40 protein-coding genes, 4 tRNA genes and 1 other RNA gene are annotated in these 51,494 nt (G+C 62.0%); 36 read left to right on the top strand and 9 right to left on the bottom strand.

Annotation, left to right across the window (positions count from 1 at the left end):
• Window positions 1-131: 131 nt before the first annotated feature.
• Window positions 132-599 (bottom strand): ribose 5-phosphate isomerase B, encoded by a 468-nt coding sequence (gene rpiB, locus AQ996_RS05180; RefSeq protein ID WP_055251633.1) that lies wholly within the window; start codon window positions 597-599, stop codon window positions 132-134.
• A 271-nt stretch (window positions 600-870) separates the two neighbouring features.
• On the opposite strand from rpiB, the gene AQ996_RS05175 reads away from it, so the two are divergent.
• On the top strand, window positions 871-2,190 hold the full coding sequence (locus AQ996_RS05175; protein ID WP_055251631.1) for an L-cysteine desulfidase family protein: 1,320 nt from the start codon (window positions 871-873) through the stop codon (window positions 2,188-2,190).
• Here AQ996_RS05175 and AQ996_RS05170 read toward each other — a convergent pair.
• Window positions 2,187-2,945 carry an HAD family hydrolase gene (locus tag AQ996_RS05170; RefSeq protein WP_055251630.1) on the bottom strand — a complete coding sequence of 253 codons (759 nt, stop codon included), beginning with the start codon at window positions 2,943-2,945 and terminating at the stop codon, window positions 2,187-2,189. The two genes, AQ996_RS05175 and AQ996_RS05170, sit on opposite strands and share 4 nt — an antisense overlap.
• Window positions 2,946-3,260: 315 nt before the next feature.
• Here AQ996_RS05170 and rpsA point away from each other — a divergent pair, with 315 nt between their 5' ends.
• The 3 genes from rpsA to AQ996_RS05160 all read left to right on the top strand — a co-directional run bounded on the left by rpsA (window position 3,261) and on the right by AQ996_RS05160 (window position 6,045).
• Window positions 3,261-4,427 carry a 30S ribosomal protein S1 gene (rpsA, locus tag AQ996_RS05165; RefSeq protein ID WP_022095232.1) on the top strand — a complete coding sequence of 389 codons (1,167 nt, stop codon included), beginning with the start codon at window positions 3,261-3,263 and terminating at the stop codon, window positions 4,425-4,427.
• A gap of 322 nt (window positions 4,428-4,749) precedes the next feature.
• Window positions 4,750-5,111, top strand: an RNA gene (gene rnpB, locus AQ996_RS05185) — RNase P RNA component class A.
• Between the two features lie 298 nt (window positions 5,112-5,409).
• Entirely contained in the window at window positions 5,410-6,045 is a 636-nt protein-coding gene (locus AQ996_RS05160) for a YigZ family protein (RefSeq protein ID WP_055251628.1), read from the top strand.
• A gap of 67 nt (window positions 6,046-6,112) precedes the next feature.
• On the opposite strand, the gene AQ996_RS05155 is transcribed toward AQ996_RS05160, so the two are convergent.
• The gene (locus AQ996_RS05155) at window positions 6,113-6,559 is read right to left on the bottom strand and encodes a C-GCAxxG-C-C family protein (protein WP_055251626.1); all 447 of its coding nucleotides are present in this window, start codon (window positions 6,557-6,559) and stop codon (window positions 6,113-6,115) included.
• 231 nt (window positions 6,560-6,790) lie between these two features.
• Between AQ996_RS05155 and AQ996_RS05150 the strand changes: the two genes are divergently transcribed.
• The 4 genes from AQ996_RS05150 (at window position 6,791) to AQ996_RS05135 (ending at window position 10,721) form a co-directional block, all read left to right on the top strand.
• Window positions 6,791-8,074, top strand: coding sequence for an O-acetylhomoserine aminocarboxypropyltransferase/cysteine synthase family protein (locus AQ996_RS05150; protein WP_055251624.1), 1,284 nt, complete (start codon window positions 6,791-6,793; stop codon window positions 8,072-8,074).
• A gap of 141 nt (window positions 8,075-8,215) precedes the next feature.
• Window positions 8,216-9,520, top strand: coding sequence for an MFS transporter (locus AQ996_RS05145; protein WP_055251623.1), 1,305 nt, complete (start codon window positions 8,216-8,218; stop codon window positions 9,518-9,520).
• Window positions 9,521-9,678: 158 nt separating this feature from the next.
• Window positions 9,679-10,257 (top strand): xanthine phosphoribosyltransferase, encoded by a 579-nt coding sequence (locus tag AQ996_RS05140; RefSeq protein WP_022095227.1) that lies wholly within the window; start codon window positions 9,679-9,681, stop codon window positions 10,255-10,257.
• 83 nt (window positions 10,258-10,340) lie between these two features.
• On the top strand, window positions 10,341-10,721 hold the full coding sequence (locus AQ996_RS05135) for a peptide chain release factor family protein (RefSeq protein ID WP_172674619.1): 381 nt from the start codon (window positions 10,341-10,343) through the stop codon (window positions 10,719-10,721).
• Between the two features lie 87 nt (window positions 10,722-10,808).
• On the opposite strand, the gene AQ996_RS05130 is transcribed toward AQ996_RS05135, so the two are convergent.
• Window positions 10,809-11,771 carry a diacylglycerol/lipid kinase family protein gene (locus tag AQ996_RS05130; RefSeq protein WP_055251621.1) on the bottom strand — a complete coding sequence of 321 codons (963 nt, stop codon included), beginning with the start codon at window positions 11,769-11,771 and terminating at the stop codon, window positions 10,809-10,811.
• A gap of 86 nt (window positions 11,772-11,857) precedes the next feature.
• A complete protein-coding gene (locus AQ996_RS05125) occupies window positions 11,858-13,279 on the bottom strand; it encodes a chloride channel protein (protein WP_172674618.1) in 1,422 nt (473 codons plus the stop codon).
• A gap of 210 nt (window positions 13,280-13,489) precedes the next feature.
• Between AQ996_RS05125 and AQ996_RS05120 the strand changes: the two genes are divergently transcribed.
• The 25 genes from AQ996_RS05120 (at window position 13,490) to AQ996_RS05005 (ending at window position 42,757) form a co-directional block, all read left to right on the top strand.
• On the top strand, window positions 13,490-14,752 hold the full coding sequence (locus AQ996_RS05120; RefSeq protein ID WP_055251619.1) for a molybdopterin molybdotransferase MoeA: 1,263 nt from the start codon (window positions 13,490-13,492) through the stop codon (window positions 14,750-14,752).
• A 10-nt stretch (window positions 14,753-14,762) separates the two neighbouring features.
• Window positions 14,763-15,242, top strand: a complete 480-nt coding sequence (locus AQ996_RS05115; protein WP_055251617.1) for a MogA/MoaB family molybdenum cofactor biosynthesis protein — start codon at window positions 14,763-14,765, stop codon at window positions 15,240-15,242.
• A 204-nt stretch (window positions 15,243-15,446) separates the two neighbouring features.
• Window positions 15,447-16,319 (top strand): molybdate ABC transporter substrate-binding protein, encoded by an 873-nt coding sequence (gene modA / locus AQ996_RS05110; protein ID WP_082435542.1) that lies wholly within the window; start codon window positions 15,447-15,449, stop codon window positions 16,317-16,319.
• A gap of 245 nt (window positions 16,320-16,564) precedes the next feature.
• On the top strand, window positions 16,565-17,830 hold the full coding sequence (gene modB / locus AQ996_RS05105; protein ID WP_253274606.1) for a molybdate ABC transporter permease subunit: 1,266 nt from the start codon (window positions 16,565-16,567) through the stop codon (window positions 17,828-17,830).
• 3 nt (window positions 17,831-17,833) lie between these two features.
• Window positions 17,834-18,904 carry a sulfate/molybdate ABC transporter ATP-binding protein gene (locus AQ996_RS05100; protein WP_055251613.1) on the top strand — a complete coding sequence of 357 codons (1,071 nt, stop codon included), beginning with the start codon at window positions 17,834-17,836 and terminating at the stop codon, window positions 18,902-18,904.
• Between the two features lie 274 nt (window positions 18,905-19,178).
• A complete protein-coding gene (gene selD / locus AQ996_RS05095) occupies window positions 19,179-20,228 on the top strand; it encodes a selenide, water dikinase SelD (protein ID WP_082435541.1) in 1,050 nt (349 codons plus the stop codon).
• 60 nt (window positions 20,229-20,288) lie between these two features.
• Window positions 20,289-20,915, top strand: coding sequence for a sulfurtransferase-like selenium metabolism protein YedF (gene yedF, locus AQ996_RS05090; RefSeq protein WP_055251611.1), 627 nt, complete (start codon window positions 20,289-20,291; stop codon window positions 20,913-20,915).
• A gap of 18 nt (window positions 20,916-20,933) precedes the next feature.
• Window positions 20,934-21,185, top strand: coding sequence for a putative Se/S carrier protein (locus tag AQ996_RS05085; protein WP_055251609.1), 252 nt, complete (start codon window positions 20,934-20,936; stop codon window positions 21,183-21,185).
• The gene (locus AQ996_RS05080) at window positions 21,182-22,321 is read left to right on the top strand and encodes an aminotransferase class V-fold PLP-dependent enzyme (RefSeq protein ID WP_055251607.1); all 1,140 of its coding nucleotides are present in this window, start codon (window positions 21,182-21,184) and stop codon (window positions 22,319-22,321) included. The genes AQ996_RS05085 and AQ996_RS05080 overlap by 4 nt, the downstream gene beginning before the upstream one ends.
• Window positions 22,322-22,398: 77 nt before the next feature.
• Window positions 22,399-23,757: a branched-chain amino acid transport system II carrier protein gene (gene brnQ / locus AQ996_RS05075; protein WP_055251604.1), complete on the top strand. Its 1,359-nt coding sequence runs from the start codon at window positions 22,399-22,401 to the stop codon at window positions 23,755-23,757.
• A gap of 91 nt (window positions 23,758-23,848) precedes the next feature.
• A tRNA-Pro gene (locus tag AQ996_RS05070) sits at window positions 23,849-23,925 on the top strand.
• A gap of 6 nt (window positions 23,926-23,931) precedes the next feature.
• A tRNA-Gly gene (locus AQ996_RS05065) sits at window positions 23,932-24,005 on the top strand.
• 323 nt (window positions 24,006-24,328) lie between these two features.
• Entirely contained in the window at window positions 24,329-25,165 is an 837-nt protein-coding gene (locus AQ996_RS05060; protein WP_055251637.1) for a formate/nitrite transporter family protein, read from the top strand.
• Window positions 25,166-25,349: 184 nt separating this feature from the next.
• Window positions 25,350-26,807 (top strand): L-seryl-tRNA(Sec) selenium transferase, encoded by a 1,458-nt coding sequence (gene selA, locus AQ996_RS05055; RefSeq protein WP_070097134.1) that lies wholly within the window; start codon window positions 25,350-25,352, stop codon window positions 26,805-26,807.
• The gene (gene selB, locus AQ996_RS05050) at window positions 26,804-28,774 is read left to right on the top strand and encodes a selenocysteine-specific translation elongation factor (RefSeq protein WP_055251600.1); all 1,971 of its coding nucleotides are present in this window, start codon (window positions 26,804-26,806) and stop codon (window positions 28,772-28,774) included. Before selA ends, selB begins: the two co-directional genes overlap by 4 nt.
• A gap of 41 nt (window positions 28,775-28,815) precedes the next feature.
• Window positions 28,816-28,912: transfer RNA gene (locus tag AQ996_RS09800), tRNA-Sec, on the top strand.
• Between the two features lie 264 nt (window positions 28,913-29,176).
• On the top strand, window positions 29,177-30,532 hold the full coding sequence (gene gdhA / locus AQ996_RS05045; protein WP_055251598.1) for an NADP-specific glutamate dehydrogenase: 1,356 nt from the start codon (window positions 29,177-29,179) through the stop codon (window positions 30,530-30,532).
• A gap of 151 nt (window positions 30,533-30,683) precedes the next feature.
• Entirely contained in the window at window positions 30,684-31,586 is a 903-nt protein-coding gene (locus AQ996_RS05040; RefSeq protein WP_199574337.1) for an FAD binding domain-containing protein, read from the top strand.
• Complete coding sequence (locus AQ996_RS05035) at window positions 31,586-34,417, top strand: molybdopterin-dependent oxidoreductase (protein ID WP_082435539.1); 2,832 nt, start codon at window positions 31,586-31,588, stop codon at window positions 34,415-34,417. Before AQ996_RS05040 ends, AQ996_RS05035 begins: the two co-directional genes overlap by 1 nt.
• A 140-nt stretch (window positions 34,418-34,557) precedes the next feature.
• Window positions 34,558-34,641: transfer RNA gene (locus AQ996_RS05030), tRNA-Leu, on the top strand.
• A gap of 87 nt (window positions 34,642-34,728) precedes the next feature.
• Entirely contained in the window at window positions 34,729-36,030 is a 1,302-nt protein-coding gene (gene tig, locus AQ996_RS05025) for a trigger factor (protein WP_172674617.1), read from the top strand.
• A gap of 163 nt (window positions 36,031-36,193) precedes the next feature.
• On the top strand, window positions 36,194-36,814 hold the full coding sequence (locus AQ996_RS05020) for an ATP-dependent Clp protease proteolytic subunit (protein WP_022095182.1): 621 nt from the start codon (window positions 36,194-36,196) through the stop codon (window positions 36,812-36,814).
• Window position 36,815: 1 nt separating this feature from the next.
• Window positions 36,816-38,225, top strand: a complete 1,410-nt coding sequence (gene clpX, locus AQ996_RS05015) for an ATP-dependent Clp protease ATP-binding subunit ClpX (protein ID WP_055251592.1) — start codon at window positions 36,816-36,818, stop codon at window positions 38,223-38,225.
• A gap of 211 nt (window positions 38,226-38,436) precedes the next feature.
• Window positions 38,437-41,133, top strand: a complete 2,697-nt coding sequence (locus AQ996_RS05010; RefSeq protein WP_055251591.1) for a valine--tRNA ligase — start codon at window positions 38,437-38,439, stop codon at window positions 41,131-41,133.
• A gap of 280 nt (window positions 41,134-41,413) precedes the next feature.
• Window positions 41,414-42,757: a bifunctional folylpolyglutamate synthase/dihydrofolate synthase gene (locus AQ996_RS05005; protein ID WP_055251589.1), complete on the top strand. Its 1,344-nt coding sequence runs from the start codon at window positions 41,414-41,416 to the stop codon at window positions 42,755-42,757.
• Between the two features lie 351 nt (window positions 42,758-43,108).
• Here the strand turns inward: AQ996_RS05005 and AQ996_RS05000 are convergent, their stop codons facing one another.
• From AQ996_RS05000 to AQ996_RS04985, 4 genes are all read right to left on the bottom strand, one after another.
• Window positions 43,109-44,197 carry a M24 family metallopeptidase gene (locus tag AQ996_RS05000; protein ID WP_055251587.1) on the bottom strand — a complete coding sequence of 363 codons (1,089 nt, stop codon included), beginning with the start codon at window positions 44,195-44,197 and terminating at the stop codon, window positions 43,109-43,111.
• Between the two features lie 127 nt (window positions 44,198-44,324).
• The gene (locus AQ996_RS04995; protein WP_055251585.1) at window positions 44,325-44,723 is read right to left on the bottom strand and encodes a DUF1667 domain-containing protein; all 399 of its coding nucleotides are present in this window, start codon (window positions 44,721-44,723) and stop codon (window positions 44,325-44,327) included.
• A gap of 4 nt (window positions 44,724-44,727) precedes the next feature.
• Complete coding sequence (locus AQ996_RS04990) at window positions 44,728-46,074, bottom strand: NAD(P)/FAD-dependent oxidoreductase (RefSeq protein WP_055251582.1); 1,347 nt, start codon at window positions 46,072-46,074, stop codon at window positions 44,728-44,730.
• 1 nt (window position 46,075) lies between these two features.
• Window positions 46,076-47,530: an NAD(P)/FAD-dependent oxidoreductase gene (locus AQ996_RS04985; RefSeq protein WP_055251580.1), complete on the bottom strand. Its 1,455-nt coding sequence runs from the start codon at window positions 47,528-47,530 to the stop codon at window positions 46,076-46,078.
• Window positions 47,531-48,016: 486 nt separating this feature from the next.
• Here AQ996_RS04985 and AQ996_RS04980 point away from each other — a divergent pair, with 486 nt between their 5' ends.
• The 3 genes from AQ996_RS04980 (at window position 48,017) to AQ996_RS04970 (ending at window position 51,357) form a co-directional block, all read left to right on the top strand.
• Window positions 48,017-48,448 (top strand): double zinc ribbon domain-containing protein, encoded by a 432-nt coding sequence (locus tag AQ996_RS04980; protein WP_055251579.1) that lies wholly within the window; start codon window positions 48,017-48,019, stop codon window positions 48,446-48,448.
• Between the two features lie 228 nt (window positions 48,449-48,676).
• Window positions 48,677-50,440 (top strand): threonine--tRNA ligase, encoded by a 1,764-nt coding sequence (gene thrS, locus AQ996_RS04975; protein WP_055251577.1) that lies wholly within the window; start codon window positions 48,677-48,679, stop codon window positions 50,438-50,440.
• 326 nt (window positions 50,441-50,766) lie between these two features.
• Window positions 50,767-51,357 (top strand): hypothetical protein, encoded by a 591-nt coding sequence (locus tag AQ996_RS04970; RefSeq protein ID WP_055251574.1) that lies wholly within the window; start codon window positions 50,767-50,769, stop codon window positions 51,355-51,357.
• The last annotated feature ends 137 nt before the right edge of the window (window positions 51,358-51,494 follow it).

Genomic DNA, 51,494 nt, shown 5'->3' with positions numbered 1-51,494 from the left:
GGACTGACCCCGGAGGAATTCCGGAATCAGTCCCTATGTGCGGCGTAGGCCGCTTATTAGCCCGTCCAAGAATTGGGGCGCAGTTCATGTTCCGGGCGGGGGCTTTCGTCAGCGTATGGCGTTGTAGGCCTTTAGGCCTCGTCGACGACCTTGAGGCCGCGGGTCTGGTCGATCTCGTTGAGGAGATTGACGCGGCGCTCGTGGCGGCCGCCCTCAAACTCGGCGTCGAGCCACTCGTCGACAATCATCTTGGCGAGCTCGGAGCCAACGACGCGGGCGCCAAAGGCGAGCACGTTGGTGTTGTTGTGCATGCGCGAGAGCTTGGCGCTGAAGGGCTCGGAGCACACGACGGCGCGTACGCCCTCGACCTTGTTGGCAGCCAGGCTGATCCCGACGCCGGTGCCGCAGATCAGGATACCCAGGTCAACGTCGCCGTTGGCAACGGCCTTGCCCACTTTGTAACCGGCGATGGGGTAGTCGAAGCTCTCGGAGGTGTCGGTGCCAAAGTTCACGACCTCGCAGCCGCGCTCCTTCAGGTGCTCGGAAATGATGTTCTTGAGCTCGACGGCGGCGTGGTCGTTACCGATACCGATCTTCATGGATGGTTCCTCTCTGGTCTGTGCGGCGCAAATGCTAAAGGTGTTTACCGCGTTCGACTGCATGATAGCGCGACTTTTGCGTAAACGCTCGGGCGTTTTTTGGTCAAACGCTTTAGCAGGCAACAAGACTAGCTTTTCATGAATGAATGCCGTCAGATTGCGCTTGAACGCCGTCCGCCGGAACCGTGGTTGCGGTTTTTGATGCATTGTTATCAAATAAAGGAGCTAACTTTTTTGAGAGTCCAGCCCGTTATGCAAGCAGGAGATACCTATGCCTACCGATTCCATCCGTGATGCCGCGTTTTGCGATGTTTTGAACCGCGAGCTTGTCTGTGCACTCGGCTGCACCGAGCCCATTGCCGTTGCCTATGCAGCGGCGCTGGCGAGCCAGACGCTCGGTTGCGAACCCGATCATATGAATGTTGCCTGCTCGGGTAACATAATCAAGAACGTTAAGAGCGTGACCGTGCCCAACTCGGGCGGTATGCACGGTATTGAGGCCGCGGCCGTGCTGGGTGCCGTGGGCGGCGACGCTAAGAGCGCGCTTGAGGTGCTCGAGAGCGTTAACGATGAAGACCGCGCTCGTGTGGCCGAGCTCCTCGCCGACGCCGGCTACTGCGATGTGTCGCTTGTCGAGGGTGTGCCCAACCTCTACATCAAGGTGACTGCGACGGCCGGGGGCCATACCGCGGTCGTCGAGATTACCGATCACCACACCAATGTCACGTGCCATACGCTCGACGGTATTCCGGTGTGCGGCAAGTCGGCGGGGGAGTGCGCCGCCTGCGCCGAGCGCGTGGTGGCCGAGCGTGCGGCAGATAACGCCGATACGCCCATGTCGATCGAGTCCATCATCGACTTTATCGAGGGCGGCGACATTGAGGGCGCCCGCGCTGCCGTTGAGCGTCAGATTGAGCTGAACGGCGCGATCAGCGCCGAGGGTCTGGCGCACGCTTGGGGTGCCGAGGTTGGCCGTACGCTGCTGGGTGCTCGTGCCGATGACGTTGCCTGCCGGGCCCGTGCCCGTGCGGCCGCCGGGTCCGACGCCCGCATGAACGGCTGTGCGCTGCCGGTCGCCATTGTGTGCGGCTCTGGCAATCAGGGCATTACCTGTGCACTGCCCGTCATGGAGTATGCCGAGTACCTGCGCTGCGACCACGAGCGCCTGGTGCGTGCCGTGATGCTGTCCGATCTCATTGCCGTGCATATCAAGAGCTACATTGGTGCGCTCTCGGCGTTTTGCGGTGCTATTTGCGCCGCGTGCGGCGCCGGCGCTGCGATTACCTGGCTGTGCGGTGGCACGCGCGAGCAAATCGGTGCGACGGTCTCCAATACGCTCGGCAATGTGGGCGGCATCGTGTGCGATGGCGCCAAGGCGAGCTGCGCCGCCAAGATTTCCGCTGCCGTTGATGCGGCGATTCTGGGTCACGATATGGCCATGCAGGGTCGCGGTTTCCGCGCCGGTGAGGGCCTGATTCAGGATACCGTCGAGGAGACCATCGCCAGCATGGGCTATGTGGGGCGCGTGGGCATGAAGGACACCGACGTCGAGATCCTCAACATCATGATCGGCAAAACCCAAGTGTGCTAGGACAGTTCGTCGGCTACTTGGTGTTCGTAGAAGGCTTCTACTACGGCGTTAAAGTCGCGGGCGAAGCCTTCCATGGTTCCGCGCCAGGTGACTCGGTTGGGCTTGCCCTGGCCTACATAGGCAGTCTGAATGCCGCAGGCGGGGCTAGGGAAGTCGCGTTTGGGATCGTTGCCCACCATAAGGACCTCGTGCGGTTCGAGCCCCATCACCTGAAGTTGCTCTAGATAGTAGGTGGCATCGGGCTTGCAGCGGGTGGCGTTTCCCATGTGCGTCACGAGCTCAAAGGGGGCGTCGGCCAGGTCGCCCCAACCCATGCGGCATTCGATGGCCCCCTGCGGAAAGCTGGGGTTGGTAAAGAGCGCGCAGCGCAGCCCCGCGTCCTGCACGGCCTGAAGTGCGGCGTGTGCGCCCGGCATAGCATGGGCGTTGATGAGTTCGTCATTCTTGTACGGAAGAACTTCGCGGTCGTAGTAGGTAAACGCCTCGTAGATAAGTGGGTCCGAGAGGCAAATGCCGCATCGGCGCTCGACCTCTTCTTGGTAAAACTCAAGATTGGTGCGATTGTCCGTGCTGCTGCGGCGATTGGCGTTGAGGTCGACCAGGATGGTGCCGAGGCGTGCCATCGTGCCACCGCGGCTGCGGCGCCCGATATCCGCGAGCATCGAAGAGACATCCTTAAAATATCGAAGGATGAACGCGTTGAGGTTGATGCTAAGAAGCGTTTCGTCCATATCGAAAACGACTGCTTTGAGCACGCGGGCACCTTTCTCGAAAAATCGATCTAGAATCGTTGGCTCCGGATACTTTACCCCAAAGCCGAATGCCTGGCTGGTTATCGTCAAGTTGCGGAGACGTGTGTTCATAAGATTACGAAAAAGTCTCCACACGAGTAAAAAATCGCAGTTCACGCTTGAAATCGAACTCATTTCCCCGTAACCTATACGAACGTGATTGCATAAGCGTCACATTAGTATCTGTCGGCTCCCGAGTGTTCCTAAACGTTGTGTGCTTGTCGCACCCTTCTGTAGGTCCTAGCAATCGGGGCCCCGTAGTTCGAAAGGGGTCCACCTTTGAGTGAGATTCAGAACTCGTCCATTTTCTCTCTTGACGATGTCAACGAGGAGGAGATGAACAACCTCATCGACGGTACGATTACCGACTTTGATGAGGGCGATCTCGTTAACGGCACTGTCGTTAAGATCGAGCATGACGAGGTGCTCGTTGACATCGGATTCAAGTCCGAGGGCGTTATCCCGGTCCGCGAGCTGTCCATCCGCAAGGACGCTAACCCTGCAGACATCGTTGCACTCGGTGATCCCATCGAGGCTTTGGTTCTCCAGAAGGAGGACAAGGACGGTCGTCTGGTCCTGTCCAAGAAGCGTGCCGAGTACGAGCGTGCTTGGAACCGCATCGAGGAGAAGTTCAACTCCGGCGAGAACGTCGAGGGCGAGGTTATCGAGGTTGTCAAGGGCGGCCTGATCCTCGACATCGGCCTGCGTGGCTTCCTGCCCGCTTCCCTCGTCGACCTCCGTCGCGTCAAGGACCTCACCTCCTACATGGGCACCCGCATCGAGGCCCGCGTCATCGAGATGGACCGCAACCGCAACAACGTTGTCCTCTCCCGTCGCGTCGTGCTCGAGGAGTCCCGTAAGGCCGAGCGCTCCGAGATCCTGTCCAAGCTCAAGTCTGGTATGCGTCTCCAGGGCACCGTTTCCTCCATCGTCGACTTCGGCGCCTTCGTCGACCTCGGCGGTATCGACGGCCTCATCCACATCTCCGAGCTCTCCTGGAACCACGTCAACCATCCTTCCGAGGTTGTCAAGGTCGGCCAGGAGGTCGAGGTCGAGGTTCTCGACGTCGATCTCAACCGCGAGCGCATCTCCCTGGGTCTCAAGCAGACCACCGAGGATCCGTGGCGCGCACTGGTCAAGAAGTACCCCGTCGGCGCCATCGTCGAGGGCACTGTGACCAAGCTTGTCCCGTTCGGCGCTTTCGTCGACCTGGGCGAGGGCATCGAGGGCCTGGTGCACATCTCCGAGATGGCCAACAAGCACGTCGATCAGCCTTCTCAGGTCACCCATGTGGGCGACAAGGTTCAGGTCAAGGTCATGGAGATCGACCTCGACCGTCGTCGTATCTCCCTGTCCATGAAGTCTGCTGCTGAGACTCTGGGCGTCGAGATCGAGGTTACCCCGCTGCCTTCCGAGAAGAAGGACGAGGAGACCGACGCCGAGTAAATCGGTTTGACGATCACTTGTTTAAGGGATCCGTCCGTAATGGACGGATCCCTTTTTGCATTTGGCGCCGAGATGCGCAATGCTGCCGGGCTGTCCACAGGCTATTGGGTTGTCGGTGCATGAAAAATGCCGACATCCCGCCTCGGGGAGGAGGCGGGAACACACCGAGTAGACGGAGGGGTGCGGAGCGCGGTCGCGTCTCGACTGACGACGTTGCCCATCGACAGGACCATTGTAACGCATGGCGGTTCTTGGTTTATCGTGTCGAGCGTTTGCGTTGTGCCATTGCCTGCGGCAACGGTGTGTTACACTCTTGCACTGCTGAGTGGGCCAGACGGTCGCGCGATGTGCTGCTTGCAGTACGCGTGAGGAAAGTCCGGGCTCCAGAGGGCGGGATGCCGGCTAACGGCCGGGCGGAGTGATCCGACGGAAAGCGCCGCAGAAAAGAAGACTCCCACCTGCGCCGTAAGGCGTAAAGGGAAAAGCTGAAACGGTGGTGTAAGAGACCACCAGCGTCGTGGCAACACGGCGGCTTGGCAAACCCCATCCGGAGCAAGCGCGAATAGGAACGCTATGGGCCGGCCCGGTCCGCGTTCGGGTAGCGTGCGTGGAGCTGCACGGTAACGTGCAGACAAGATAAATGACCGTTCACGACAGAACCCGGCTTACAAGCCCACTCAGCTATCTTGTTGACGCTGCGACGGTGTCAGCTGGCCGATTTGGCGCTCATTCGTCGGTCGCCGCCATAAGGCGTGCTCCCTCCTCTTTCGGGCCAAATCGACTCAGCTGACGCCGTCTCGCTGTTTTTGCCCGGTCATCGGCGGCTCCATTTTTGTTGCGGTCTCGGCTTTCAAGGCGCCTTGCTCGCGCTGACGGGTTCTCGCTTTCGTTGACGGAATCATCGGCGTTGTCATTCTTTTTACTAGGGTTATCGTATTATTGAGGCTGTTTGTTGCTCGCTTTATTCTGTTGAGGGGCTTCGTTGGACAGCTATTTTACTCTGCAATCGAATATTGAGGCTTCGGGCGAGTTTGTGGACCACAAGAGCCGGTTTATTGCCCAGCTGGTCCATATTGAGTCCGAGGATGAGGCGAATGCCTTCATCGAGATGGTTCGCAAGCGTCATTACGACGCTCGACATAATGTACCCGCGTGGATTTTGGTCGATGGACGCGAGCGCCAGAGCGATGACGGTGAGCCGAGCCGCACGAGCGGTATGCCGACGCTCGAGGTGTTGCGCGGTGCGGGACTCAAAAATGTTTGCTGCGTAGTGACGCGCTATTTTGGTGGCACGTTGTTGGGGCCTGGTGGCTTGGTACGCGCCTATACCGCGGCGACGCAGACGGCGGTGGCCGCTGCTCAGGAGGCCGGGCAGATCGTCGAGATGACGAGCGTCGTGCCTGTTGACGTGCATGTGGCCTATCCGCAGTATGAGCAGGTGCTTCGCTTGGCGCAGGATTCGGGTGCCAAGGTTTCGGATACCGATTACGCGGATGCCGTGACACTTCATTTGGTGTTTAAAGCGGGGGAGCAGGAGCCGTTTTGCGCTAAGATGCGCGAGCTTATGGCGGGGCGCGAGGAGATTGAGGTCGGCGCTCCTGAATTTGCCGAGTTCTAACGGCGACGGCCGGCGTGCTTTTGGATGAATCCCAAGTGCGCCGGCCGTCGTTTTATGTTGGTGCCGTTTACTCGGCGAGCTGCTTTAGCACATCGCAGGCGATCTCGACGGCATCGTCGATGCAGCCGGGGCAGCTGCGGAGCGGACCCTTGTCCGATCCGATGCCCTTGAGCGTGCCGCAGACAGTCGTCGTGTTCTTCTCGCCAAAACGCTTGGCAATCTCGCGCGACAGCTTGTAGGTCTGGCCCTTGGTCTTGGGGTTTTCCATGCCGTCGCTCATCACGAAGCCCATGATGGCCACGGCGCCCGAGATGGCGCCGCAGGTCTCGGTCATGCCGCCCATGCCGGCGCCAAAGCCCTCGGTGAGGGTAAAGGCGACCTGGGGGTCGAGTCCGACGGCAGGTGCGAGCGTGCAGGCGACGGCCTGGGCGCAGTTGAAGCCACGGGCATGGTATTCGGCAGCCTGAGCCTGACAGGCGGTGATGTCGAGCTGGGCCGTATCGATTTGCTTCATCGTTGTCTCCTTAGTCACGGTGTACCCGCCTATGGTACCCATGACGGTGCGTGTAATCATCGAGAGCTTCATGGATGCCTCATTTTTATCTATCGAGCAAATGCCCAAGGCTTGAGATAAATACCCCTGATCAATTTGTCCCATAACCTACCTTGGGGATGGGTTGAGAGGGGTGCAGGGTAGCGGTATTGTGAACCGAATAAAAACAAAACCCAAGTAAGGGAGTTGGATATGAGCGAGCAGACCATCGGTACGACATGTGTTCAGGGCGGGTATCACCCGGGAGATGCGGAGCCGCGCCAGGTGCCCATCTACCAGTCCACCACGTGGAAGTACGACACGTCCGAGCACATGGGCAAGCTGTTTGACCTGGAGGAGTCGGGCTATTTCTACAGCCGTCTGCAGAATCCCACGTGCGATTTGGTTGCCGCCAAGATCTGCGAGATGGAGGGCGGCACCGCAGCGATGCTCACGAGCTCGGGCATGGCCGCGAACTTCCTCGCGATCTTTAACGTTGCCGGCGCCGGCGATCACGTGGTCGCGAGCTCCGCCATCTACGGCGGTACCTACAACCTGTTGGCTCACACCATGGGTCGTATGGGCTTGACCTGCACGTTCGTTGCCCCCGACTGCACCGACGAGGAGCTCGAGGCAGCCTTCCAGCCCAACACCAAGCTTGTCTTTGGCGAGACGATTGCTAACCCCGCCCTTGCCGTGCTCGATATTGAGCGCTTTGCCAAGGCCGCGCACGACCACGGCGTACCGCTGATGGTCGACAACACCTTCCCGACGCCCGTGATGTGCCGTCCCTTTGAGTGGGGCGCCGACATCGTCACGCACTCCACCACTAAGTACATGGATGGCCATGCGGCCTACCTGGGTGGCGTGATCGTCGACCACGGCCAGTTTGACTGGATGGCCCATGCGGACAAGTTCCCGGGTCTCACCACGCCTGACGAGAGCTACCACGGCGTGACCTATGCCGAGAAGTTCGGTCGCGAGGGCGCCTTTATTACCAAGGCCACTGCGCAGCTTATGCGCGACCTCGGCCCCATGCAGAACCCGCAGGCGGCGTTCTTCCTGAACAGCTCGCTCGAGAGCCTGCACGTGCGCATGCCGCGCCATTGTGAGAATGGTCTGGCGGTCGCCAAGTTCCTGCAGAGCCACCCCAAGGTACGCTTCGTGAGCTATCCGGGCCTGGAGGGCGACAAGTACTATGACATCGCTCAGAAGTACATGCCCAACGGTACTTGCGGCGTCGTGAGCTTTGGCTTTAACGGTGGTCGCGCGGCGGCCGAGACCTTTATGAAGAGCCTTAAGCTCGCCCAGATCGCCACGCACGTGGCCGACGCCCGCACCTGCTGCTTGCATCCGGCAAACGCCACCCATCGCCAAATGAACGATGAGGAGCTCATCGCCTGCGGCATCTCTGCCGACATGGTACGCCTGTCGTGCGGTCTCGAGGACACGGCCGATCTGATTGCCGACCTTGAGCAGGCGCTCGAGCAGTGCTAGGCTAGCGTTCGCACGAGGCGCCGATGCTGGCAGAAAGCTTCGACGACCTTTCGTTCCGATTCCGTAGGCGGGACCCCAATCGCGACTGTTTGCAGGCGATCGGGGTCCCGTTTTTGCGTTGCGCCACTCGAAAGGATGGATATGGAGAAAACCGCAGAGCAGCTGCGCCGCGAGCACATTGCCCTTGAGGGCGACACCCATGGCAAGAACAAGTGGGCGATTCTGTTTACCGTGCTCATCATGACGTTTATGGTGTGCCTGGATTCGACCGTCGTGACCGTGGCGTTGCCCGTGATGCAAAAGGAACTGGGCGTGGGCCTCGATCGCATTCAGCTGGTGAGTTCGGTGTACCTGCTTGCGACATGCGTGGCTATGCTGCCGTTTGGCCGCCTGGGCGACGTGCGCGGCAAGGTGAATGTGTTCCAGCTGGGCGTCATCGTCTTTACGGTTGGCTCGCTGCTTTGTGGCCTTTCGGCCTCGCTCGAGGTTCTTATTCTGGCACGTATTGTTCAGGGCGTCGGTTGCGCGGCGGCCATGGCCAACAACATGGGTATCATCACCGAGTCGTTTCCGGCGCGCGAACGCGGTCGTGCTATGGGTATTCTCGCGACCTTCGTGGCCCTCGGCATGATGTGTGGCCCCGTGCTCGGTGGCATGCTGGTGGCAAGCTTTCCCTGGGAGAGTATCTTCCTCATCAACCTGCCCATTGGCGTCATCTCGTTTATCGTGGGGCTCTATACGCTGCCGCATGTTAAGCCGGAGGCCGGCGAGCGTCCCATGTCCCTGATCGAGGCTGCTCGCTGCTGCTTTGCAAATTCGGCCTTTACCATCAACCTTGCCTGCATGCTCATCGTGTTCGTTGGCATTGGCGCATCCGAGTTTATTCTGCCGTTCTATTTTCAGGACGCCCATGGCTTTAGCTCCGATATTTCCGGACTGCTCTTTTTGGCACTGCCGATGGTGAATGCCTTTATCGGCCCGCTTTCGGGAACGGTTTCGGACCGTGTTGGCTGCGAGGGCCCCACGGCGGTCGGCCTGGGCGTGTACGTGTGCGGTCTCTTTGCGGTAAGCACGCTCGACGAGCACTCTTCTATCCCTGTGATCGTGTGCTGTGCCGCGTTTATGTCGTGCGGCACGTCGATTTTCCAGAGCCCCAACAACTCGCTGTATATGGGTTCGGCCCCGCGCGAGGCGCTCGGTTTTGCAGGCAGCTTGGGTAGTCTAGCGCGCTATGCGGGTATGGCGGTGGGCATTACGGCGGCGTCGCATATCCTGTATGGGCAGATGAGCGTGGCGATGGGCGAGGCCGTGACCAGTTTTGTTGCAGGCCGTCCGGATGTGTTCCTGTTTGGTTTCCGTTCGGTGTTCTACGTGCTCATGGCTGTGGCCGCCGTGGGCTTTGCGCTTGCCATGGTGCGTTTGGTGAGGGTGCGCGCCCGCCATTAGCTTGTGGAGGCAGGCTTGCCACGAATCGGCCCATCTACTGGTCTTGCGGCTTTATGGTGCGATGCGGCTTGTGGGACGGGCGGGGGTCGGTCCGTGGTAGACTATCGAACAACGTTTATTAATCGCGCGGTATCGTTGCCGCGAGAAGGGGTTGCGCCATGCAGGAGCTTGAGGATCGTATTCGCCATGACGGCATCGTAAAGGCCGGTAACGTCCTTAAGGTTGACGCCTTCCTCAACCACCAGTGCGACGTTGAGCTGTTCGACCACATGGGTGCCGAGTGGGCCCGTCTGTTCGAGGGTGTCGAGATCAACAAGATCCTGACGATCGAGGCTTCGGGCATTGGCATGGCTTGCATCGCGGCTCAGCATTTTGGCGGCGTGCCGGTGGTCTTTGCCAAGAAGGCGCAGTCTATCAACCTTGACGGCGAGCAGTATGCCACGACCATCTACTCCTTTACCAAGCAGAAGGAGTACCCGGTCATCGTCGGCAAGCGCTTCCTGTCCGAGGGCGACAAGGTCCTGATTATCGACGACTTCCTGGCCAACGGCTGCGCGCTCGAGGGTCTCATCAAGATCTGCGAGGCTGCGGGTGCCGAGGTGTCCGGTATTGGCATTGCAGTGGAGAAGGGCTTCCAGGGCGGCGGCGATAAGCTCCGCGAGCGCGGCTTCCGCGTCGAGAGCCTGGCCCGCATCGCCGATATGGACTGCGAGACCGGCGAGATCACCTTCGCCTAAGCGCGCAACACAAGCGATTGGTATGCGATGTGACAAAGGGACCGTCCCTTTGTCACATTTTTTGTATGAGGGGAGGTGTTGATATGGATGAGAACAAGATGGGCTGGCGCGAGTATGCGCGCTATGCCGAGATGTCGGCCGAAGAGTTGGCGCGCGATTGCGAGGTGCAGGTGTTTCGCGCGACGGGTCCGGGTGGACAGGGCGTGAACACGACGGATTCAGCGGTGCGCATGAAACATATCCCTTCGGGGATTACCGTGACGGCGCGCGAGAGCCGCAGCCAGTTCCAAAATCGTAGCAGCTGCCTGCGTAAGCTGCGCGCCGAGCTGGGGCGTCGCGGGCGTCCACCGCGCCGACGCGTAAAGACCAAGGTGCCTCAGCGCTCTCGCCAGCGCAGGCTCAACGACAAACACTTCAACGCCATTAAAAAGGCCAACCGACGCAAACCGGGCAGGGAGGAATGATCTTCTCAATAAGTTGCGGTGAAATAGGGACTGTTTTGCGGCTTTAGCTGCATAAACAGTCCCTATTTCACCGCAACTTAGGTTGGGTTAGCGGGTGGGGCGCCAGACATGGAGGGCGCCGGCGATGATGTCGACCTCGATGCGCGAGGCGACGATGGGCTCGCCGTCGGCCTGGATGGGGTAGTCGGGCTCCTCGAACGTGAGCTCGGCATGACGGCAACGACGCATGCGAACCGGCGGCAACTTGGTATGGTGGCCGTCCTTGGCCGAAAGAAACATAGGCAGGGCGACCGCACGGGGGGCGGGACCGCAGGCGTAGCAGACGTCGAGCATGCCGTCACAGGGATCGGCATCGGGACAGATGCGATAGCCCGAGCCATACGTGGGGCCCAGCTGAATCGCCATGATGATCGCCCTCACGCGCTCGGCGGGCGCCCCGTCAAAGCTGACTGCCATGGGGTAGTTGCGATAGCGCAGGCCAAACTGCTCAAGTCCCGAGAGGGTGTAGAGCGGAGCGCCGGCGAGGCCCGTCTTTTTGCGCAGCTCGGTGGTGCCAAGGCCGATGGCGGCATCGATGCCGACCGAAAGCGTCTGGTCGTAGTACTCAACGGCAGCCTCGCCGCTGCCGCACGCAGGGCTCCACGAGCGAATGCGCCCGATGTCCTGACGCTGCAGCTCGCAGGTGAGCAGCGCGCCAAAATCCTTGCCGGAGAAATCGTCGATGCCGAGGGTCTGGGCAAAATCATTGCCGGAGCCTACGGGCAGGACGGCAAGCGCTGGTCGATCCGCCTCTTCTTGCGCCATCAAGCCATTGACGACCTCGTGAATTACGCCGTCGCCGCCAAGGGCGATAACGGTGCGATAGCCCTCGACCTGTGCGGCAAGCACCTTGGCGTGCCCCGCGCGTTCGGTCAGCACCAAGTCAAACTGGGATGCGCACGCGGTCATGTCCAAAAAGCGCTGCAGGCGCTCAGCGACCTCGCGCGCCGCACCCGACTGGGCGGCGGGGTTGGCGATGATGAGCGTACGACCAAAATCAGTTGCGTGCATGGGGCGACTCCCGGCGTATGGCGTGACGGTGCGGTCGCGCTCAGGTCGAATTGCCCCCGATTGTGGCTGCACAGCGATTATTACATCTACTCTATCAGGTCGTTGTGGCGCTCGATAGCATCCGCTACCGTACCGCCCTCATCCACAATAAGCGAACGGCGTTTAGGCGAGACAATGCGCTGCGCGGGATATACGCCGCGGTGGCCGCCGACGAGATAGCTGATAAACGCCACGATCACGAAGAAGCCGGCTACCGTGCCGTGGAACAGGTCGATGGCCATCATGCAGGTGGTGATGGGCACGTTGAGGCCGGCGCAGAACACGCCGAGCATGCCGAGAGCCGCCAGAAAGCTGGGGTCGATTCCGACGAGGCAACCGATCCAGCCGCCGAGCGCCGCACCGATGCCAAACAGGGGTGTGACCTCGCCGCCTTGGAAGCCGGCGCCCAGAGTGAGCGCCGTCACCACGAGCTTGATGACTGCGTCGGCAAGGGTCGTGGTACCGGCGAACCCGGCGCCCGAGAGCCAGGTGGCAAGGCCGGCATAGTCCCAGGCGTCGAGAAGGGCATAGGCGGCCAAAACCACGAGCGCGCCCACGAGTGCGCGAGTAAGGTAGTTGGTGATAAAGCGACCGTACAGGCTCTTGACGGTTCGAACCGACCAGGCAAAGAGGCGTGCCGTCAAACCGAAGATAATGGCGCTGATAACAACGATGACAACCGTCCGTGGTGTCATGTTGGGAACGCTGGTGATGACATTCGCCTCGTACTCGGTTCCCAAGGCAAGCGACGTAAAGTAGCCGGTAAACGAGGCGACCAGGCAGTAGATGCCCGCGGTGTAGTCGATCTTGCCGATAAAGCACATCTCCATGCCAAAGAAAGCTCCGGCAAGGGGCGAACCGAATACGGCGCCAAAGGCCGACGAGATGCCGGCGAGCATGAGGTCGTGATGGTCATGCTTTTCGAGGTGGGCGAGGCTCGAGATGTTGCTGGCGATAGTGCCGCCAATCTGCACCGCGGCTCCCTCGCGACCGGCCGACCCGCCCGTTAGGTGCGTGAGCGTGGAGCAGACGAAGGTGAGGACGGCCATGCGCATATGGATGAGGCGTGTGCCCAGGGCGGAGTCAATGACCAGGTTGTTGCCACGCTTGGCGGCGAGACCGTGGTTTTTGTACACCCATGTGGTGGCAACGCCCACAACGGGAAGCAGCGCGTAAATCCACGCATGGTGCTCACGATAATCGGTCGCGATATTCAGCGAGGCCAAAAACGCCCAAGCGGCAACGCCCATGGCGAGAGAGACGATGACGACAAGTATGAGCAACTTGGCGCTCGCGAATAGGTTGCGGACGTTGCGGCGCGTGTCGACAGCCAAGAGATGCTCGGAGCGGGTGAGCTGATGCCTGCCTGCCATGATGACGTCGTTCAGGGAGAAAAAACCGCCATCGTCGAGCGGCTGGGGATGATCCTGCGCTTCGTTTGCGCTTTCGGGTTTGTCGTTATGAGCCATACGTTCCTCTTTTAGGTTGCAACGCAAGCATTATAAAACGTGGTAAACGCGACGAGCCGGTGAGTTGGTTTCCATTCTGTTTCGCGGCCTGCAACCGACAGGTGTATTTGCGGGTGCAGGCCGAGTCGCGGTCGTGCATCGGGGGATTATACTGAGACAAGAATAAAGAATCGGCGCCCCTGTTGTGCGCCGTGGCATTAAGAGGTGCATATGGCAGAGAAACTCATTCCGCTGGAGGACGCGCAGTCGATTGTTCTGTCGCATGTTGTTCCGACGGATCTCATCGAGATTCCCGTGTGGCAGGCCGCCGGTCTTCCCTTGGCCGAGGACGCGGTGGCCGATATTGACATCTCGCCGTTTGCCAACAGCGCTATGGACGGATATGCCGTGCGCTCGGCGGACTTGGTGCAGGCGTCTGGCGAGGCGCCGGTGACGCTCGACGTTATCGGACACGAGGCCGCGGGCCATGTGTTTGAGGGCGCAATCGCCCCGGGCGAGACCGTCCGCATCATGACGGGCGCGCCGGTTCCCGAGGGTGCGGATGCCGTGGTGAAATACGAGATTGTCGAGGTGCTTGACGGCAATGGCAACGAGGGCTCACGCGTGAGCTTCTCGGCGCCTGCCAAGGTGGGGGAGAACGTTCGCTCTGCCGCCGAGGAGGCTCATGCCGGCGATGTTGTGATGCACGCCGGCGAGGTTGTGGCTCCGGCCGGCGCCGGCCTGCTGGCGAGCGCAGGGTATGCGAGCGTGAAGGTGCATGCCGCCCCGCGCGTGGGCATTATCTCGCTGGGCACGGAGCTGGTCGCGCCGAGCGAGCTGCCGGCACGCGGGCAGATTCGCGATTCCAACTCCTCGGCGTTGATGGCCGAAGCGCTCGATGCCGGCGCCGAGCCGGTGTTCTATGGCATCGCTCCTGATGATGAGCAGGTGATTGCCGAGCTGGTACATCGTGCCGTGCAGGAGTGCGATTTTGTCATTACGAGCGGTGGCGCCTCGGCAGGCGACTACGACTACGTGACGGCGCTCGTCCGGCGCGAGGGCGAGGTGCTGTTCGATCGCATCTCGATGCGTCCGGGCAAGGCCATTACGTTTGGCTTGCTTGGGGGTAAGCCCTACCTGGGACTTTCAGGCAATCCGGCCGCGGCGTATGTAGGCTTTGAGATGCTTGCGCGTCCGGCGATCCGCAAGATGCGCGGCTTTGCCGAGGGTACGCGTCCCGTGCAGCAGGCGACGCTCACGCACGGCGTGAAAAAGCGACAGCATCGCCGCTTCTTCGATCGCGCCACGGTTTTGCGCGACCCCGAGACCGGTGAGCTGTTGGTGACCGAGGCCAAGACGCAGAATTCGGCGCTGCTCGGCACGATGCAGCGGGCCAACTGTCTGCTGCGTATTGACGAAGGGCCGTGTGAGCTCAAGGCGGGAGATGCCGTGGACGTTGTGCGCGTCGATCTGCCTGAGGGAACGGTGCTATAGGAGGAATGCCATGGAGCTGAAGATATCGATCGTGACGTGCTCGGACACGCGCGATCTTGCCCAGGACGAGGCGGGTGCTGCGCTCGAGGAACTTATCGAGGCGCAGGGATGGACGGTCGCCTCACATGTGGTCGTGCGCGACGACGTCAGCGAAATCGGTGATGCCATTGTGGATGCAGCCGATGAGTGCCACGCCAATGTCGTGCTCACCTGCGGTGGCACGGGACTTTCGATGCGCGATGTGACGCCCGAGGCGACGCGTGCCGTCTGCGACCGCGACGTGCCGGGTATTGCGGAGGCGATCCGTGCGTACTCCATGACCAAGACGCGCCGCGCTATGCTCTCGCGCGCTATTTGCATGCAACGAGGTCATACACTTGTCGTAAACTTTCCCGGTTCTACGAAGGCCGCCCGCGAAAGCTGGGAGGCCATTGCAGACCAGCTGGAGCATGCGGCTCAGATGACAGCGGGCGGCGGACATACCAACTAAGCGGTTTACCTGCGGCGGGGCGACTTGAACGGCTGCTCCGCCTTTTATTTGCGCCCAAAGGGACGGCATTCTGTAGGCATGCCTGAAACTATATTCTCAGACGGGGTTAGTTTCTCTTAATCATTATTCGCACTAAAGTATAATCTAATTACAGAATAAAGCCCGCGGCGGGGTGTCCGGGCGTAGCATTCGAAAGGATTGAACATGTTCGATATGGTTTCTCGCCGCGGATTCGTCTCACTCTCCGCTGTCGCTGCTGCCGGCCTTGGCCTTGCCGGCTGCTCCGGAAACAAGGAGCCTGAGTCGACCGGTTCCGATGCCGGCTCCGCCAAGATTTCGTCCAAGAAGGCTGTCGAGCTGCAGGTCTTTGCCGCCAACTCGCTCGAGAAGGCTCTGCCCGAGGTTCAGAAGCTCTACACCGACCAGACTGGCACCGCCTTTTCCGACACGCAGTTTAAGGCTTCTGGCGACCTCGTTGAGCAGATGCGTGCTGGCGCCACGGTCGACGTGCTCATCACCGCCTCCAAGGGCACCATGGACGACGCCGAGGCCGCCGAGCTCGTCGATGCCGGCACACGAGAGGATATGTTCGTCAACGACCTTGTGATCATTCGTGCTGAGGGTTCCGACACCAAGATTGAGGCCATCGCCGACGTCGCGAATCTGGACGGCAAGATCGCCATCGGCGACGCCAAGACCGTCCCCGCCGGCAAGTACGCCAACCAGGCCTTAGCTTCTGTGGGTCTCTACACCGGCACCGAGGGCGACGACGGCGAGTATGCACCCGAGCTTGCCGACAAGGTGGCCCTGGCCGACAAGGTCGGCACCGCTGCGTCTTACGTCTCTACGGGCGACTGCGTGGCCGGTTTTGTCTACAGCTCCGATATCTTCCGCTATGACGGCATCGAGGAGGCCTTCGTGTGCCCCGAGGATTCGCACAAGCCCATCGTGTACCCGGGCGCCGTTGCCGAGAGCTCCGAGCACGCCGACGAGGCCAAGGCGTTCGTCGACTTTTGTCTGTCCAACAAGAAGGCTCAGAAGATTTGGGCGAAGTACGGCTTTGAGCTTTCCGAGTAGTGCGGCTTGGCGCGATAATTCCATCGTTTTGTGTTTCACTCCGTCCTTGTATTCGCTTGGAGCTTTTCGTGCTTAATAGATTCCGCATGCTTGTCGCCTGTGCTTTGACCTTCGCGCTTTGCTGGGCGCCGGGATTTGCGTTTGCTGGGGTCGCTGAGGACGGGGCCCAGGTTGTTGCGACCGCTCATGGGCTTTCCTATGGGATCGAGGGTTTTGAGCGGTTGGCCAAGGGGACCGCTCGTGCTATGGAGGGCCAGCCTGAGGGCTACCGGTTTCCCGTTGACGAGGACGTGGACCTTGTAGTGGCGCCTGCTGCCGATCGCATTGTGGTGTGGATATCGCCCAAGGCGGCCGAGAAGTATGGATTGGATCCGCAGGACAACGAGTGCGTATCGGGTCTCAAGGCCCTTGTCTGTGAGCTCGACAGCGCAAACTCCATGGGAGGTGCGCAGCTAGGGGACGTTGATCTTCCTTGGTATGTTACGGCGGAAACAACGTTTGATGCCGGCGGGTATACCTATGGCTTTGATGTGCGTGGTGCGGATGGGGACCGCTATGTGGTGATTGCATCGGCCTCGGGTGATGCCAAGGGCGGCGCGCGTTGGCTTGATAGCGCTCAAATGGTAGAAGCATCGTCTGTCGTATTGCGGGATGAGCAGGGGCCCTTGACCTCGCTGACCTCCATTTTAGGCGGCATCGACTACCGCCCGTTTTGGGTGTCCATAAAAACGAGCGGCCTTGCCCTGCTGATCTCTTTTGCGCTGGGCCTGTTTGACGCGTGGAAGACTATGGGTACCTCGAGTCGCATCAAAGGCCTGCTCGATTCGGTCTTTACGATTCCTATGGTGCTGCCGCCCACGGTTTGTGGCTTTCTGCTCCTCATGCTGTTTGGCCGCTCGACCGGGGTGGGCCAGTGGCTCATCGCGCATGGCATCTCGATTGTCTTTACGTGGCCTGCGGCGGTGATCTCTGCCGTGGTGGTGTCGTTCCCGCTCGTCTATCGTACGGCACTCGGAGCCTTCGAGAGCCTCGACACGCAGATGCTCGATGCGGCGCGCACGCTGGGCTGGTCCGAGCGTCGCATCTTTACCAGGCTCATGATGCCGCTCGGCTGGCCCTCGATTGCCGCCGGCGCGGTGCTTGCCTTCGCGCGTGCCATGGGCGAGTTTGGCTGCACTCTGTTCTTTGCGGGCAACTACGCCGGCATTACCCAGACCATCCCCATCGCCATCTACTTTGAGTGGATGGGCGGCAACACGTCGGTGGCCCTCTTTTGGGTCGCCGTCGTGATCGTGTTTAGTTTCCTGGTCATCCTGTTCATCAACATGTACACGGCGCATTCGCAACAGTATCGCGAGCGTGGTCTCTCCCGTGCAGAGCGCAAACAGGCCAAGCAGCTGGATAGCCAGATCGATTCGCTCGACCCAGTCGGCGGCGATGCGCTGCGTATCGATCGCGAGGCGCTGGCCGAGCTCATGCGCGATGACGCCGTCTCGAAGGGAGGTCGATAGACCATGTCGCTTGTCCTGGATATCAAAAAGCGCTATCCCGGGTTTATGCTCGACATGCAGCTCGATGCCGGCGAGGAGCGTGTGGCGCTGCTCGGCGCCTCCGGATGCGGCAAGAGCTGCACCTTGCGCTGTATTGCCGGCGTGGAGACGCCCGACGAGGGCAAGATCATCGTCAACGGCGTGACCTTTTTTGACTCGGCCGCGGGCATCAACCTGTCACCTCAGGAGCGAAAATGCGCCCTGCTGTTCCAAAACTATCAGCTGTTTCCCAACATGACGGTGGCCGATAACGTATGTGCCGGTGTAAAGGACGCGGGCGACGCCGCGGCGCGCAGACAACTTGCCGAGCGCTATCTGGGCATCTTTGGACTGGCCGATTTTGCCGACCGCTATCCCGTGCGTCTCTCGGGCGGCCAGCAGCAGCGTGTGGCGCTTGCTCGCATGGTGGCGGCACACCCGGGCATTTTTATGTTCGACGAGCCCATGAGCGCGCTCGACGCGTATCTCAAGAGCGCGCTTGAGCAGAACATGCTCGACCTGTTCGATGTGTGCAACCGTACCGTGCTCTACGTGAGCCACGATATTGACGAGGCATGCCGCCTGTGCGAACGTATTTGCGTGATGCATAACGGGCATGTGGAGGAGATCGGCTCCGTCGATAAGGTGGTCTGCCGGCCGCAAACCTTGGCTGCGCTGCGCCTGACGGGCTGCAAGAATACGAGCCGCGCGCGCAAGATGGGCGACGAAGAAGTTGAGGCCCTCGACTGGGGCATGACCTTTAACGTGGGTCGCGAGGTTCCCGATAGTGTGGCGTACCTGGGCATTCGTGCAAGCTACTTCCATGTGGACAATCGCGCTGAGCGGGGCCGCAACAGCTATGATTTGCATGTGGCCCGAGTGAGCGATTCGCGCTTTGAGCGCCTGGTGCTGCTGGACGCGCCGCGTGCCGATGCGCCCACGCGTCTGCAGTGGAAGGTCAACAAAGTGGGCATGCCTGTCGACGAGCTGCCGCAAGCAGGCGAGACGCTGCGCATGCATTTTGATGCCAGCAGGATCCATTTGGTTTGTCGATAATGTGACAAAGGGACAGTCCCTTTGTCACATGCGAGGGGGGACGCCGAGGTTGGCATTGGTATCGACATCGGTTCGACGGCCACGAAGGCCGCGGTGGCGAAAAACGGATGGCGCCATTGCGTGGACCTGTGTCATGCCGTCGGGCTGGTCGTCGGTCGGTGCGGCCATTCGCGCACTGGCGCTCGCGTAGAGGGCCGGTGCGATAAGTCACCCGCTCTCGGCGCCGCCATGCGTATACTGGGAGGAACTGATTGACCTATGAGAGGAGGAATCGATGGCTGACGATTTCATCAAGCTCACGCAGATGACCGCTGCCTCTGGTTGAGCCGCTAAGTTGGCTCCTGGAGCCCTCGCCCAGGTCCTGGGCGACTTACCCAATGTGCATAACGACAACCTGCTCGTGGGGTTTGATACCTCCGACGATGCGAGTGTCTTCCGTGTTGGCGAAAACCTGGGCCTCGTGCAGTCCATCGACTTCTTCCCGCCGATGGTCGACGACCCGTTCCTGTTTGGCCAGATCGCCGCGGCTAACTCGCTGTCGGACATCTACGCCATGGGCGGTCGGCCGAGCCATGCCATGAACCTCCTGTGCATTTCCAGTTGCCTGGGCGTTGAGGTTGCCGGGCAGATTCTGGCGGGCGGCGCCGACAAGTGCGTCGAGGCGGGTTGCTCCATCGCGGGCGGCCACACCATCAACGACGAGGAGCCCAAGTACGGCCTGTCCGTGAGCGGCTTTGTCGCGCTCGACCGCATGCTCGCCAACAGCGGCGCGCGCGTGGGCGATGCGTTACTGCTGACCAAGGCGGTTGGTTCGGGCATCATCACCACGGCCATCAAGGGCGAGCTCATCGAGCAGGACGAGGCCGCAGCCATGTTTGACTCGATGCGCACCCTCAACGAGGCGCCGATTCGTCTGGCCGAGGAACTTGAGCTTCACGGCTGCACCGATGTCACGGGCTTTGGCCTGATCGGACACGCGTGCGAGATGGCCGAGGGCTCGGGTGTGCAGATTGAGCTTGTGTCGGGGGCGGTGCCGCTCTTTGACCAGGTGCTCGACATGGCGCGTCTGGGCATTATCCCCGCCGGCGCCTACAGCAACCAGGACTTCTTTGGTTCGCGCGTGGCGGCAGACGATGACCTGGAACCGGGCATGCTGGATGCGCTGTACGATCCGCAGACCTCGGGCGGCCTGCTCATCGCGGCGCCTGCTGCCGATGTGGATGAGCTCGCGCGTCGTCTGCATGCCGAGGATCGCATCGCCGCCGTTATTGGTCGCGTGTGCGAGGCGGTGCCGGGCGGTCCTGCCGTTCGCGTTGTGCGCTAAAGAAAACCGTTTATGCGACCGCCCGTCGTTTTGGGCGGCCGCATTCGAAAGGAATTTGCTATGTCTACCAAGATTGAAGTCAATGCCATGGGCGATGCCTGCCCGTTGCCCGTCGTCAAGACGCTCAAGGCTCTGAAATCACTCGGTGGCGAGGGCGTTGTGGTGACCTCGGTCGACAACGAGACCGCCGTCAAGAACATCTCCAAGATGGCGCAGGAAAAGAGCTGTACGGCCTCGGTCGAGAAGGTTGCAGATGCCGAGTGGCACGTGACCGTGGCGACCGCCGGCGCCGTTGCCGTGGACGTGCCCGAGCAGGACGGTGCCGCTTTCTGTGGCGCCGGCGCCGGTAAGGGCAAGCTGGTCGTTGCCGTCTACACCGATTGCATGGGCCGCGGCGACGATGAGTTGGGCCACAAGCTCATGAAGGCCTTTATTTTCGCCGTGACGCAGCAGGAGGAGCTGCCCGCCACGATGCTCTTCTACAACGGCGGCGCCAAGCTCACCGTCGAGGGCTCACCGGTGCTCGACGACCTGAAGGGTTTGACCGAGCAGGGTGTCGAGGTTCTCACCTGTGGTACCTGCCTCGACCACTATGGCATTAAAGACCAGCTTGCGGTGGGCGATGTCACGAACATGTACGTGATCGTCGAAAAGATGGAGCAGGCCGGCCGCGTCGTGCGTCCGTAGCGCCTGGGTGGGATTGCCATGAGGGAGAAGCGCCCGGCGCTTGTCATCACGTTTCCCACTACGGCGGCCGCTATGGGGTGCGAAGCCCTGTGCATCGAGCGCGGTCTTCCCGGGCGAACGATTCCCGTGCCCGGGGAGGTTGCTGCCGGTTGCGGTCTGGCGTGGAAGGCGTCGCCTGCCGATGAGGAGTTGCTGCGCGCCGAGCTTGCCGCTGCGGGCATTCCCACCGAGGGCTATACCGTGATTGATATGTGGGAGGTCGTGCGATGATCTATCTGGATAACGCGGCGACGACCATGCACAAGCCGCAGGCGGTCATCGATGCCGTGACGCAGGCGATGTGCTCGCTCGGCAATGCCGGGCGCGGCGCCACGTCGGGTGCCCTCGATGCGGCGCGTACCATCCACGGCTGCCGCGCCAAGCTTGCGCGCTTGCTGGGCTGTCCGCGTGCTGACCACGTGTGCTTTACGGCCAACTCCACCGCGGCGCTCAACACCGTTATCAATGGCGTGGTGCGCCCCGGCGACCGTGTGGTCACGACGGTGCTCGAGCACAACTCCGTGCTGCGTCCGCTCAACCGCCTGTCGGCAGAGCAGGGCGTGACCGTTGAGCATGCGGGCTGCGACGCGAACGGCGTGCTCGACTACGACGAGCTCGAGCAGCTGGTCACGCTGGGCACGCGTGTCGTGGTGGTGACGCACGCCTCCAATGTGACCGGCAACGCGGTCGACATTGCACGCGTGGCCGCCATGGCCCATGCGGCCGGCGCTCTCGTGATCGTCGATGCCTCGCAGTCTGCCGGCACGGCGCATATCGATATGCGGGCCATGGGGCTCGACGTGGTGTGCTTTACCGGCCACAAAGGGCTCATGGGTCCGCAGGGGACCGGCGGCCTGGCCGTGGCTGAGGGCATCGATGTGGCTCCGTGGGCTATGGGTGGCACGGGCGTGCACAGCTTCGATGCGCTGCAGCCGCTTGATTGGCCCACGCGCCTCGAGGCGGGCACACTCAACGGCCACGGTATCGCCGGTCTTTCCGCCGGCCTCGACTTTATCGAGGCCCAGGGTGGGGTCGAGGCGATTGCTGCCCACGAGCGTGCGCTCGCTGATCGTTTCCTTGCCGGTGTGCGCGAGATTCCGGGGATTAAGCTCTATGGTGCCTTTGACCAGCCGACGCGTTCGGCGATCGTGTCGCTTAACTTGGGCGATATCGATTCGGCTGAGATCTCGGACGCGCTCATGCAGGGGTGGGGGATTGCGACCCGTCCCGGTGCCCATTGTGCCCCGCTCATGCACCGCGCGTTGGGGACCGAGCGCCAGGGTGTCGTCCGCTTCTCGTTTGGGTATTTCAACACGACCGAAGAAGTCGACACGGCTATCGATGCTCTGCGCGATTTAGCCTGCTAAAGCTGCTGGACCGTTTATACTTGCGGGACGGGTGTTTTTGCCCGTCCCGTTTTTGTTTCGACCCGAAAGGTGTGCCTATGGCCTCATCCGCCCCGCGCGGTTTGCGCTCCGACCATGTCGTTACCGTCGGCATTGCGCTGTTCTCGATGCTCTTTGGCGCTGGTAACCTCATTATTCCGCCGCTGCTGGCGCTGCAGGCAGGTTCTGCCACGCCGGTTGCCATGATCGGCTTTTTGATTGCCGCTATCGGCCTGCCCGTCATGGGCTTTATCGCCGTGGCGCTTGCCGGAACGGCACGCGAGCTTGCGGGCCGCGTGCACCCCAAGTTCGGCGAGTTCTTTGTCGCGGCGGTGTATCTGGCCATCGGTCCGTGCCTGGCTATTCCGCGCACGAGCTCCACGGCCTTCGAGATGCTCGTGCCGCTGCTGCCCGAGGGCGTCTCGCTCGGCACGGCACGTCTGGTGTTTGCCATCGGGTTCTTCGTCGTCGCGTTTGTGCTCACGCTGCGCCCGGGCGTCATCACACGCGTGCTCGGCCGTATTACGGGTCCCGCGCTCATTGCGCTCATCGTGCTGGTCGTGGGTGCCGCCGTGATCTCGCCGCTGGGTCCCGCTGCCGCGCCTCAGGCTCCCTACGATGCCGGTGCTGCCGTGCAGGGCTTTCTGACTGGCTATCAGACCATGGACCTGCTCGCGTCGCTTGCCTTTGGCATTATCATCGCCGAGACCATCCACGAGTTGGGTGTTACCGATGACAAGCGCGTGGCCTTCGAGATCTCGCGTTCCGGTGTGATTGCCGGCGTGCTCATGGCTATCATCTACTGCGGCTTGGGTCTTGCCGGTATGCAGCTCGGCACCGTGATGCCCGACGCTACCAACGGCGCCGCCATCCTCGCCCGTTCGGCCTCCATGCATTTTGGGCTTGCCGGTACGGTCGTGGTCTTCGCCATCTTCTTCCTTGCCTGCATGAACGTGTGCATCGGCCTCATCAGCTGCTGCTCGCGTTACTTTTGTGAGACGTATGTGGTCGAAGGGGGAGCGGAGGCCTCCGAGGAGGACATGCGCCGTCCCTTTGCGGTTCTCGCCTTTGTGTTCGCAGCGTTTTCGTGCGTGCTCTCCAACGTGGGTCTCGACGTGATCCTCATGTTCTCGGTGCCCATGCTCAATGCCTTGTATCCCGTTGCCATCGTGTTGGTGCTTATGGGCCTGGTGCACGGCTTTTGCGACGCTCATCCGCAGGTGTGGGTCTGGGTCGGCGGCGTGGTTGCCGTGCAGAGTGTGATCACCTCGGTCCGCGACGCGTTCTTTGCGGGCGCGTGGCTACCGTTTGATGTGCTGCCGCTGGCGGATATCGGTGCCGCGTGGGCGCCGGTCGCCGTAGTTGCCTTTGTGATTGGCCTTCTCCATAGTCGTTTTGTTGCACATTCGAGGAGCTAAGGCATCAATGCTTGCACAGGCGGGGAGTCTCCCCTATAATTTCCCTCGCTTTGGGACACGCAAGGTTTAGACCTTAGCTGCTCAACACCTTCGGGACGTGGCGCAGTTTGGTAGCGCGCCTGCTTTGGGAGCAGGATGTCGCAGGTTCAAATCCTGTCGTCCCGACCATATCTTGCGGGCGTAGTTCAATGGTAGAACCCCAGCCTTCCAAGCTGATGACGCGGGTTCGATTCCCGTCGCCCGCTCCATAAGAATTGTTTTAACGGCTTTGGTTTCCTTTGGGGACCAGAGCCGTTTTCGTTTACGCGCCGGGCGACGGGAATCGAACCCGCCAGGGTGCGGAGCTGAGAAAATGCGTGAGCATTTTCCAGCGCAGCACGCAAGGGCCGAAGGCCCGCAGCGAAACAAGGATTTGCGAAGCAAATCCTTGGACTTCCCGTCGCCCGCTCCAAGCTATATAATCGCAGGCCAATATGCTAATTTGGCTTGCGTTTATTTTTATACCGTCCGACCTCGCGGGGCAAATGAACCAGGAGCGTTTGCCCCAAATTGTAAGAAAGTAGTGATTGCCATGGCACAGAGCAAGGCAGAATATTCCACCCCCGATTGCCTGGCGCCCGCCGCGATCGAGGCCAAGACCGAGGCTGCCGGTGTTACCAAGGCCAACCTACCGACCTCGAAGGCCTTTATGCTTGCCATGTTCGCCGGCGCGTTCATCTCCTTTGGCGGCCTGTTCTTCACGGTCTTTTTGAGCGATCCCACGCTTGGCTGGGGCGCCCAGCGCTTCGTGGGCGGTCTTGCTTTTTGCCTGGGACTGGTGCTCGTGCTCATTTGCGGCGCGGAGCTGTTTACCGGCAACTCGCTTATGGTCTGCGCGCTCAAGAGCAAAAAGATCACGCTCGCCCAGATGCTCAAGGCTTGGGTCGTTGTGTGGATCGGCAACTTTGCCGGCGCGCTGTTCGTCGTCTTTTTGGTTTACATGGCAGCTATTTACAAGCTCAACGGCGAGGCCGTCGCCAACACCATGGTGAGCGTCGCCGCCGGTAAGGTTTCGATTGACGCCGTCACCATCTTCTTCCGCGGCATTCTGTGCAACATCTTTGTGTGCCTGGCCGTATGGATCGGTACCGCCGGCAGGACCGTGGTCGACAAGGTCGTGGGCATTCTGCTGCCCATTGCCGCGTTTGTGGCCTGCGGTTTTGAGCACTGCGTTGCCAACATGTACTTTTTGACCATGGGTGCCGTGATGCACGCGTGCGGCTATGGGGCCGATGTCGCCGGCGCCGATGCCCTCAACGCCGCTGGGTTGGCGCTCAACCTTTCGGTCGCCACGCTGGGTAATATCGTAGGTGGCGCCCTGATCGTGGCGCTGGGCTACTGGTTTATCTACGCCAACAGGGAGGCCTAAAGGCCCCAAGCCATAACCGACCAAAAAGGGACAGGTTTATTTTGGCGGGTTTGGACGAGGCGCTGCGCCGTCTTGCCGCGAGCTGCCATAATGGACCTGTCCCTTTTGCGTACGCGTCGCCATTGTTTGACAAATGACGACCATGGGGGACCTGCTTTTTATTGCATATGTCGAAAGGCTTTCCATGAGCGACTGCGAATCCATGCCCGCCGAGGTGCGCGACCGCCTGCGCTCCATTCCCGCTGTCCACGAGTTGCTGGCCGAGTGGCCGGTCATGAAGGCTGCCGGCGATGCGGGCGATACGATCGTGCGCGAGGCGATTGATGCCGAGCTCGATGCCGAGCGCGCGGCGATTCGCTCCGGCGCCCCCGCAAGGAACAAACGTGAGCTTGCCTTAGCTATCGAGCGGCGGTGCCACCGCCTGTCGCTACCGACCCTGCGCCCCGCCGTCAACGCGACGGGCGTTGTGATTCACACCAATCTGGGCCGTGCTCCGCTCGCTCCCGCAGCGGTGCGGGCGGTGACCGATGTCGCTCGCGGCTACAGCACGCTCGAGTACGACGTCGCGACCTGTACTCGCGGGGGCCGCAAGGAGCATGCCGCGCGTCTGCTGCGCACGCTCACGGGGGTGCAGGACGCCCTGGTCGTCAACAATAATGCCGCGGCGGTGCTGCTGGTGCTTGCCGCGCACGCGGCTGGCAAAGAGGTCATCGTGAGCCGCGGCGAGCTTGTCGAGGTGGGCGGCAGCTTCCGCATCCCCGACATCATGGCGGCCTCGGGCGCCAAGCTTGTCGAGGTGGGCTCTACCAACCGCACGCATCTGGATGATTATCGAAGCGCCATTACGCCCAACACGGCGATGATCCTGAAAGTTCATCCTTCAAACTACCGTATCGAGGGCTTTCACGAGGAGGTCTCGGCGGCGGAGCTTTCTGCGCTGGCGCATGAACATGGCCTTTTGCTTTACGAGGACCAAGGCTCGGGCGCTTTGCTTGCAGACGGGGTGCTCGCCGATGCGGGGGAAAAGCCCACGTCCGCCTCGCTTTGCGCCGGCGCCGACGTTGTCTCGTGCTCGGGGGACAAGCTGCTCGGCGCTTCGCAGGCAGGCATTATTCTCGGCAGCGCCCAGGCGATTGCCGCCTGCGCCTCTCATCCGCTTATGCGCGCGCTTCGCCCCGGCAAGCTCACGCTCGCGGCGCTCGAGGCCACCCTGCGCCTGTATGTGGCCGGCTCCGATACGGCGCATCGGGAGATCCCGGTGCTCAACATGCTTTCCGGTGCGCCGGCTCCGCTCGAGCGTCAGGCAAAGCGCCTGCATGACCGCATGCTGCGCAAGCTTCGCGAGACCCAGTGCGAGGACGCGGTGGAGCTGCAGGTTGTCGAGGGAGCCTCTGCCCCGGGCGGCGGGTCGCTGCCGACCGTCGAGCTTCCGACGTTTTGCGTTGCCGTTTGCCCCGTCGATGGGCGCCTATCTGCCGATGGCCTGAAGCGCGCCATGGTTCAGGAACCCGACACGCCGGTCGTCACGCGCGTGCGGCACGAACAGGTACTGTTTGACGTCCGCACGCTTTTGCACGATACCGATCTTGATCTGTGCGCGTCTGCGTTGGCCGATGCCGTGCGGGCGGGTTTGCATCGATGAGTGCGTGCGAGCTTGTCGAATGTCCCGTTGTCGTTGGAACGGCGGGGCACGTCGACCACGGAAAGTCGGCGCTCATCGAAGCGCTGACCGGCAAAAACCCCGATCGCCTGGAGGTCGAACGGCGCCGAGGCATGACCACGGAGCTCGGTTTTGGCGAGCTGGTGCTGCCGAGCGGCAAGCTTGTCGGCTTGGTCGACGTGCCCGGGCATGCGCACTACCTGCGCGCGATGGTGCAGGGCGCCACCGGCGTGGACGTTGCGTTGCTGGTGGTTTCTGCCGTTGAGGGCGTGATGCCGCAGACCCGCGAGCATGTTCGCGTGCTGGAGCTTTTGGGTGTGACGCACATGGTTGTCGCGCTCACGATGCGCGATCTGGCCGATGACGAGACGGCGGAGCTCGCCGAGCTCGATGTGATGGACTTTCTCGGCGATACCGTCTTTGCCGATGCGCCTGTGGTGTCCGTTTCTTCGCGCACAGGTGCGGGTATCGAGGACGTTCGCCTTGCCCTCGATACCGCTATCGACTCTTTCCTGGCCGATGCCGCATCCCGCCCGGTGCGCCCCAGTCTGGCCCCGCGACTGCCCATCGACCGCTGCTTTATCATCAAGGGATCCGGGACGATCGTCACGGGCACGCTTCACGATGCCCCCGTAGCGGTGGGCGACGAGCTCGTCACGAGTCCCGCGGGCGTGCGCTGTCGCGTGCGCGCGATTCAGGTGCATGGCGATACTCTTCGGGCGTTGCCCGGACAGCGCGTGGCGCTCAACATCGTGGGCGATGGTGCGGCCGACCTTCCGCGCGGCGAGGCCCTCTGCGGGTCTGGTGCCGAGGGTTCGACGCTCAGGCTCATCGCGCGCTTCACGTATCTGGGGCGCGAGGGCACCAAGCCCGCGCCCTTCGAGTCCGGCGCGCGCGTGCACGTGATGGCGGGCACGGCGGAGGTCCTCGGCCGTATCATGCTCATGGAGGGTGAGGGACCCATTGAGGCTGGCGAGACCCGCATCGTGCAGGTTCGTCTGGAGGAGCGCCTTCCCGTGCGATCGGGCGACGGCCTCATCGTGCTTGCGTTCTCGCCGGTGGCGCTTATCGGCGGCGGTCGCGTTCTTCTTTCGCGGTGCCGCCGCTCGCGCGACCTCTCCGCGGGCGAGTGCGCGTTGCTTGGGGCTCTGGATGCTGGCGACCGTGCCGCCGCCGTTGTCGCATGGTTGGGGCTGCAGTGCCTGCCCGTGCCCGCCGCGGCCGTAACCCGTGCTCTCGATCTTTCGGGCGCCGAGGCGGCAGCGCTCCTGCACGGGACGGTTTCCTCGGGTGACGCTGTGGCGCTTCATGCCGAGCGCTCGACCGAGGAGCTCTATGCCACTCCCGCCGTCCTCGATGTCGCCCTCGTCGCGCTCTCCGACACGTTGGCCGCCATGCACAGGGTCGCGCCCAAGCAGACGGGTTTCACGCTGGGCGAGGTCGCGCATGCCGCCTGGCCGACAGCGGGCGAAGACGTCGCGTCCGTGCTCGTCCTCGAGGGCTGTTCGCGCGGCGTGTGTGCCGTGGACGGTGCCAAGGTGTTCGACCCGCATTCCGCCGCTGCAGCGATGCGCGTGGTACGCGAGGCTAGTCAGCGCATTGTGACCCTGCTGGACGAGGCGGGTCTCGATGCGCCGACGCTTTCCGAGGTGGGCGAGCAGCTGCACCTTGATCGCGACACCATGACGCGTGCCCTGCGCGAGCTTTCGTTCAACCGTTCGATCGTTAAGATCGAACGCGACGTTGCCTTGTCCGCTGTCGCCGAGGCACATGCGCGTGAGGTCGTTACAGCGGCTATCGAGGCTGCCGGTGGCGCTGCCACTACGAGCGTACTGCGCGAGGCCCTGGGCGTGTCGCGCAAACGAGCCATTAGCATCCTGGAGCACCTGGATGCGGTGCGCTTTACGACGCTCGACAAGGATGCCGGCGGCCTAAGATCGCTGCGCTAGGGGTCGTCGTATTGCTAGTTTGGTAAAATACCGCCATGTTTGGGAGCGGATGGGCTCCGGTGGGCCCCGCGGTCCTCAAAACCGTTGCGAGGCGTGCAAAACGTCTTGGATGTGTTCGATTCACATACGTTCCCGCCAACGCATCTTGCCAAAACCACCACAAAGGTGCCTGTCCCCTTTGTGGTGGTATGGACCATATGGACGAAACAGGTTTGAAACACGGGTTTTGCACGTCAGGCACTCAAAAACGCTTCTACCTGCATCGTAATCAAAACGAAACATCTACTCGTCGGCTTATGCGAAACTTTGTTGCAACAGTGCGATATTATCCATACTCGATAAAGTTCGTGGCGCATAGGGTGCCGCGACCGACATTTTTCGTTTCCCATCATTGGAGGAAGCATGAGCTACACGCAGAAAGTTCTCGACGAGCTCAAGGCCCGTTATCCCGAGCAGCCTGAGTTCATCCAGGCCGCGACCGAGATCCTCGGCACTATCCAGCCGGCGCTCGACGCCCACCCCGAGTACGAGGAGGCCGCCCTGCTTGAGCGCCTCGTCGAGCCCGAGCGCATCGTTATGTTCCGTGTTCCCTGGGTCGACGACCAGGGCAAGGTCCAGGTCAACCGCGGTTACCGCGTCGAGTTCAACTCTGCCATTGGACCCTACAAGGGCGGCCTGCGCTTTAACCCGACGGTCACCCTGGGTATGCTCAAGTTCCTGGGCCTGGAGCAGATCCTCAAGAACAGCCTGACCACCCTTCCCATGGGCGGCGGCAAGGGCGGTTCCGACTTTGACCCCAAGGGCAAGTCTAACAACGAGATCATGCACTTCTGCCAGTCCTTCATGACCGAGCTCTATCGCCACATTGGCCCCAACACCGACGTTCCCGCCGGCGACCTGGGCGTTGGCGGCCGCGAGGTTGCCTACATGTTCGGTCAGTACAAGCGCCTGACCAACGAGTGGACCGGCGTCCTCACCGGCAAGGGCCTCTCCTTTGGAGGCTCGCTCGCCCGTACCGAGGCCACCGGCTACGGCCTGGTCTACTTTGTGGACGAGTACCTCAAGAGCCGTGGCGACTCCTTCGAGGGCAAGAACGTTGTGGTTCACGGTTCCGGCAACGTCGCCATCTACGCTGTCCAGAAGGTCTCCCAGCTCGGCGGCAAGGTGCTGGCCTGCTCCGACACCCACGGCTGGGTCGAGGATCCCGACGGCATCGACTACACCGTGCTCGAGCATGTCTACAACAAGAAGCGCTCCGGCCACGACAAGGGCGTCACGCTCGCCATGTACGTCGACGAGAAGCCCAACGCCGTGTGGCACGAGGGCGACGGCCGCGGCGTGTGGCAGCTGCCCTGCGATATCGCGCTGCCCTGCGCTCGCGAGAACACGCTGCTGCTCGAGGACGCCCAGGCGCTCGTCGCCAACGGCTGCAAGGTGGTCGGCGAGGGCGCAAACATGCCCACGACCATCGAGGCCACGAACTACTTCCAGGAGAACGGCGTCGCCTTTATGCCCGGCAAGGCTGCCAACGCCGGCGGCGTGCTCGTGTCCGGCCTGGAGATGAGCCAGAACGCCGAGCACCTGTCCTGGACCTTTGAGGAGGTCGACGGCAAGCTCGAGCAGCTCATGCGCGGCATGTTCCACAATGTGGACGACACCGCCAAGGAGTATGGCCAGGAGGGCAACTTTGTCATGGGCGCCAACATCGCCGGCTTCCTGAAGGTCGCCGACGCCATGCTCGCCCAAGGCGTCTGCTAAATCCAGCTTGACATAGCTCCGTACAGCGCCAGCTGATGCGCTAAGGCTCCCGGCAATTCCTGCCGGGAGCCTTTTTCTATGGTGGCGAGGGTCGTGCGCCCTCGTTTGGTACACTTAGGGGTACTGGACAAGTAAAGAGATGGGGGAGAACGTGCTCAAGTTCGGTACCTACGTCCGTGTTGGAAACGCGGCCGAAGCCTATGAGCTCTTGCAGAAGAACCGCAACAACAAGATTGTGGGCGGCGGTATCTGGATGCGCCTGGGTTCGCGTCGTGTGGCGACGGCGATTGACCTTTCGGCCTGCGGACTCGATCAGATCGAGGAGACCGAGACCGAGTTTCGCATCGGTGCCATGTGCACCCTGCGCCAGCTCGAGCGCCATGCCGAGCTCAACGCGCTCGTCAACAATGTCTTTGAGTTTGCCGTCCACGACATCGTGGGTGTGCAGCTGCGCAATACCGCCACGGTGGGCGGCAGCATCTACGGCCGCTTTGGTTTCTCGGACGTGCTCTCGGCCTTTTTGGCGCTCGATTCGTACGTTGAGCTGACGGGTGCCGGACGTGTGCCGCTCGCCGAGTTTGTGAACATGGGCTACGTGCGCGACGTGATCGAGCATGTTGTGGTCGTTAAGCATGATTACCGTGCAAGTTACGAGGCCGTGCGCAAGGCCGCGACCGACTTTCCCTCGCTCAATGTCACCGCCGCCTGGTGGGATAACAGTTGGCATGTCACCGTGGGCGCCCGCCCGCTGCGCGCGACCCTGCTGCAGGGCGAGGCATGCGGCCTGGTGAACGAGCAGCCTTCCGAGGACGAGCTGCGCGCCCTGGCCGCGTCCGTACGCGCGCTGAGCTACGGCACCAACCTGTGGGGCTCGGCCGACTACCGCCGCCGCATCTCGGCGCCGCTGGCGATCCAGGCCGTGTGCCGCGCCGCCGGCATCGAGCTTTCGGCTGCGCTTGCCCGCGAGCTCGAGGGCGTGCAGATTCCTAAGTTTGCCACGGACGAGTATTCCTGCCGCCGCGTGCCCGGCGTCGATTCTAGCGAGGTGCGCTAATGGCTGCCAAACTCATCGATCTTTCCTTTACGCTCAACGGCCGCAAGGTCAAGGTTCAGATTGCCCCCGATACCATGCTCTTTTCGCTGCTGCGTGAGCAGGGCTGCGCGTCGGTGCGCTGCGCCTGCGAGACCACCAACTGCGGTCTGTGCACGGTGTGGCTCGACGGCGACCCGGTGCTGAGCTGCTCGGTTCCCGCCGCGCGCGTTGAGGGCCGCTCCATCACCACGCTCGAGGGTCTCAAGGCCGAGTCCGAGGCGCTTGCCCGCGCCATGGCCGCCGAAGGCGCTGAGCAGTGCGGTTTTTGCGCCCCCGGCCTCATCATGAACGTGCTGTCGCTTGCCCGCGCCGCCAAGGAGGACCCGAGCCTCGTTGCCACGCGCGAGGAGCTCTCGCGCCAGCTTGCCGGCAATCTCTGCCGTTGCAGCGGCTACGAGAGCCAGCTGCGCGCCATCGTGCGCTTCCTTAACGAGTCTGGCGTACAGGTGGGCTTTGAGATGCCCGAGCTGCCGGTCAACGACACCAGCTGCGACGGCGTCACCTACAAGCAGATCACCCACAAGCAGCCCAAGAAGGACTCTAAGGCCCTGCTCGAGGGCCGTCCCGTCTACACGGGCGATATGGTGCCCGCCGGCGCGCTCATCGTTAAGCTCAAGCGCAGCCCGTATGCCCGCGCCAAGATCCGCTCCATCGACACGTCGCGTGCCCTGAAGGTGCCCGGCGTGGTGGGCGTCTACACCTACGAGGACGTGCCCAAGCGCCGCTTTACCATTGCCGGTCAGAGCTATCCGCAGCCGAGTCCCTACGACCGCCTGATCCTCGAGAACCTCGTCCGTTACCAAAACGAGGAGGTGGCGATTGTCGCCGCCGAGACCGAGGAGGCCGCCGACAAGGCGCTCAAGCTCATCAAGGTCGACTACGAGGTGCTCGAGCCCCTACTCGACTTTACCCAGGCGCTCGATAACGACATCGTGGTTCACCCCGAGGGCGACGTGACCTTTATGTTCCCGCAGGGCGGCGATGTGCCCCGCAACCTGGTGTGCAGCGGTACCAGCGACTTTGGCGACCTGGACGAGGCATTCGCCCAGAGCGACATCGTCTTTGAGCGCACTTACACCAGCCAGGCCACGCAGACCGCGCCCATGGAGACCTTCCGCGCCTTTGCGACGACCGACGCGTTCGGGCGCATCTCGGTGACCACCTCTACGCAGGTGCCCTTCCACGTGCGCCGCATGGTCGCGCAGTCGCTCGACATTCCGCAGTCGCAGGTGCAAGTTATTAAACCGCGCATCGGCGGCGGCTTTGGCTCCAAGCAGACGGGCTGCTGCGAGATCTTCGTGGCGTTTGTGACGCAGCAGACCGGCCGTCCGAGCTACTGCTGCTACACCCGCGAGGAGACCATCACCGCGGGCAACTCGCGTCACCAGATGCAGATGACCGTTAAGCTGGGCGCCATGAACGACGGCACCATCACGGCCATCGATCTGCACACGCTTTCCAACGCCGGCGCGTACGGCGAGCACGCCACCACGACGATCGGGCTTTCGGGCCACAAGAGCCTGCCGATTTACAACCATGTGAAGGCGAGCCGCTTTAGCTGGGACGCCGTCTACACCAATACCAACCGCGGCGGCGCGTATCGTGGCTACGGTGCCACCCAGGGCCAGTTTGCCGTGGAGAGCGCCGTCAACGAGCTCGCCGACATGCTGCACATGGACCCCGCCGACCTGCGCCTTAAGAACATTGTGCGCGAGGGCGAGGTCATGCCGCAGTACTACAACGAGAAGCTCAACGCCTGCGCGCTCGACCGCTGCCTGCTGCGCGCGATGGACATGATCGGCTGGCGCGACAAGCCGCTGGCCGTGGACCTGGGCGATCGCGTGCGCGCCCTGGGCTGCGCGCTCACCATGCAGGGCTCGGGCATCTCCAACGTGGATATCGCCGGCATCGACATGCGCCTGGAAGAGGATGGTTTCATTACCATCGGCACCGGCGCCACCGATAACGGCATGGGCGTCGACACGATTCTGGCGCAGATTGCCGCCGAGGAGCTGGGCGTGGAGAGCTCGCTCATTGTGGTGCGCGGCGTGGACACCGATGTGTCGCCGTTCGACGCCGGCTCGTACGCGAGCTCGGGTACGTACGTGACGGGCCTGGCCGCCAAGAACGCCGCGACCGAGCTGCGCGAGAAGATTTGCGCCAAGGCAGCCCAGATGTGGGATGTGGACGCCGCCGACGTGGTTTTTGATGGCCAGTACGTGCGCCTGTCCGACGAGCGCGCCGCCCGTGAGCGCGGCCACTACCTCACGCTGCGCGACTTTGCCAACCTGTGCGTCAAGAACATTTCGGGCGGTGACGCGCTGACCTCGCACGCCTCTGCCTGCCTGCCCGTTTCGCCTCCGCCGTTTATGGCCGGCATTGCCGAGGTCGAGGTCGACAAGGCCACCGGCAAGGTGACTGTGGTGGACTATGCAGCGGCCGTTGACTGCGGCACCGTGATCAACGAGGCGCTCGCGCGCGTCCAGGCCGAGGGCGGCATTGCCCAGGGTATCGGTCACGCGCTCTACGAGATTGTCGAGCACGATGACCGCGGCCGTCTGCGCACCGGCAACTTTATGAGCTACAAGCTGCCCACGCGCTTGGATATCGGCAGCATTCGCGTGGCCTTTGAGCCGAGCTACGAGCCGACGGGTCCGTTTGGCGCCAAGTCGATCGGCGAGGTCGTCATCAACACGCCGCTCGCCGCCGTTGCCTCGGCCGTGGCGCACGCCACCGGACATCAGGTTCGCTCGCTGCCGATCACGCCCGAGAAGGCCCTGCTGGGGGAGTAGCGGGTCAGCGAACAAGTCGTAATTGGCGGGGCGGGGCGACTCGTCCCGCCTTTTGCACTCGTGGTGAGGTCGTGAGCCTGTAAAACGTGTGCGTGCGCTTATCGCTCGTATCTGCTATCATTCCTAGTCTGTGCGCTCATGCGGGCGTGGCGGAATTGGTAGACGCGCCAGATTTAGGTTCTGGTGGGATTCCCGTGAAGGTTCGAGTCCTTTCGCCCGCACCAACGCACCCGCGTCGGCTTATGCCCTCGCGACGCTTGTTGCATAAAGGTACCAGCACCTCAGATAAGCTGGGCAGTATGAGGAGGAACGTGTTGAACATCACCGCTTCTGACGTCAAGGACGCCAAGCTCACCGCTACGGTCACCATCCCGGCCGCCGACGTCGACGCCGCGATCAAGAAGGCCTACAAGGACACCGCCAAGAAGTACCGCTTCCCGGGCTTCCGCGCCGGTAAGGCCCCCCGTCCGGTTATCGACTCTGCTCTTGGCGCCGAGGCTACCCTCGCTCAGGCCACCAACGACCTGATCGCCGCCAACGAGCCTGCCGTCCTCAACGAGCTGGACATCGTCCCCACCAAGAGCGGTGACTACAAGGAGCTCGACCTCGCCAAGGATCACGAGGACTACACCTACACTGTCGAGTTCTCCCTGCGTCCTGCCGCTGAGCTCTCCTCCTTCGACGCTGTCGAGATCGAGATGCCCCCTGCGGAGGTCACCGAGTCCGAGATCAACAATCAGGTCGAGATGCTCCTCAACTACCGTGCCACCTTCGAGGATGTCGAGGGTCGCGCCGTCGAGGCCGAGGACTACGTCACCGTCGACCTCAAGGCCGTCGAGAACGCCGACAACTTTGCCGCCGAGGGCCGCATGCTCATCGCCGGTAGCGACAGCAACCCCAAGGAGTTCAACGGGGCCCTGATCGGCGCCAACGTTGACGACGTCAAGACCGTCACTTGGACCGACGAGGCCGAGGAGGGCGAGGAGGCCGAGACCCACACCGTCGAGGTTACCGTCAAGGGCATCAAGGTCCGCAACACCCCCGAGCTCACCGACGAGCTCGTCAAGTCCGACTTTGGCTTCGACAGCATCGACGCCATGCGCGACGCCATCAAGATCGAGATCGAGCAGGACAAGGCTTCCCGCCTCCCGGCCGAGAAGGAGAACCGTTGCGTCTCCGCTCTTGCCGAGCGCCTGCAGCTCGAGGAGATGGACGCCGACTACGAGCAGTCCGTCTTTGAGGAGCTTGGCCAGAACTTCCTGTCCAACCTCGCTGCCCGCGGCATGACGCTGGACACCTGGCTGCCCGCTTCCGGCCTGACCATGGAGCAGTTCATCGGCGACCTGCACAAGCAGGCCAACGACGTTGCCCGTGAGTCCCTGGCGCTCGACGCCCTCGCCCGCGAGCTCAAGATCGAGGTCACTGAGGACGACGTCAACGCCGAGTTCGAGAAGGCTGGCGTCAAGGACGTCGAGGCTTCCAAGGCCGAGTTCATCGCCGACGGCCGCATGCCTGCCGTCCGCGAGTCCATCCGTCGCTCCAAGGCCGTCGACCACCTGGTCGAGAACGCCAAGGTGACCGAGGTCGACGAGACCGCCAAGGACGCCGAGTAATTCTCGCCACCTTGCCCATGAGCGCATGCGTGCGCCCGTGATGGGGTAAAGTTATACACCGGTTATCCGGTTGCTTCGTACGGTGTCAGCCAATGCATAGCATGCGGGCACCGTACGTTTATCTAGAACCAATTTGGTCCGTAAGAGAGAAATGGAGATGCGTATGATCGCTAAGTTCGATTCCGCCCTCGTGCCATACGTTATCGAGCAGACGCCGCGCGGCGAGCGCAGCTACGATATCTATTCGCGCCTGCTCAACGACCGCATCATCTTCTTGGGCGAGGAGATCAACTCCGTCAGCGCCAACCTGGTCGTTGCCCAGCTGCTGCATCTTGAGAGCCAGGATGCCGAGAAGGATATCTCGCTCTACATCAATTCGCCTGGTGGCGAGGTCTACTCCGGCCTGGCGATTCTTGACACCATGAACTTCATTAAGCCGCAGGTCTCCACCATCTGCGTGGGTATGGCCGCGTCTATGGCCGCCGTGCTGCTTTCGGCCGGCGCCAAGGGCAAGCGCTTCTGCCTGCCGCACTCCAAGGTCATGATTCACCAGCCCAGTGGCGGTGCCCAGGGCCAGCAGACCGAGATCGAGATCGTGGCCGAAGAGATCAAAAAGACCCGCCGCGAGCTCAACCAGATCCTGTCCGACGCCTCGGGCCAGCCCATCGAGAAGGTCCAGGCCGATACCGAGCGCGACAACTACCTGACCGCTGCCGAGGCCCTCGACTACGGTCTGATTGACCGTATCGTCACCTCGCGCGACCTTGCTGCGAAGGACGCCTAGGATGGCCGGTAACATGCAGGACAACTTTGACGAGAACGGCAACCCCATCCGCTGCTCCTTCTGCGGAAAAGAACAGGGGCAGGTTCGCCGTCTTGTAAAGGGCCCTACCAACATCTTTATCTGCGACGAGTGCGTCGCCGCCTGCTCCGAGATCCTTGAGGAGTCGCTGGCTTCGGACTTTATGGATGCTGCCCGCAACGGCAAGCTGCCGGGCTTCCTCAACGACCACGGCCAGGCTGCGTCCCAGCCTGCCATGGACCCCGAGGCCGAGGGCTTTGAGCTCGAGGACGACGCTCGCCAGGTCATTACGCATGTGCCGACGCCGCATGAGATCTATGACGAGCTTTCGGCCTATGTCATGGGTCAGGAGGACGCCAAGCGCGCCATGTCGGTTGCCGTGTACAACCATTACCGCCGCGTGATCGAGGGCGGTGCTGCGCTTTCGGCCTTTGATGACGGCTTGGATTCGCAGCTCGACGATGATATGGACGAGGTGGAGCTCGCCAAGTCCAACATTTTGCTGCTCGGTCCCACCGGTACCGGTAAGACCCTGCTCGCCCAGACGCTTGCGCGCATCCTCGAGGTGCCGTTTGCCATCGCCGACGCCACCGCGCTCACCGAGGCTGGCTACGTTGGCGAGGATGTGGAGAACATCCTGCTCAAGCTCATCAACGCCGCCGATGGCGATATTGAGCGTGCGCAGGTTGGCATTATCTACGTGGACGAGATCGACAAGATTGCCCGCAAGGCCGAGAACCTCTCCATTACCCGCGACGTTTCGGGCGAGGGCGTTCAGCAGGCGCTGCTTAAAATTCTTGAGGGCACGGTGGCAAGCGTTCCGCCCACCGGCGGCCGCAAACATCCCCAGCAGGAGCTGCTGCAGATCGACACGACCAACATCCTGTTTATCTGCGGTGGTGCCTTTGTGGGTCTGGACAAGATCATCGCCGACCGCGTGGGCAACAAGGGCGTGGGCTTTAACTCCGAGATCGCCGGCCCCACCTCGGTCGACGAGAATGACCTGCTGCGCCAGGTGCTCCCGCAGGACCTCAACGCCTTTGGCATGATCCCCGAGTTTGTGGGACGTACGCCCGTCGTCACCCAGACGCAGGCGCTCGACGAGGACGACCTGGTGTCGATCCTAACCGAGCCCAAGAACGCCGTGGTGCGTCAGTACCGCAAGATGTTCCAGCTCGAGGACGTCGAGCTTGAGTTTGAGGACGCGGCCCTGCACGAGATCGCCCGCATGGCGCTTGCTCGCAAGACCGGCGCCCGCGGCCTGCGCGCCATCTGCGAAGACGTGCTTCAGCAGACGATGTTCGACCTTCCCAGCGAGGAGGGCGTCGCTAAGGTCGTCGTAACCGAAGCGGCGGTTAAGGGCGAAGAACAGCCCCAACGCATCTACGGGTAAACCAGCCAAAAACGTGCTTGCAAATAGCCTCCGACCATCCGCGGTCGGAGGCTATTTTATATATACGCAATAACCCCAACTACCTGTGTTATTCTGTGTGTTTGTTTAAGCCTCAGCGAAGTCATATCAGACTGAAGTAATCGATACCTAAGGGGAGGAATGCAGACCCTAGCGGGCCTACATTCCTCCCCGGCGGGACAGGGAGAGATATATGGAAGAAATGCCCAAGAATTACGATCCGTCGACCAACGAGCCGGCGATCCTGCAGAAGTGGCTCGACGGCGGCTACTATAAGCGCCGCGAGGGCGTGGGCGACTGCACCGTCACCATTCCGCCTCCCAACGTGACCGGCAAGCTCCACATGGGCCACGCTACCGACGACTCCATCCAGGACGCCATCGTCCGTATGGCTCGCATGCGCGGCAAGTCCACGCGCTGGGTGTTGGGCACCGATCACGCCGGTATCGCCACGCAGACCAAGGTCGACAAGAAGCTCAAGAGCGAGGGCATCAGCCGCCTGGAGATCGGTCGCGACAAGTTTGTCGACGCCTGCTGGGACTGGACCCACGAGTACGGCGGCATCATCGTCGAGCAGATCAAGCGCATGGGCTGCTCCGTCGACTTTGACAACGAGCGCTTCACCATGGACGAGGATTACGCCCAGGCCGTGCGTAAGGTCTTCTGCGACTGGTACCACGACGGCCTGATCTATCGTGGTAAGCGCATCGTCAACTGGTGCCCCAACTGCACCACCGCCATCTCGGATGACGAGGCCGAGTACAAGGACGAGAAGGGCCACCTGTGGCACCTGCGCTACCCGCTGACCGAGCCGGTCAACGGCCAGGACTACATCGTCGTCGCCACCACGCGCCCCGAGACCATGCTCGGCGACACGGGCGTTGCCGTCTCCCCGAAGGACCCCGAGAAGGCCGCCTTCGTGGGTAAGACCGTCAAGCTCCCCATCGTCGACCGTGAGATCCCTATCTTTGAGGATTGGCATGTCGACGCCAACTTTGGCTCCGGCTTCGTTAAGGTCACCCCGGCCCACGACCCCAACGACTATGCCATGGGTCAGGCTCACGACCTGCCGCAGATCAACATCTTCGACGAGCACGCGGTGGTCGTCGAGGGTTACGGCGAGTTCACTGGCATGAACCGCGACGAGTGCCGCGAGGCCGTCATCAAGTGGTTCGAGGAGCACGACCTGCTCGATCACGTCGAGGACCTCGATCACTCCGTCATGCACTGCTACCGTTGCGACTCCGCGCTGGAGCCGTGGCTGTCCGAGCAGTGGTTCGTGGCCGTCGACAAGCTCAAGGGGCCGGCGCTCGACGCCGTCAACTCCGGCAGGGTCACCTTCCACCCCGCGCGCTGGACGCAGACCTACACCACCTGGATGGAGAACCTCAAGGACTGGTGCATCAGCCGCCAGCTTTGGTGGGGCCACCGTATCCCCGTGTTCTACTGCGAGGACTGCGGCTGGGAGGACGCCCTCACCGAGGACACCGACGTGTGCCCCAAGTGCGGCGGCCATCACATTCATCAGGACGAGAACGTACTGGATACCTGGTTTAGCTCTCAGCTGTGGACCTTCGCCACGCAGGGCTGGCCGCAAAAGCCGGAGCTGCTCGAGGGCCATCACCCCACGACAGCGCTCGTCACCGCGCGCGACATCATCGCGCTGTGGGTCGCCCGCATGGTTATGAGCTCGCTGTACTTCCTGGACGAGGTGCCGTTTAAGGACGTCGTCATCTACCCGACGATCCTGGCCAAGGACGGCAGCCGCATGTCCAAGTCTAAGGGCAACGGCGTTGATCCCATGGACCTCATTGGTATGTACGGCGCCGACGCCATGCGCTACAACCTGCTGACGCTGTGCACCAACAACCAGGACGTCAAGTTCGACGCGAACATCGACAAGAAGACCAAGCAGCTCATCGATAGCCCGCGCACCGAGCAGGCCAAGTCGTTTGTGACCAAGATCTGGAACGCCAGCCGCTTCCTGCTCATGAACATGGAGGGCTACACGCCCGGTGAGCCCGTCGTGGAGACGCCTGCCGACGCCTGGATGTTCAGCCGCCTGGCCAAGGCCGTCAAGATGGTCACCGAGGGCATCGAGAACTACACCTTTGGCGACATGGCCCGCGGCGTGCAGCAGTTCTTCTGGAACGAGGTCTGCGACTGGTACGTCGAGGTCACCAAGGCCCGCCTGAAGGGCGAGGGTCGTCTGCAGGCGCAGCGCAACCTGATCTTTGTGCTCGACACCTCCATTCGCCTGATGCACCCGCTCATGCCGTTCGTGACCGAGGAGATCTGGGACAACATGCCGGCGAGCGTGCTCGATCTGGACGCCGAGGGCAACGTGGACCGCGCCGAGGCGCTCATGATCGCCAAGTGGCCCGAGCCCGCCGACTACGCCAAGTATGTTGACGAGGACGCCGAGCGCGCGTTTGAGCTGTGCCGTGCCGTCGTTTCCGCCGCCCGTGCCACCCGTTCGCGTTATCGCTTAAGCCCCAAGGCGGAGCTCGACGTGGTCGTGCGCGCCGGTGCCGAGGACATCGAGAAGCTCGAGAGCCTGCGTTCGACCATTGAGCCGCTGGCAAACACCGCCTCGCTGGTCATGGACACCGATGTCGAGAAGCCGGCCGCGAGCATCGCCGTTGTTGACAGCGGCGTCGAGGTCTTTGTGGTGCTCGAGGGCAAGGTTGACCTTTCGGCCGAGAAGGCACGCCTGGAGAAGGAGATCGCCGCGGCCCAGAAGGAGCTCGCTGGCTGCGAGAAGACGCTGGCCAACGAGGGCTTTGTGGCCAAGGCCGCGCCCGCGGTGGTCCAGAAGAAGAGGGACCGTGCAGCTGAGCTCAAGGAGATCCTGGCGGCGCTGACTGCTCAGGTTGCTGACTTCTCGTAAGGTTTACTCGGGGGCGCGTCCCGATGCTTTGCTCGCTACTGCGAACAGTCCTGCGCAAGACGGACAGCACATTTAGTGCTGTCCTTTGCGTGCGGAACTTGTATCGAGCAAAGCGTCGGGCCGCTCCCAGTTCGTTTACGTGGTCGTTTGCATCTGGTTGGTCAGGGCCACCGGCTTGTGGCCTTGATTCCGCTGCAATCGGGTAAAGGCTGATATTGTCAACGCGAGGGGCTCATTCTTTTTGATGGGCCTCTTTTTCTGTTATGGGGGACTTTGGGTTATGGCTAAGCGTTCGGGGTCGTATTCTGTGCCGTTCTCGTTTGAGTTGCTTTCGTTTGATGAGGCTGTTGGGCTGGCTGCTGATACGGGGCGGATTTCTGGGGATGCTGGGCCTCTGCTTGAGACGGTTGTCGATATGCTCGATGAGCTGGGACGACCGGACGAGTATTTCGATTGCATTCAGGTTGCCGGTACTAATGGCAAGACTTCGACCACGCGTTTTTCGGCTGCCATCCTTCGTGGTGAGGGGTTAAAGACCGCGCTGTATACGTCGCCGCAGCTGGTGCGCTATCCCGAGCGCATGGAGGTCGATGGGCGCGTCGTGAGCGATGAGGCCTTTGCCCGTGGCGTTTCCGCCGCTGTTGAGGCGGGACATCGCGTGAATGCCCGTCGTGTGGCGGCGGGGGAGCGTGCCTATGCCATCACACCGTTTGACCTGCTGACGGCTGCCGCACTTGTCGTGTTTGCCGAGGATGCGGTTGATGTTGCTGTGCTCGAGGTCGGCATGGGCGGACGCTGGGACGCCACGAGCGCGACCGATCCCGTGGCCGTCGCCATTACGGGCATTGGGCTCGATCACACACGTATTTTGGGCGATACGCTCGAGGCCATTGCGGGGGAGAAGGCTGCGGTCATTAAGCCCGGACGCCTGGTTGTGCTGGGCGAGGGCACGCACGAGGCGAGCGTTCAGCGCGTGATGGATGCACGTTGCCGCGAGTGCGGCATAGTGCCGCTGGTGGTGAACCATGCCACGACCAAGGTGCCGGCACATGTGGGCGACACGGTGGAGTTCAGCTGCACCACGCCGCGTGCCATCTATACGTCGAGCATGGTCAAGCCGGCGTATCAGCCGCAGAATGCCGCGTGTGCGATCATGCTGTGCGAGGGGTATCTGGGTCGCGAGCTCGATCATGACAAGCTCGATGCGTCGCTTATGGGCTGTCCCACGCCTGGTCGCTTTGATGTGCTGGGAACCGATCCGCTCAAGCTGATCGACGCCTGTCATAACCCCCAGAGCTGCGAGAACTTTGTGAGCGCGCTGGACGAGATCGATCCGTGCGTGGAGAACCGCCCCACGTTGCTGTGCGCCGCGCTGGCCGATAAGGACGTGGCGGGTATCGTCGACGTGCTGATCCCGGCCTTCCAACGCGTGGTCGTGACGCAGACCGATTCCGATCGTGCCTTGCCCGCGCAGGAGCTTGCCGCCCTGGTGGATGCCGACAAGCTTGCGGGCGTGTATCCGAGCGTACCCGAGGCCCTCGCTGCCTTCGATACCGCGGGCGAGTCCTTCGTAGCAGCCGGTACCATCACCCTAGCCGGCGAAGTAGCGGGGCTGCTCCGTTAACCCATCCCCTCATCAGTTGCGGTGATATACGGACTGTTGTACAAGTCAGAAGCCTCAAACAGTCCGTATATCACCGCAACTCAAAAGCAGTCAATTTGGGACGGGGCTTTTTTGGCTGCCCTGCGCCTCGAGTTGACTTGCTCGCCACGAAATGGGCCTATTTACTACGTTTGACCGGTAACCCTCGACCATACCGAGAATTGCGAAATCAAAACCGCAGGTAAAGGGCTTGCCATTTTTAAAAAAAGACCCGCATGGTCGACCCATGCGGGTTAAACGTAGTAGATGGCCCGTTTTCGTGGCACTGCGTTAACGGGATGTGCCAAAGGGACTGTCCCTTTGGCACATTGGCTAGTCTAGGCGGACCGGATCGTGGGGGTAGGCGTTGAGAATCTCGACGCCGGACTCGGTAACTAGGGCCAAGTCCTCGATGCGGACGCCGGTGCGACCGGGGAGGTAGATGCCCGGTTCAATGGAGAACGTCATGCCTGGCTCTACGACCTGCTCGTTGACCAGCGAGACATCGCCCGGCTCGTGGTCCTGCAGGCCGATTGAGTGGCCCAGGCGATGTGTAAAGTATTTGCCATAGCCTGCGTCCTCAATCACTTCGCGCGCGGCACGGTCCAGGTCGCACATGCGCACGCCCGGTGCGATTTGAGCCTCGGCGGCCTCGTTGGCGCGGCGCACGATGTCGTAGACGTGCGCGGTCTCCTCGTCCGGCTCGCCCCAAAAGAACGTGCGTGTCATGTCCGAGCAGTAGTTGCGATGGCGTCCGCCAATGTCGAATAGCACCACGTCGCCATGCTTGAGCACGGTATCGTCGGGTTCGTGATGCGGGTCGCCGGCGTTGGCGCCAAAGCTCACGATCGGCGGAAAGCTAAAGCCCTCGCAGCTGTGCTTGCGATACAGGCCGAGCATCTGGTCAGCAATTTCGCGCTCCGTCACGCCCTCGTGAACGAGCTTGATGGCGTCGGCCATCACGGCGTCGTTGGCGGCCGAGGACGCGCGCATGAGTTCCTGCTCGGCTTCGTCCTTGTGGGTGCGTGCGGCGGTGACGGCAAAGTCGCCCAGGAAAAACTCGCTGGCGGCGTGGCGCTCCATGAGCGGCATCAAAAAGCCGGAGCGCATGACGGTATCGATGCCGAGGGGCTTGACAGGATTGACCTCGCGTGTGATGGCGTTGGCCACGACATCGGTGTCGGTGTGGTAGGCAACGCGGGCATTGTCATACTCGGGCAGCTGGTGCAGGGCGTTGACCAGGATTACCGGCTCGCTGCCGCGCGTGAGCAGCACGCCACAAAAACGCTCGAACATATCGGCATAAAAGCCGGTCAGGTAATAGATCGACCACGGGTCGTTTACGAGGAGCTGCGCGCCGGGGTGCTGAGCCTCGAGCGAATCGAGCACGCGCGCCACACGCTGGTCATCGACATGTGCCATGAAACATCCTTTCGCTAGGCTGCCACTATGGTATCCCAAGCCCGGCAGTTAGGGACGTTCCTTTTATGCCGGCACCTGGGGCACTCCTTGCAAAAGCAGCTAAAAGAGCCCGTCCCAAATGAGCTACTTAGGCTCGGTCGATGTCCATGCTGGCGACTAAGTCAATGTTGGTGCCGAGAAGATTTTCCAGCACGACGTCGCCCATGCGGATGGGGGTGTTGACGACTAGACCTCGGATGAGGTCCATGGCTTGGGCGTGGAGTGCCAGCGGGATGGCTTCGGCCGTGCGCACGGGGAGCAGGGCTTCGTCGCCGCCGGAGACGGCCACGGTCGTCGTGAGCACGCGCATGGGGCAGGTGAGCTCCTGATGTGCGAACTTATCGCCGCGCGGGCAGTTGTTGCCGGTCACGGAGCGCACTTCCACCACGGCGCCATTGGCGTCGCGCTCCACCTCTACGGTCAGAAGGCATTCGGATGGGCAGGTCGTGCAGTTGAACTGCAATGTCTCGGTCACATTCGTGCTCATGGCCTTACGCCTCCTCAACGGGATCGACAGATAGGATAATCTCGCTAGCACCTAGGTCGAGCGCATGCTGAATCACCTTTGCCGGTAGCGGGAAGCTTTCCATAACGCTCGGCTTAAACGCGCGGACCTTGCCGGCGAACAGTTCCTCGCCGTCGGCCAAGATCCTCACGCGAGCGGCATCGACGGGTCGGCGCACGCGGAAGTTGAGCTTGGTGAATGCCACGGCCGTAATGCGTCCCGGCAGCGCGTATCCTGCAATGCCGGCAGGGGAGACGGTGAGCTCGCAGTCCGGAACGGCGCCCCCGCCGCTCCCCAGCGCGTATGCCGCCGCAGCCTCACCGGCGCGCTCGGACTCGGTCGTTACGTTGTCGGCCAGGTCGTGCACGTGCAGCACGTTGCCGCAGGCAAAGATGCCCGGTACGCCCGTCTGCAGGCTCTGGTTCACCACGGCGCCGCGCGTGCGCGGATCAAGCTCTACACCCGCGGCAACCGAAAGCTCGTTCTCGGGAATCAGGCCCACCGAAAGCAGCAACGTGTCGCACGGAACAATGCGCTCGGTCCCCTGAATGGGCGCTAGGCGTTCGTCGACTTGGCTCACCTCGACGGCTTCCACGCGGTCGTGCCCGATCACGCGCGTTACCGTGGTGGATAGATGTAGCGGAATGCCAAAGTCATCCAGGCAGTTCTTCACATTGCGGCGCAGACCGTTGGCGTATGGCATGAGCTCGTACACGCCCTCGACCGAAATCCCCTCGAGCGTGCAGCGACGTGCCATGATCAGCCCGATGTCGCCCGAACCCAAAATGACGGCGCGCGAGCCGGGTTTGAGGTTTTCGATATTGATGTATCGCTGCGCCAGGCCGGCCGTAAACACGCCGGCGGGACGACTGCCGGGGATCTTGATCTCGCTGCGGGTGCGCTCACGGCAGCCCATGGCAAGGACGATCGCGCGACCGGTGAGCTGCAGCATGCCGGCAGGGCTCATGAGCGTGACGGTGTGGACCGCGGTGTCTTCCGCAGGCTCGCCTGAATCAATCCCAAGCACCATGCTGTTCAGGAACAGCGCAATATCGGTTGCATGCACCTGGTCGATAAAGCGCTGCGCGTACTCGGGACCGGTGAGCTCCTGTTTAAAGTGCGACAGGCCAAAGCCGGGGTGGATGCACTGGCGGAGGATGCCGCCCAGGTGCTGCTCGCGCTCCACGATGGCCACGCGTGCGCCTGCCTTATGCGCGGCCAGCGCGGCCGCCATGCCGGCAGGTCCGCCGCCGATAACGACCACGTCGAAGGCCTGCGTTGCCACGGCCTCAACGACGCCGCAATCAATCGCACTCGATTTGAATTCCGCCATCCTAGCGCACCCCCTTCAAAGGTCCCTCGACCAGCCAAGATCCGGCATCCTCCAACAGCACTTCGCTGGGGTCGCAGCCCAGCTCGCGCGCCAGGATCGCCACCACGCGGCTCTGGCAAAAACCGCTTTGGCACCGACCCATGCCGGCGCGGCAGCGGCGCTTGACGCCCTCGACCGAAATCGCGCCCGGACGGCGTCGGATCGCGGCCACAATCTCGGCCTCGGGCACCGTTTCGCAGCGGCAGACGATCTGCCCCCACGCGGGATCGGACTCAATGAGTTCTTCCTTGCGAGCCAGCGGTGCGCGGTCAAAGTCGTCCGGCGCGCGGCGAATTGGATTCCAGTCCGCCCGCTCGTGCAGCTCCACGCCCGCCTCACGCATCACAAGCTCCATGCGCTCGGCAATGGCCGGCGCGCTCGCCACGCCCGGCGACTGGATGCCCGCCGCCTGGAACAGCCCCGGCACCACGGCCGACTGCCCAATAAAGAAGTCGTTCGTTCCCTGAATGACCGGACGCCCGCCGGCAAATGCGCGCACCACGCGGCGCGTGTCCAGATCGGGCACCAGCTTGCGCGCGCCGGTCAGGAGCGCGTTGACGTCGTCCGCATAGGTCTGCGTGTCGCCCGGCTCGCGCACGGCGGCGGTCGCGGTGATCACGGTGTTGCCGTGTACGGTACCCGTGACGATAACGCCCTTGGACACCGGCGTGGGAACGGGGTAGAGCGGCATGAGTGCACGCGGTTCCTTGTCCAGCACCACGATGTTGCCCTGACGCCAGACCATCTGGAACTCCTCGGCGCCCGCCATATGCGAGATGTCGGCGGCGCCGTTGCCCGCGGCGTTGATCAGATAGCGGCAGCGCACGTTGCCAGCGGGGGTCGCCAGCGTAAAGCGCGCGTCGTCGCCCGAGCCCGCAACTTCAATCGCCTCTACGGGTGCGGAGCGCATAAACGTCACCCCGTTGGCCACGGCGTTCTCCAGCGCGGCGATGGCAACCTCAAACGGATCGACAAAACCGGTCGAAGGGCACCACAACGCGCACGCTGCATCGGCACTGGCGCGCGGCTCTAATTCGTGGATGCGGTCGGGTCCGACGATCGACAGCCTGGGCACGCCGTTGGCAAGGCCGTTGCGCCGCAGCTGCTCCAGATGCGCGCGGTCCTCGTCGTTAAACCCCAGCACCATCGAACCGGTGCGGCAGAACAGAAATCCCAGCTCCTGCGCCCACGTACCGTATAACTCGCAGCCACGGGCGTTGACGTGCGCCTTAACCGTGCCCGGCACCGGATCGTAGCCAGCGTGCACTAGGCCGCCGTTGGCCTTCGACGCGCCCAGCGCAATATCGTTAGCCGCCTCGACCACGCAAATGGACAGGTCATAGCGCGCTAGCTGCCGCGCGATGGCGCATCCGGTAATGCCCGCGCCGACAATCGCGATATCAAACGTTTCTGTCACAGTGCCTCCCAGACGAGTTGACAGGCTGTCAATAAGACTATCCTACGGTCTACACACCCCCAGCGCGGCGGCAATGCGGCGAACAGCCCCGCAATACCCGCCAACGGCAGACGAGGTGAGACCCGGCACGGATGTTGGCCTCGTCTGCCGACAGCTACGGCAACCGTTCGTTTCAATCTGTAACAGTTAGCTGATGATTTGGGTTCTAGATGTTACAGATCAAGACAAACCTTCCGGCGGATTTTGAATGTCTCGATCTGTAACAGTAAGAGGGGAAATTTGGTCCCAGATGTTACAGATTGAGACGTTAGTCTGGCGCCCCTTCCGTTCGTCTCAATCTGTAACACCTAGACCCGGATCCCGCTCCCACCTGTTACAGATTGAGATGTTTGTGTCCGCGCCAGCCCCGCCCCTAGCCGTGGTCCCATATAAACAAACCCCGTGGTAAACTTGACCGGACTGTTAATATCCCGAAAGGTACCCGTAATGTCCAAGTACATCTCCGAGCTCATGTCGCCGCAGCTTATGGGCGTCGTCTATGCCTTCGTTGGCTTTATCATTGCCCTGTATGTGCTGTCGGTCGTCTATGTGTTCATCGACGCTCGCCGCCGCGGCGCCAGCGCCTACGTGGCATGGGGCATCATCGCCCTCATCCCGTTTGTGGGCCTTATCGCCTATCTGGTCCTGCGCCCGCACTCCTACGCGTCCGACCGCGAGGAGCAGGAGCTGGACATGGCTCTGCGCGAGCGCCAGCTTGCCCAGTACGGCACCTGCCCGCAGTGCGGCGCGCCCATCGAGAAGGACTTCGTCGTCTGCCCGGTGTGCGACACCCAGGTTCGAAACGTCTGCCCCAGCTGCCATCGCCCGCTCGATGCGCACTGGAAGGTCTGCCCCTACTGCCGAACTCGCATCCAGTAACGCATCCATCGCCGGGCCGGCCGCAAGCCACGGGCAGCGCGCGTCCCGCGCAAGCCACACGCGCACCCCGCCCCACACGATGAAGCATGCGTAGAAAATCGCCCGCCGTGCCATTAAGGTGCGGCGGGCGCTTGTATACCAAGGCAACCTGCCTATAATGATGCAAGTTAAAACGCCGAGCGCATCGCACGCACTTGCATCAGGCATCCGAGAGGAGAAAACATACCCATGAAGGCACTCTACAATGACGGTTCGGTGGCCGAGCTCCCGCAGGACGAGGTCACGCACGTCATCCGCCACTCCGCCGCGCACATCATGGCACAGGCCATCAAGCGCCTGTACCCCGAGGCCGACTTTGCCTACGGCCCCGCGACCGACAACGGCTTCTACTACGACGTCGACCTGCCCGAGGGCGTCAAAATCAGCGAGGACGACTTCCCCGCGATCGAGGCCGAGATGAAGAAGATCGTCAAGGAGAACCTCAAGTTTTCCGTGTACGAGAAACCCCGCGCCGAGGCCATCGCTCTTATGGAGGAGCGCGGCGAGAAGTACAAGGTCGAGCACATCGGCGACCTGGACGACGACGCCCGCATCACCTTCTACCAGCAGGGCGACTACATCGACATGTGCGTCGGCCCCCACATCTGCTACACCAAGGCGCTGAAGGCCTTTAAGCTCACCGGCGTCTCGGGCGCTTACTGGAAGGGCGACAAGGACAACAAGATGCTCACCCGCATCAACGGCGTCGCCTTTGCCACCAAGGAAGAGCTCGACGAGCACATGCACATGCTGGAGGAGGCCAAGAAGCGCGACCACCGCAAGATCGGCCGCGAGATGGACCTCTTTATGATGCGCGACGAGGCCCCCGGCTTCCCGTTCTTCCTGCCCAACGGCATGATCCTTAAGAACACGCTGCTGGACTACTGGCGCGAGATCCACCACAAGGCCGGCTACGTGGAGATCTCCACGCCGCTCATCATGAACAAGCAGCTGTGGAAGACCTCGGGCCACTGGGACCACTACAAGGACAACATGTACTCCACCGTCATCGACGACGAAGAGTATTGCATTAAGCCCATGAACTGCCCGGGCGGCGTGCTGGTGTACGCCTCCAAGCCGCACTCCTATCGCGAGCTGCCCATTCGCGCCGGCGAGATTGGCCTGGTGCACCGCCACGAGCTGCGCGGCGCCTTGCACGGCCTGTTCCGCGTGCGCTGCTTTAACCAGGACGACGCCCACCTGTTTGTGCGCCCCGACCAGCTGACCGACGAGATCGTGGGCGTGGTCAACCTCATCGACTCCGTATACCAGAAGTTTGGCTTTAAGTATCACGTTGAGCTTTCCACCCGCCCCGAGGACTCCATGGGTTCCGATGAGGACTGGGCTCGCGCCGAGGAGGGCCTGCGCACCGCTCTGGAGAAGCTGGGCATGGACTACGAGGTCAACGAGGGCGACGGCGCCTTCTATGGCCCCAAGATCGACTTCCACCTGGAGGACTCGCTCGGCCGTACCTGGCAGTGCGGTACCGTGCAGCTCGACTTCCAGATGCCGCTCAACTTTGATCTGGAGTACGTGGATGCCGACGGCACCAAGAAGCGCCCCATCATGCTGCACCGCGTGTGCTTTGGCTCCATCGAGCGCTTCATTGGCATTCTGATTGAGCACTTTGCGGGCAAGTTCCCCACTTGGTTGGCTCCCGTGCAGGTCAAGGCGCTTCCCGTCTCTGAGAAGAGCCGCGACTACGCCCACGAGGTGTGCGCCAAGCTGGAGGAGGCCGGCATTCGCGTGGTCTGCGACGACCGCGACGAGAAGATCGGCTACAAGATCCGTGAGGCTCGCAGCATCGACCGCGTGCCCTACATGCTCATCTTGGGCGAGAAGGAGGTCGAGGCCGGCAACATCTCCGTCCGCGATCGCTCCAACGAGACCGTCCAGATGAGCGTTGACGAGTTTGTTGCAAAGGTGACCGAGGAGATCAAGACCCGCGCCTAAGGCAAACTTCACATCAAGTAACAAAGGCGACCGTCCACAAAGGGCGGTCGCCTTTTTTCATACCCAAAAAAGAAAAGCCGCTGGTTGAGCGGCTTTTTTTGTTGCACAAAAAGGTACAGGTTTTTGTAGAGGGGTATGGAGATGTATCTACCGGCAGAACATTTTGCGTAATCTGGGCAATCGTTGATTAATTGCTCGTATAATTGCCTATGTCGAAAGATACAAAAACCTGTACTTTTGCGACTGCGCCTAGCTGCGAGCGAGAAGCCTGTTCTAAACGCCCCTGCATTTGCGTGCATCGCAAAGCCAAAAGAGGGGGCGAGAACATGGAACAGACGGCACGGCGCCAAGAGCAGCTGCCAGGCGCTTTTAACGGCGCCACCACCAGCAGCCAGCACGGCCGCGTTCGCTGGTATCTGGTTCACACCCCCCATGGAAAAGAGCGCGAGACCTGCGAAAAGGTCCGCTGCATTATCCCACACGAGTTGATGCAGGACGCTTTTGTGATGCAAAAGGAGTTCTGGTTTAAGCGGGACGGCGTCTGGTCGATCCAAACCAAACCCATGTACAAGGAATACTTCTTCGTCGCCACGCACGATGCCGCCGCGCTCGATAGGGCTTTGGCCCAATTGAGCTTTGGCTGTCGCATCGCCGGCAGTAGGGAGCGGGCGTACATGCCCATGCCGGACGATGCGCAGGATTGGTACCGCAGCGTGTTGGATGACGACGGTGTGGTGCGCAACAGCGTGGCGCGCATAGAAGACGGCGTGTTGCACATAGAGCAGGGTCCCTTGGTGGGGCAAGAGGCCCGTGTAAAGAAGATCGATCGTCATAAGCGCTGGTGCCTGGTGGACGTGGGCGATGGTGGCTCCACATTTAGGGAGCTGCTACCGCTTGACGTGCCCAGCAAAACGTAAGGGAGACGTTGCACCGGCAAATTACTTGGTTTTTGGATTCATAGATGGGGGGTGTTCCTATAGTTTTGTCAACTGGGAAATGCTCTCCGTGCGACCGAATCGCGGCATGCTGACGCCAAGCCATTAGGCCGGTGGGC

It is taken from the genome of Collinsella aerofaciens, from assembly GCF_001404695.1.
GTDB classification, from domain to species: domain Bacteria; phylum Actinomycetota; class Coriobacteriia; order Coriobacteriales; family Coriobacteriaceae; genus Collinsella; species Collinsella aerofaciens_E.
This window is presented reverse-complemented; position numbering and strand designations above follow the sequence as displayed.

Excerpts from the sequence above, each read along its gene's own strand:
- rpiB (WP_055251633.1), bottom strand. The coding sequence starts at position 599 with ATGAAGATCGGTATCGGTAACGACCACGCCGCCGTCGAGCTCAAGAAC.
- AQ996_RS05175 (WP_055251631.1), top strand. The coding sequence starts at position 871 with ATGCCTACCGATTCCATCCGTGATGCCGCGTTTTGCGATGTTTTGAAC.
- AQ996_RS05155 (WP_055251626.1), bottom strand. The coding sequence starts at position 6,559 with ATGAAGCAAATCGATACGGCCCAGCTCGACATCACCGCCTGTCAGGCT.
- AQ996_RS05150 (WP_055251624.1), top strand. The coding sequence starts at position 6,791 with ATGAGCGAGCAGACCATCGGTACGACATGTGTTCAGGGCGGGTATCAC.
- AQ996_RS05145 (WP_055251623.1), top strand. The coding sequence starts at position 8,216 with ATGGAGAAAACCGCAGAGCAGCTGCGCCGCGAGCACATTGCCCTTGAG.
- AQ996_RS05140 (WP_022095227.1), top strand. The coding sequence starts at position 9,679 with ATGCAGGAGCTTGAGGATCGTATTCGCCATGACGGCATCGTAAAGGCC.
- AQ996_RS05135 (WP_172674619.1), top strand. The coding sequence starts at position 10,341 with ATGGATGAGAACAAGATGGGCTGGCGCGAGTATGCGCGCTATGCCGAG.
- AQ996_RS05130 (WP_055251621.1), bottom strand. The coding sequence starts at position 11,771 with ATGCACGCAACTGATTTTGGTCGTACGCTCATCATCGCCAACCCCGCC.
- AQ996_RS05125 (WP_172674618.1), bottom strand. The coding sequence starts at position 13,279 with ATGGCTCATAACGACAAACCCGAAAGCGCAAACGAAGCGCAGGATCAT.
- AQ996_RS05120 (WP_055251619.1), top strand. The coding sequence starts at position 13,490 with ATGGCAGAGAAACTCATTCCGCTGGAGGACGCGCAGTCGATTGTTCTG.
- AQ996_RS05115 (WP_055251617.1), top strand. The coding sequence starts at position 14,763 with ATGGAGCTGAAGATATCGATCGTGACGTGCTCGGACACGCGCGATCTT.
- modA (WP_082435542.1), top strand. The coding sequence starts at position 15,447 with ATGTTCGATATGGTTTCTCGCCGCGGATTCGTCTCACTCTCCGCTGTC.
- modB (WP_253274606.1), top strand. The coding sequence starts at position 16,565 with ATGGAGGGCCAGCCTGAGGGCTACCGGTTTCCCGTTGACGAGGACGTG.
- AQ996_RS05100 (WP_055251613.1), top strand. The coding sequence starts at position 17,834 with ATGTCGCTTGTCCTGGATATCAAAAAGCGCTATCCCGGGTTTATGCTC.
- yedF (WP_055251611.1), top strand. The coding sequence starts at position 20,289 with ATGTCTACCAAGATTGAAGTCAATGCCATGGGCGATGCCTGCCCGTTG.
- AQ996_RS05085 (WP_055251609.1), top strand. The coding sequence starts at position 20,934 with ATGAGGGAGAAGCGCCCGGCGCTTGTCATCACGTTTCCCACTACGGCG.
- AQ996_RS05080 (WP_055251607.1), top strand. The coding sequence starts at position 21,182 with ATGATCTATCTGGATAACGCGGCGACGACCATGCACAAGCCGCAGGCG.
- brnQ (WP_055251604.1), top strand. The coding sequence starts at position 22,399 with ATGGCCTCATCCGCCCCGCGCGGTTTGCGCTCCGACCATGTCGTTACC.
- AQ996_RS05060 (WP_055251637.1), top strand. The coding sequence starts at position 24,329 with ATGGCACAGAGCAAGGCAGAATATTCCACCCCCGATTGCCTGGCGCCC.
- selA (WP_070097134.1), top strand. The coding sequence starts at position 25,350 with ATGAGCGACTGCGAATCCATGCCCGCCGAGGTGCGCGACCGCCTGCGC.
- selB (WP_055251600.1), top strand. The coding sequence starts at position 26,804 with ATGAGTGCGTGCGAGCTTGTCGAATGTCCCGTTGTCGTTGGAACGGCG.
- gdhA (WP_055251598.1), top strand. The coding sequence starts at position 29,177 with ATGAGCTACACGCAGAAAGTTCTCGACGAGCTCAAGGCCCGTTATCCC.
- AQ996_RS05035 (WP_082435539.1), top strand. The coding sequence starts at position 31,586 with ATGGCTGCCAAACTCATCGATCTTTCCTTTACGCTCAACGGCCGCAAG.
- AQ996_RS05020 (WP_022095182.1), top strand. The coding sequence starts at position 36,194 with ATGATCGCTAAGTTCGATTCCGCCCTCGTGCCATACGTTATCGAGCAG.
- clpX (WP_055251592.1), top strand. The coding sequence starts at position 36,816 with ATGGCCGGTAACATGCAGGACAACTTTGACGAGAACGGCAACCCCATC.
- AQ996_RS05010 (WP_055251591.1), top strand. The coding sequence starts at position 38,437 with ATGGAAGAAATGCCCAAGAATTACGATCCGTCGACCAACGAGCCGGCG.
- AQ996_RS05005 (WP_055251589.1), top strand. The coding sequence starts at position 41,414 with ATGGCTAAGCGTTCGGGGTCGTATTCTGTGCCGTTCTCGTTTGAGTTG.
- AQ996_RS05000 (WP_055251587.1), bottom strand. The coding sequence starts at position 44,197 with ATGGCACATGTCGATGACCAGCGTGTGGCGCGCGTGCTCGATTCGCTC.
- AQ996_RS04995 (WP_055251585.1), bottom strand. The coding sequence starts at position 44,723 with ATGAGCACGAATGTGACCGAGACATTGCAGTTCAACTGCACGACCTGC.
- AQ996_RS04990 (WP_055251582.1), bottom strand. The coding sequence starts at position 46,074 with ATGGCGGAATTCAAATCGAGTGCGATTGATTGCGGCGTCGTTGAGGCC.
- AQ996_RS04980 (WP_055251579.1), top strand. The coding sequence starts at position 48,017 with ATGTCCAAGTACATCTCCGAGCTCATGTCGCCGCAGCTTATGGGCGTC.
- thrS (WP_055251577.1), top strand. The coding sequence starts at position 48,677 with ATGAAGGCACTCTACAATGACGGTTCGGTGGCCGAGCTCCCGCAGGAC.
- AQ996_RS04970 (WP_055251574.1), top strand. The coding sequence starts at position 50,767 with ATGGAACAGACGGCACGGCGCCAAGAGCAGCTGCCAGGCGCTTTTAAC.